A 57,671-nucleotide genomic window follows, 5' to 3' on the forward strand; every position below is an offset into this window, starting at 1 on the left:
GATTTCAGAATGAATCGGGGTAGCGATAGCCGTGGCAACTTCTACGCCCGGCAGGAGGAGGCATACGACTGGACCCGCTCGACCGAGGTCGGCCCGAACCGGCGGTTTGGCGAAACGCTGGAACAGCAGGAGGAACGCCACGGCCGCGAAGCCGAGCAAGCCCGACACTCCGAGGTCGCACGCGCCCACGTCGACGGTGCCGACCGCGAAGCCTCGGCTCGCCAGCTCACCGACGCGGAAACCGAACGCGCTGACGGGTTCCGCTCCCCGGCTGACCCCCGGCAGTGGATGGACCGCGACACGCTGGCGCGAGTCAACCAGCAGGCCGCGACGCTGGCAGACAAGACCAGTCTGTCGCAGGCGGCAGCGAGCCGCCGACTCGCCGCCCTTGTGTCCGGGCAGATGGGCGACTGTAACAGCCTGTATGAGGCTTCCTTTACCGTCTTGAACGAGGCCCAGAACGACCTGCAAGTACCCACGCCTATCGACGAGGTGAGTCCCTACGGCTACGAGTGTACGGTCGAGGGCGAAGTGACCCACATCATCGCGGAGCCAGACGCCCGCAATCAGTACCAAGTCCTCTACATCGAGGACGACGAGGGAACGAGCGCGAAGGTCACGGTCTGGGGCAAGTCCATGCACGGCGGCGAGATGGTGCGCACGCTCCNGAGGGAACGAGCGCGAAGGTCACGGTCTGGGGCAAGTCCATGCACGGCGGCGAGATGGTGCGCACGCTCCGCGAGGGCGACAGAGTTCGTATTTCGGGGGGCAAGCCCGACGACTACAACGGTATCAAGACGGTGGCTGTCACGAGCGACACGCTCATGTGTATCATCGAACGCGGCGACGGTCCCGCGCCTACCGGACACGGGAGTAGTATGTTCGGCTCCTCGGGCGATAGCCCGGCGGTGGCGTCGTGGGAGGCCGAGTCAGACACCCATCAGTGGGCCAACGAGCGGGACACTGACCGCGCGGTCGCTGTGACGCTCGGGAAGGCCCGCTGTCCTGAACCCGAGTGTTCGGACCTGTTCGACACCGAGCATGGGGCCGCCACCCATCAGGGTCTCGTCCACTCCGCAGACTAACGCCCGGTAGCGAGGGCGTCCCCCATCGAGAAGGGGGCTTCCTCGGTCGGTGCGACGGTGCTCGCGCACGCGGCCTCGCCGCCGCCTCCGGCACAGCGGGCGGCGGCGAGACAACCGCGCGCACGGACTGGCACGCCACNGCCTCGCCGCCGCCTCCGGCACAGCGGGCGGCGGCGAGACAACCGCGCGCACGGACTGGCACGCCACCGCACCAGCGCGTCAACGTGGGTCAGTCTGGTGGGAGCTGTGAGCGGGCCGATGTCCTGGTGTGTGCGTGGACGTGGGCCAGCCGGCCCGGGAGAAACTGGGGCTGGGTGGTTGGTGGGTCGCGACAGCGCGCGACGCCAGCGGAGCGCTCCGCTCGGCGCTCTCGCGCGCCTCGCGGCGGTCCATCGTGCCTGCAGTGGCGGGCGCGATCCCGGCCTGCCGCCGGGAGGTGGACAGGAACCGCATTCGTGGCTGGTTTGTCGAGATCCGGCGTCGGCGAGAGTGGCGCAGCGGTGTTAACCAACGTTGGGCGGGTGATCGCGGGTATGTTGGTTAAGCGTCGGGGGAGCGCTTGGATACCGCTGCTCGTCGGCGTGGATTTTGTGCGGCCGCAGGCAGGTGGCGGCCCGAGAAGGGGTCCCAGGAGGTGAGAAATGTGGGAAACGTCCAATGTCCGCGGTGCGAGAAGGTGTTCAATACCTTCCTCGATGACGAGCGAATGCGCTTGGGGTCGTTCTATGATAGCGAGCGTGAGGAATCGTTCGACCGGCTGTGTGAGAAGTGCTACCGGTTCGTAATGGACAAATAGGGTTAGTCGCCCTTCTCATTTTTTCGTGGGACTGGATCACTGATTTCGTCGAGTTTCATTTCTAGGAGGAGTGATTCTTCATCTGTTTCTGTATCTTTTTCCAGCAGGTATCCTTTGACGACTTCACGGTCGCTGTGGTACTGGATTACCGACCGGTGGCCGTACCGGGTCGTTGTCCCAGCTGGATACCAGTGCTTGGCACGAACTTTGAATGTCCCGTCTTCCCAAGTCCAGATCTTGACCGAGATCGGACGCTTGAGGTTGTGCTGTGCGATTTCGACGACTTCGTCGATGACCAGGCCGATAGTCGTCATTGACGGGACGATTCGCTCGTTAGGTAGCCGCCGCTCTGGAGATGGATGTGTCTTTGACATGAGAACGCTGCGATTCAGACTTGGCCATCATCGCTCAAAAAGCTCTGGGTTGGGGTGGCTCCAGCTGGCACACGTCGAGGTACTGGTCCCACGGAGTGTCGGATGTATCGCAGGCGTGGGTCTGCCGGCCGGGGCGCAACTGGGCTGGATGGCTGGTGGACCGTCCCAGCGCGCGACGCCACTGACAGACTCGCGATGCTCGTCTGTCGTGTCCTCGTTCACTCTCGCTCACTCGGACGACGGGGCGCTGCGCTCGGCGCGGTCGCGCGCCTCACGCCGGTCCAATCGTGCCTGCAGTAGCGGGCGCGATCCCCGNGCTGCGCTCGGCGCGGTCGCGCGCCTCACGCCGGTCCAATCGTGCCTGCAGTAGCGGGCGCGATCCCCGCCGGGAATCGGACAGTCCCCCCGGCTGAATGCCACACTAAATTCCGGTATTTGAAGAGTGCGAAAACAAGGCGCGTTGTACCTGTTGGGATTCGGATACAAAGCTCCGGACAAAGTGGTGTGGTCGCCGGCCGGTGACTGTCGGGTTGTGCGCCACGAGGGGCCGAAGCAAGCGAGGGTCGAGCGTGGGTCTGCCAGCACTGGCTCAGTTCGCGTGTGGTCGTGATCGGCGTGGCCTTGGACGTCGGCGGCCGGCGACGTGCGTGGCACAGCGGGTTCGCATGACGCCCGGTGGGGCTGGCTCGCCGTGAGCAGTCACGATACGGCTCCGGGGAGTGAGGTGAGATATATCTGTTCTCCAATAGTTATGGCCGGGGGCTGAGTGGGCGAGTTTTATTCTACCTGAAATCCGCTGTTCGTCACCGACTCTTATATTCTATTTCTTATGTATCGCTGTTTCCAGCGCCTGCCTCACGACTGAATCACCAGAGGACAAGATAAAGAGTGTAACTAATCGGGGGTAACCGGTGAATTATACCCACGCCGTCTTGCGGTTTGGGTTTGTTTCAGTCGGGGGTGGTAATTCACTGCCGGTGATTCAAACCGGGCGAAAACCGCCGCTGTCTTGCGATTTCAATGATATAATGATAGCAATAAAGATAAGTATTGCAATTTGATAGAATTGGAGGCAGGCGTACTTGCAATCCACTCTTGCCAACGTAGTAGAGAGAATTACAGTCGCAGAACAGCACAAAAGTATTAGATATTCTATACAGGGGAACGAGTTCACAACGGCGGGTTACATGAACTCAGATACGTCGCGCTCCTCCTCTCTTGACTCAGTTTCGTCCCGCCCCTCAGTCTCGTTTGAGTCTCCCTCTGCATCTGATTCAGTAGGTGATTCACCGCCTTCCTGCTGGGCAGATTCCGTCCCACCTAAGCTGGGATCTGGGTCCGGCTCAGAGAAGAGTCCTCCAGTGTTGTCGTCGGACTGCTGGTCGTGATCGCCACCGTCGTACTCATCCTCTGAATCTGATAGGTCCGGGTGGTCTGTGTCCGGAGACGTGACGGCAGTGTTTGCTGTTGTCTGGTCGAGTGGATCGTCCGACTCGTCGACGTCCAACCCGTCTGTCGCGTCGGCGGTTGGCTCGACTTCGGGGTCACGATTTACCCCACTCTCTCTGGACTCATCGCCGTCAGTCTCACCAACTGACCCACGGAGTACATCGTCGAGTCGCGCCCGAGTGAACGAGAACCAGCTGTCACTCTCTATGTCGGTATCATCCTCAGTGGGCTCCGGTTCCGAACTGTCCGGCGACTCCGCGCCCTGCGCCGGGAGGCTGTCGCGAACGTCAGCCAGTTCGTAGGACTGGCCGTGGACCCACGTCGTTCGTGAGACGGCAACGCACTCACCGGGCTGGAAGTCTCGGAGCAGACCAGACGTGACCGGCGTTTTGTCCTTCTCTTTGTACGTGTCCCGAGCCTGCGTTCGTGGGTTCTCGCCGCGCCCCTGATGACTCATCGACACCATCTCCGACCGGTCGTACTGACGGCTCTCGCCAAGTTCGTCGAGGATGAAGTCCGTCGACTCGCTGTCACCCGGCCCGAAGTAAACGCCTTGCGGGCAGTTGCCGACAATCCCAGAGATCGTACTGTACGTGTCTTTGAGCTGGCCGATTGTTTGCACGCCGACTAGTGCCCGAGCCTTGTGCTTTCGGCCTCGGGCCGTCAGGTTCGTTACTTGAGTAAGTGCCGGCAGCGCGTCAATCTCGTCGAGGATATGGACCGTCGGGTTTGAAGAATTCATCGCGTAGCGGATCGACCAGTCTACGAGCAGTTGGTACATCGGCCCGAGCGTTTCCAGTTCCGTCGGGTTCGAGTCGATGATGAGGACTCGCCCTTCCGGGTTCTCGATGTACTCTTGCAGGGAGAACTCCCCGTAGTCTCCGAAGTCACCGGTGAAGACAGGATCGACGTTCTCCTTGATCGTCTGGTAGACGTTCTGTGCGCCTTTGCCCTTGTCAGGGTCGATATGACCCGAATCCAGCCGGTCGAACTCGTCCAGTGCCTTCTTGAGCGCGATGTGGCCCTCGTTGAGCAGCGAGACGATATCGGCATGACAGAGCGCGTGACGGCGGTTGTTCTTTTGTGCGCTGAGATGCAGGTACATCAGCATCTCCGCGAAAGTCTGTTTTGCGGGCCGATGGAACGGGTCGTGGCCGTCGGCCTCTCCAAAGATCGCGCCGGCGACCTCGCGGAAGTCCGACTCCGAGTCAGCATCCTTGAACAGATTCCAGACTACGTCGCTGTCTTCGTGGCGGATGCGCTGAACCTCAAAGCCTAGTTCCTCATAGAATGCTTGGAAGTCTTCGCCGGTATCGTGAGCGATGACTGCCGTGTTACTGTAGTATGGGAACTGGTAGGCCAGCAGCTTCATCATCGACGTCTTGCCCGACCCAGTCTCGCCCACGACAGCCGTTGAGACATCCTGATCGAGCGTGAACGGCATCTCAGCCTCTTCGTGTTCGTGAGAGACCTCTTCCAGCGGGACAACGGACTCTCCGTCGTCGTGGTCCCACTGGTTCATCGCGAGCATTTCCGGCGACGTTCGGCGGAGCAGTTCCCCGGAGAACACGATACCGATTGAGATGGCATACAGGATTACGGTGGTCGAGTACGAGACCATCGGCAGCGATAGCCCGGGCACGGTGAAGCCAGCGAACAGTGTCCCGACTGAGATGGCAGCCAGAACGTGTGCGAACGGGAACAACAGCGCTGCGCTGGGTGTCTGGACAAGCACGTCATAGAAGAACGCCGCACTGATCAGTCCAAAGCCGAGGTAAATGTAGCGCCACGCCCAGAACCGCTTTGGGAGAACCTTGTCGCTGTCGACGATCATCGGCGGGAACAGCAACATAAATCCAGCCCAGACGAACCCGACGACGTTGTCGTACTTGAGGCTATTCGGGACTTCGCCGGAGCGTTGTCCTGGTGGTGCAGAGGAACTAGAACTCACTGCCACCACCCAACTTCGCGTTCGGGTTCCTGCTCGCGTTCGAGGGCAGCTTCGGCGTCAGCGTCGCGCGGTTCCTCACGCTGTTCTGAGAGTGGCTCAGTTTGCCGCTCATCGCTTGCTTTCTCAGCCGTGGGCTTTCCGACGTCTTTCTGTTGACTCTTCTCAGTCGCCCGCTTGAGCGCTTTTTCTGCTTCGGGGTTCAGCGATAGTTCTGCCTCGTGGTACTGCTCCCGTGCTTCTTCATCCACGACCCGGCCAATGTCTTCCGGAGCATCGCGAGCGGCAGTCGTTGGGTCCCTCGTCCGGGAGGGCTCTTCATACGCGGTCGCTGCTTGTTCGCGCAACTCTCGGATATCTTCCCGATCCATCTCCAACTCTGCGCGCTCGCCAGTCGCCGCGATGTGTGCGTGGGGAAACTCTGTGTCTCGGTGGACCCCATACACGTAGTCAGTCGTCGGCTGCTGGGCAAACTCACTGTTCATGAAGTCCCGAGTGTTGGCCCGGACTTCCTCTGGCGAATATTGTCCCGTAGGATCAGGGGAGACGATCATGTGCCGCTGGAATCCGAACTCACGGCTCTTGTCGACAAACCGATTCACCTTTGAATCGGACAGTTCTCGACCAGCGGGATTCCGTAGGTCAACTGTCGCGCCGGCGTCCTGGTCCCGGTCGCGCCGGATGTAATCAACGAGATTCCCTGCACCACCTTCTCGGTAATCTGTTTTCAGCATCATGCACTCTCACCTGCCGATTCAGCAGCAGTCGAGGCATCTGACTCAGAGTCGCCTTCGGCTCTCGATTCAAGACCCGGATCTTGTCCGACGTGTTCACCAGCAAATTTCAGCGCAAGCCGTCGCTGCTCAGCTGAGTAGTCATCTTGAAGCAGTTTCCAGATCGCAATGGTGTATGCTGTTCTGACCTCCTGAATGGTCTTCACCTCCTCCATTGTTCCAGACTCAAACTCCGCTACCAGCTCTTTCACCTCGCGCTGTGCCTCTTCCAGCAGTAGCTCTATGCTCGTGTCAGTGTTGTACCGACGATACTGGTTCTCCCCAGTTTCCCGGTCAATGTGTTCCTCAATAACCTCGTGTCCGTATTTCGAGGTAGATGTCCCCGCATCGTCAGCCAACTGGTCAAACCATTCTTTGTACGCTTCGGTGGTGTAAATCTGGAGTAGAGTGTCTCTCTCAGTCATTCCTGACCCTCCTTGTTTCGGATGCTTTCAACCTCTTCTTGGACTTTCTCCGACGCTCCTTCCATCGCAGCAGCGCGCTTGTCTGCCGGGAACTCAGAGGAAATTAAGTCCCACAGAGCGACCGAGTAGAACAGTTCCTGATCCGTGTCAATGTCTGTTGCTCCGTCAACCTCTGCTGCGACAATATCTGCTAAATCATCAAGTTCCGACTCAAGATTCAATTCGTTGGCTCGTTGCTCTTTCAACTCACGGTCAATGCGCTGTTCCGTAGCCTTCAGAACGTACTCCGATAGCTTTTCATCTGCTTTCTGCGCCTGCTTTACAACCTGTTCTCCCTGTTCTGGGTTCAATCGAATCGAGATGACGTTACTCATTTGAATTCTCCGTAGTGTCGAACTCCGCATCAGTCTCTGTCTCGATACCACCGTCAGCGACAACTGCTTCTGGCTGTGTCTGGTCAAGTGCTACAGACACCACGTCCACCAACTCGTCTTCGCTGAGTCCGTTGAGGACGTGTTCAGCCTTCTCCGGGGACAATCCACGATTCGCTAACTCTTGCTCGACTGCCTTCGAGCGTACGAACTCTTCGAAGTCAGCAGCGCGGGAGTCAGCCTCGTGAGCAACAACATCGAGCGCATCTTCCGCGTCAGCGTCGAGGTCAATAATCTGCTTCTCTTCCCACGACGTCTTGATTGTCAACGGGTAATCGCCATGTTCGTCGACACGAACCAGCGCTTGCGAGTAGCCCTGTCCGTCACCCAGTGACTCCTTGCCAGCTTCAGCGTGCTGGATGTAGGACTGCTGTTCATCCGTCAGTCCAGCGCTTGTTGCCGTCTCGTCGCCTAGTTCCGGTTCGCGGTGATGCACCTTGATCGGGCACATTCCCGCGATTTCCTCAGCGGCTCCCTTGTCCTCGAACTCAGAGAGCGTCTGGGACAGCATCACTAGCCGGAGTCCAGCGTGGCGCTGGTGCCGAGCAATCTGGTTCAGCGACTCCAAGTTCGCGTCGTCGTTGAACAGGTAGTGGGCTTCGTCGATGATGATCTCGACCTTCTGCTGCATNGCAATCTGGTTCAGCGACTCCAAGTTCGCGTCGTCGTTGAACAGGTAGTGGGCTTCGTCGATGATGATCTCGACCTTCTGCTGCATATTTTTCGCCTGCTGGTACAGCGTCGACAACAGCAGTTGCATGATGAACGACTGCTTGCCGAGGCCACTACCCGAGCCTTCGACCTGTTGGAGGTCCAGATAGACGGCCTTGCTGCTGTCGTCGATCAGCCGCAGGTCCGACTCTTTCGAGAGGTTGCCAAAGGTACTCCCCGGGCGGAACGGATGCAGTGCAATCGAGAGTTCGTTTGCGTACTGCTGGATTTTCTGCTGGGAGGACTCCGTTGTCGCTCCGGGGAACATTTCTGGCTCTTCCTGGAGGCGGTCGACCACTTCGAGAAAGTCACTCAGGTCCGGCGAGTTCTCCGGCGTGTGCGTCGACGGGTCCGCTGGGTCGATATCGGACTCGGAGAATATCGTGTCGATCAGGAACGTGATGAGGCCGCTGTGCATCTCCAGATCGACATCCCGCGATTGCAGGAAGTTCTCGATGACCCCGTACACTTCGTCTTTCTTCGCTGAGACGGGCTGCATATCCGGGGACTGTTCGAGGACATGCGGCGGCGTCGGATGCATCTCGCACGGGTTCAACGGCGTCTCGCCGCTGATCGTGATTGTCTTTGCATCCAACATCTTCGCGCTGCCGTGCATATCTCCGACCGGGTCGATGTAGATCTGCTTGACGTCCGACCGCTTTTTGAGCATCCGCATCGCCCGAGCCTGCGTACCGTGCGTCTTCCCGCCACCGGGCATCCCAGTGACCAGCTCCGAGTGACCGGTTTCCAGTTCCCACGGGTCGATCAACAGCGAGGAATCGTTGTGTCCGTGCAGTCCGTACTCGATGCCGTCCTCCATCCGGAGGTAGTTCGACGAGAACGGGAACAGCGACCCGAGTGCTTCCCCGGTCATTGAGGAGAGTCGGTTTTGTCCGAGTTCGTTGGCCCCGATCGGCGAGACAGTCACCAGTCCTGCTTCCTGCCGGCGGGTCGTTCGCTTGACCCCGCAGTTCGACGGTGAGTCTCGCAGGAGCGTTTCGAGCCGGTTCGTTTGCTTCCGGAGGTCTTCTTCGGTCTCAGCGGTCAGTCGGATGAACGCCCCGACACGGAACAACGACGTGTGGTTGCGCCGGACCATTTGCCGGATGTACTTCGCTTGGTTGACCTCCTGTTCGATATCCTCCGCTTCCAGCTCCCCCTTGTCGTTTTGCAGCATCTTCAGCGAGGAGATCCACTCCTTCATCACCGACACTGCTGTATCAGCGTCGTATGGGTCGATGTGGATTGAGACGTCGACGGCAAGGTCCGTATCCAGCAGTAGTTGCTCTAGCATTCCACTGGTCGGATGCTCGGGATACGTCTCGATCCAGAAGCACCGGGTGTACGTCTCTTGGTCGATGAGGGCGTGGTCGGCTTCCCACTCGATATCTGTTGGCGCAACCAGTGACCGATGGTTCTCTCCCGGCCTATGCAACTGGGAGACGAAGTCGGTCTCGTCAACCTCGTAGTCGGTCCCACCGACGTCGTCGGTGTCCATGCCCTCCGCAGCGTCATGGGCTGTGGCACCCTTGCCGTGCTTGATGAGTTCCCGAGCGGAGTACGTCACCGGAGAGACGGAGGCCGCCTCTTCGTACTCCCGCTCGGACCGCGTTTCACAGGCCCAGTAGTCCTCAGTCAAGTGCGCCAGTTCGTGGGGGCTGACCGACCGGCTACGGCACCGAAACATATTGTTGACTGCTCTGTCGACGGTTTCGAGCCGGTCGTGGAGCTTCTTGGCCTTGAACTCCTCTCGCTCGGCGTCAGTGAGCGTGTCACTGTCGAATCGAGTGAACAGCCGCCCAATGACCGGTATCCCGGTCAGGTAATCCGCGATGGAGTCGCTGTTCATCTGGAGGTCGTGAATGTCGTCGTCAGTCACCCAAACGACGATGTANGTAATCCGCGATGGAGTCGCTGTTCATCTGGAGGTCGTGAATGTCGTCGTCAGTCACCCAAACGACGATGTAGTACTTGCGCTGGAGTTCAGTCTCAGTCTCAACGTTGCCGCTGTCGTCGATGTAGCGGTTGACGAACTCCATGAGCACCCCTCGGAAGATCGAATGGCTCTCTGCGTCGGGGTCGTCGAGTCGGTCGACGTGTGCTTGTATGTGGGACTCGTTGTCGACCTCGGCCGTCGTGACGTGGAGTTTCGCCCGGCCAGTCAGTGACTCGGACAAGCGTGTGAGCGACTTGACGGCTTTCTCCCATTTCTCGTCATCTTGTAGCGACATATTGGCGGGCTCGACCTCGACCGCGCCGACGTACGCTCCGTCGACGCGCTCAATGCCGTGGGGCATGACCCGCTCTAGTCGCGTGACCTGCCGGGTATCCTGATTGCCCTGGCCGTGAGTGTACTGCTTCTTTTTGACGAGCCAGAACAGTTTGACCCGCAGCCACTCGGTGAGCCGATAGTGATCTGGCCGGACTTTGTGCAGGATGTAGAGGAACACTTCCACGACCGCTGTGAGAGCCAACGTTGGGAAGAACAGCGCCGCTGGCACGAACGGCATTCCCATCGCGACGAGGAAGCCAAACGGCGGGATGAGGAACAGGATGAGTTCCCCCAGCGTGTAGTCGCCCCAGAAGTTGGTCGAATCTCCGAGGGATTCGTGGATGATGTTCGTGTTGTACTCTTCTTCTGAGTCAGCCATTAGTCGTCATCCTCCTTGTGCGGCAGGCCGTCGCGGTACACATCCGGCCCTAATATATCGTCATCAGTCGCAAACACATCCTTGAGCGAGTCGTACGACTCGGACTCATCGGACTCCGTGGTCTCGGTATCGTTCTCGTCGAAGTCATCGTCGGAGAACGGCGGGTCAGCCTCAGACTCGAACACTCTGGTATCGCCAGAGTTGATCTGCGTCTGGCGCTCCATCTTGGTCTGGGGTTCACTTACTGAGGTGTCGTCGCTCTCGGAGTCGCCAGACGAGCCAGACGAGCCAGACGAGCCGGACGAGCCGGACGAACCACCGTTGGTGAACCTGCTGTTGAGGGGACTTCCACTGGACCCGCTCCCGCCGCCAGAGGGCGGTGAGCCACCAGAGCCGTTGCTGCCACTGCCGCCGCCAGAGGGCGGAGCGGAACCGCCTGACCCACCGGAGCCACCGCCGCCGGAACCACTGTTACCGCCACCTCCGGAGCCGTTGGGACTACTGCCGCCACCGGAACCGCTAGAACCCCTCTTCATGCCAGCGGGGTTGGCTGCCATCTGGCGGTGGACCATCTGGGCTCCTGTGGCAGCACTGCCGACGCGCCCTTTTGCAGCGCTTGAGGCAGCTCGAATCGTGCCACCTGTCGCCATTGCTGCGCCGGGGCCGCCGACCGCGCCAGCGCCGGCTGTCGCCGCCGCACCACCAGCCGCCGCACCGATCTTGAGGGGCTTTTTCCCACCAGCAAGGGCCTGCTCGCTGACTTGGATTGCTACGCGGCTACTGCGCTGAATGAGGGCCTTCTGGGACTTTGCCGCCAAGTACAGCGTCACGAGGCTGATGAACAGCGACAGCTCAGAAGCCAGTCCCCAGTTCGTCGCCTCGAAGNAAATGAACGCCGCCTTGAGGTAGACGTACAGTCCGACAACGATGAGGACGACGAATATCCCAAGGCTGAGATCCGCAATCTGCTGGACTGAGCCAATTAGTGCGGCGACTTCAGTCGTTGATTGACCGGACTTGTAGATCTCGCGACCGATGGCATTGAAGAACTGAGTCCCCAGTGAGGCTACCGGAAGCCAAAAGAACAGTGAGAGGAAGGCAACCCCAAGTCGGCGTAGGAGCTTCTTCCGAATGACCGGGTTCATCGACCCGTATCGAACTCCAATCATTGCCAAGACGATGAACTGCAGCCCGAGTGCCAACCCAACGATTCCATCGAAGTAGATGCCCGATATTAGCGAGTTCCACGGGGCATTACTCGCAGATTCGAACGCAATGTCAACTGGGGCCGATGAATTCGGTCCTTCGGGGGCGGGTGTCCCTACCATCGGGTCAATGAGGCTCTTAAAGAACCCATCAAGATAATTGACTATCTGCGTTTTAAGTTGAGCAAGGAAACCACTGATACCAGCTGTGATTGCCGACGAGAGTTCTCTCAGCAATCTCTGGAAAACCTCCTCAACGAGGTCCTCGCCTATTCCCGACTGCATTGCTACGTCTCCGTCTCCGTCTCTGTCTCTACTGAGGTAGCAGTGACTTCTTCAGGAGTCCCAATCAGAGTCCGCTTGCATCCAGATGAATTTTCATAGCTGATCGTCTGAGTGAACATGACTGGATCGCTCCAAAGGAATTCAACGGTTAATTGCTCATCTCTTTTAGCGCTCTCATCAACTCTCGGACAAGAAGAAACGGTGTCTTCGATGAGGGAAAAATATCTGACGACATTGGTTTCACCAGGCTCTACCGGGACAAACACGTCTTCTTTTTCTTTCCCGTTCATTAATGTGCGGGTAGCTGCACCGGTTCGCTCACCCACATTCCTGATAACCACCACCAAGTGGCCGAGGCCTTCACGAACGTCTGGATGTTCAGTGGCAGGAACGACTTTCTCAAGTTCGAATGTAGTGCCCAGTTCGAGTGGGATTTCGGTTTCAACGTCATCCCCACGGAGATAGAGTGTGTGCTGGCCCCGGGGCAATGGCTTGTATTTATCATCTCCCGCCGTTAGCAATAGGCTGGTCCGGGTTTCACCGGGGCTGAAATAGTCGCTGACGAACTCTCGACCGGACTCTGTGATGATGCTGACCGATGAGGGCTCGATCTCATCAGTCACAGCCACTTCCAGAGCCAATTGGCGGCCGTTCTCGACAATCTCAATCGACGTCTCTTCGATGTAGTCGGACTGCTCTTCTGGCGGGCCGGCGCTTCCGTCACCTCCGTCACTGCTATCAGACAGCCCACTGCAGCCTGCAAGCGCGGCAAGACCCCCACTAAGGAGTCCAAGCACTGTTCTGCGGTCGATACTGCTGTTTCGTGGTATATTCTTGTGTGTCATGGATTATACCAACCAACAAATTTGCCTCTCGTCCAGACGTCGTAGCCATACAGCGCCAGCACAGCCGGCAACAACGTCAGGAGCGTCACCACAGCGAGGTCGATGAACTCCGCAAGGTCTGGAAGATTCACTTCGTAGGCGACCCGCTCTTGGGTGTCTCGTACCGGGACAGCACGCCCTTGCTCCCACCANAGGTCTGGAAGATTCACTTCGTAGGCGACCCGCTCTTGGGTGTCTCGTACCGGGACAGCACGCCCTTGCTCCCACCAGATCTGAGCCGGGCGATACGTGACTATCGCCGAGGAGACTTCGCCCTGGTCGACGGTGATCGTAATCTCATCATCGCCAGACAGTGACTGTTTGACCCGGGACTGCCCCGTTGCGACAGTAACGTTCCCTGCCGCAATCGGGAAGCCAACTGTCGGTTCGACCCGAACCAGCAGGTCCGTCGAGTTGTCGGTCGAGTTGACGACCTCGGAAGTGATATTGACCTCGCGGATTGGTGTCGGGTTCGTCGAGTCCGCTGGCTGTTCGATGCTGTTCCCGCGAACCAGTCCGTTGATTTCGAAGTTCTCCGTCCGGAGTTGTTCCGCACTCCGAATCGTGAACCGATCCGCCGTCGTGAACGTCTCCGAACGGTTGATCCGAATCTCCGGCGGGAGCGTCGTCCTGGTGGTCGCGGTAGCGGTCGTGTTCCCCGTCGTGTTTGCAGTCGCATTCACCGGATACGTCGCTTCGAGCGATGGGACGAACCGCCAGCCGNTTCCCCGTCGTGTTTGCAGTCGCATTCACCGGATACGTCGCTTCGAGCGATGGGACGAACCGCCAGCCGTCGGAACTCTCGTTTTGGACGCGGTTGACCGTGACTTCCGGGCCTTCCGTCGTTCGGACAGCGTGGGTTTCGAGCGGTCGTACTGGCGTCGTCGTGTTCTCCGACCAGTTTTCCCACCCGGGCGGTGAGCGAGTATAGAACCGCCACTTGCTCTGGACTTCGTATCCGCCATCGAACTGGACGCTCTGCCAGCTGCCGGGAATTACAGTCCCGATCCGATAGTCGTCGGTCGTGGCCCCTCTGCCGTTGGGGACGACGCCGGGCTCGACGACCATCGCCCGCTCGGAGAGATTCTCTACTCGAACCGTCCGTGAGTCCGTGACCGTCAGTTCGTACTCGTCAATCTCGTCATCGCCAATCTCCGAGATATTCGTCGAGATCGTCGTGACCAACTGGAGTTCCGTGGTCCCGTTGATCTCAGTGTAGTTGAGCGTGGGCTGGGCGGCAGTGCTGTTGTCCATCGAAGTACCGTTGGCGTACAGCGTCGTGTTCGTCGACGTGTTCACTACTCGGAAGTCGTCCTCGAAGAACTCCGAGATGAATACCCGGTAGTCGTGAATGGCACGAACGGTCCCGTTCGGACGGACCAGCCGTTCCGTGCCTCCCTGTTGATGGACGACCGTCGATGGCTCGATGCTGAAAAACGCGACGTAGGCGTCACGAATCCAGATGCCAGAGCGAGTGTCCGTGACGTTCACTGGGTAGGAGGCGTTCTCGATGCCAGTCCGGAACGAGTCGTGTTCGGGCCGGTTCCACAGTGTTGTGTTCGAGGGCTCGCGAGAAACCATATCTCCCGTGCATGAGGGGAGGACGGCCAGTGTGCCGTTCTCAGCCTCGGCCCGGTCAGCCCGTGTGAGGTTCGGATGGTCAGGGTCGCCAGACCACAGCGCCCGGAAGAAGGTGTGGTTGTGGTTGTAGGACCTGTTCGGAGGCACAACGCCTGCTGTCGCGTTTTCTCCCACTGACGCATTGGCCGGCGGGTCCGAGGCGTTCTCGTAGCACGAGACGTGCGCGCTGAGGTTCTGCCTTGCTCCGAGTTCGACGGACCTGTTCACATCTGTCTGGTTCGCTGCTGACCCTCGGTCGATGGACTCGTTGCCTTCGGTTCCGTTGGCTGTTGTCCCGTTGCCTGCTGTCTCGTTGCCTACTGGGTCTCGGACGCTGGAGTCGTTACTGTCAGTGCGATTCGTCTGTGTTCCCTCCCTACTGGAGCCATTCGGTGCGGTGGCGTTTTGTTGGAGTACCCCCACGCCACCGTGACTCGTGTCGGAGTGTGCCGTCCCCCGCTCAATCTGGGCTGGGTTGCCACCAGCGGACGCCGGCCCCGCAGCTGCGGCTGTCGAGAGCAGCGAGCAAAGGGCCGCGATCATCAGCAGTGAGCGGAGTCCCATCGTGTGCCTAGAATGGGGTCACGCAGTCCGAGAAGCCGAAGCCGACGTTGTCCCCGAACTTCGTGATAAGCTCTGGAGCCACGATTGCCAGCACGACGACGCCGAGACCGACCAGCGAGAGGATGAGGTCCCGGCGGGCCTCATTTTGCTGGTTCGGGTTGCCAGAGGCCCGCATATACGACAGGCCACTGCGACCGACGAATACCATCGTTGCTGGCAGGCCAAGACCAGCCAGTGCGCCGAAGACGACGTTGACGCCGTCCTCGACAGCAGTGTCACAGTAGATGTTCCCGACGTCGGTCTGGCCCATCGCCGAGCCAGCAAATAGCGTGAGGAGCAGCAGTAACTGCGTTGTCTGTCGCACGCCGGGCGTGAGCCACGCGTCAGCGAATCGCCGCTTTGCGTGCGTGTAGAGTGTTGGTTGTGTGGTCGATGCGTTCGATGNGCACGCCGGGCGTGAGCCACGCGTCAGCGAATCGCCGCTTTGCGTGCGTGTAGAGTGTTGGTTGTGTGGTCGATGCGTTCGATGCGTTGGTTTGAGTTGACATGGATGTCTCTGTTTTTGCGGTCTTGCTTGTCCACCGATTCCCCACCGGTAATCCGCTACGGATTCTGTGTTGGTTTTCTTATACTATTGTTGAATTCTGTCTTGAATACGCCAGCAAATTATGACAGTGGGATTAACTAAAATCTTGTCTATCAACTTAACCTTGATCCTCTATAATACTAAGTATTATAGAGGATACTACGGACCCGTTCTGTTGCTTGATTTTTAATGTAGCACCGAGGGTGCAATCAGACCTCATATTCGGTGTCTTATCACTTATCTTATGCAGTACAAATCTAGACAATATAGACTATATAGTTGGTAAGTAAATCGAAAGTAGTACCACTTTGCTGACATGATAAGGTATATACGTCTAGTCTAGAAATTTATGTTTAAGACAAGACCTGCACCGCTGACAGCCGCAACGGACACAGGCATCCCTCAACCGGATGGGGTCAACGGATGTCTGACGCTCCTAGCGGTTTTAAGTCACCGGATGTGCAAGTCGCAGGACAGAGAAGACACTACAAGAAAGCAACTTGCCTGAGAACGGACCGGCGTTCCCAGCTCGAACCCGTTGGCGCGGGAATCGCTGGGAACGACCACGCTGTCTGTACCGGTTCCTTCTCGGCAGAATGGCTTAAGCGTTACCCACCAGCAACAGGTATCCCCAGCCATATCTGCCGCCGTCGAGAGGCGGAGGGTGCTCACTAACCAGGATGGATATGAAGCACCACGAACGAGAGCGTAGCCAGAGAGGCATACAGTCAGAACCGTTCACGAACGACCGCCGCACGCAGAATTTTATTTTTTTGCTGCGCGGCAGAATGGAGTGTCCCCCGGGGGTCCCCTGGACCCCCGAAGGCGGCCGTCAGGCCGTCTACCCGCACTGCGGTCCGTCGCAAGACGCAACCGCAGGCGGGGTGGGGGTGCGCACCCCCACCCCACCCACACACCAAGAAGGTGTGTGTGGTGTGGGTGTGAACCCCCCCGCACACACCAAGATGGTGTGTGGGTGCGGGTCCACCCTTCGGGAGGTGGAGTCCTGATGCGGGACACCTCGAAACTAGACTGGATGGTTCCCGTAGATGAGTGGGACCAGTTCCGTCGCCACGTTGAATCCCAATTCGGGGTTGCTGAGGGCTATCTGGGCCGTGAAGCCGAACTCGCGATGAAGCAATACATCGACGCGGACGGCTACGCTCGCGTTGAGACGCTCGTTGACCGACTCGTCTCAGCCGCCGGCCGCTCTCCGGACCACGCCAGCGAAAAAATAAAATCTGATCTGGCGTCCCAGGAACCGACCCGCATCGGCATCCGCGTCGGGACGATACTCAAAGAGGAGTTTTGTGCATACGTCGACGAACACACGGACTACAACTACGGCGTCGCCCTCGCACGCGCACTGAACGTGTATCGCGATGGCGGGCGATCTCGCCGCGTGGAAGACAAACTCGACCGCGTCGTCGACGACGCCGAATCTATGCTGGGCGAACTCAACAACGACTCTGACGATAGTCTCAGCAGCGTCCAGCGCAAGACCATCGCCATCTGCCACGATGTCGGCGAGTCGTTCACCGATGCGGTCCTGAACGAGAGCATCCACAACATCGCCGCCGAGGGACCGAAAGCATCTGACCCAACGCTGGAGAAGTACCGTGACCTCGTGATCGACCGCCTCGACTACGAACGCCACCCGAACAACGAGGAGCTGTGGATCTCTCGCGATCAGGCCGAGGAGATCGCCCCCGACGAAACGCCCGCTGAGTGCCGCCGCTCGGTTGACCTACTGGATACTGACGAGATGAAGCGCCGTCTCATCTACACCGTTGGACGTCGGGCACTGGCGACGTCCTCAAAGGACGTGACGCTCCCTGAGCGAGAACTACGTCAGGAGGTGTTCGACGACGAGATTTCGAGACCAACGATGCATGAAGTGATGCAAGCAGCTGCTGAGCACTTCGGAATCGGGACCGGCAAACCAGACAGACAACAGGTGCTGCGCCTCAATCTGACCGAACTCGAAATCGACCATCCGGACATGGCTCGGACGATTCGACACTTCGCGAACGCCGACGGCGACTCGAAGCTTGCTGACAGCGGCGAGACGACGCTGGGCTCCTATGGTGGCGGCCAGCAGCCGTCGGCACTGACTGATGGAGGGACTGTCGCTGACTGACTCCCCACACTGAACCGCTCTCAGCACGCCCGCGGGCACGCCATTGTGCCGGCTGTTAGCTTCAGCTATGCCGTTCGACGGCTACCGGGAGATGAAAGCTTCTGACAACACCGTCAGATAGCTCGTCAAAGTACCTCAAGTCGTTCGAAGGTAGTCGGTGCGTGGCTCATACACCTCTCCCTTCTGCTTGAGCTTGTCAATCTCGTGTTTGGCTTCCGACTTATCCATTCCAATCCTTCTGGCATCTCGAATCACCTGCTGTACCGGTGCTCCTGCATCGAATCGATCCTCTATATCTGCAATTATCTCCTTAACGTTCTGAATCCGCTCACGCTGAGATGACTCTTCTCCAACGATATCGTCCCCAATAATGAACTGCTGTGGATGGGGCGAACCGACACCGACATCATCGCCGACAACGTCACTGACGGTCTCCATTGTTGCATCGTCATACAGGCTAACTACCAACCGCGCACCTTCCCTGTCTGCTTCTGCATCAACATTGACCTTTACTGAATCTGGCAACTCTTCCGCGAGTGTAGCTTCCAGCTCTTCCTCAGCCTGATAACTCAGTTCTTTAGCTCGGCGCTCGTGCTCAGAGCTGGTCTGCAGGTGGTCGGCGGCCTCTTCGACAAGCTCAACAGCAGAATGGGAATCGTCGTCCGACATATTTGCATAAAAATCCGCTTAGAACTTGATAATTTGCAAACCGAAGTTACCAGCACCAGTAACCGAGTCGATCAATTGGACAGGGTCTATGTAGAGCGAAGCTCCCCCTCGTTTGGCTCATACGCCTTCCCTCGCTGCTTTACATTCTTCAGAGCCTGCTTGACTTCTGCCTTTGATAGGCCGGCCTCTATCCCAGCCGTAAGCAGTTTCTCCGGGTTGGCACCTTGATCAGATGTTTCTAATTCCTTGATCATCGACAGCACCAATTCCTCATCTGATGCATCCTCTACCTCTCCCGAAACTATTTTTTCGGCGTCTAATTCCCCACTATCAATCACTGCTCCAGTGTCTTCCAGTGAAGCCTCCATCACCTCAATCGCCCGCTCAGCATCCGCTTTCTCGGCCATGTCGGCTAACCGGACCCGAGCACTGGCCTCTGTCAGTCGGATTAACGACTCAAGCGTTTGTTCGGTGACCGCCAGCGGCCCCGGCTCATCAGATTGTTCTTTTCGAACTTGGACATAGAACTCAGTCAGCCGTTCTTTTGCAGCATCTGTAATCGCCGGGAAGCAATGCTGGCGCGCAAAGACAGCATACTGGCGCAGGAGTTCGCCCCCGACTGGTGGGGCAAACTCATCCGGTGCGGGGAAACTGGCCGTTTCCGACTTTGGCTTTGGAGGCGTGCCGTGCTCATGTTCCATTCCGATGGCCCCTTCAGCTGCTCTGGCCACATCGATCAGGTGGTCGGCTACATCTGCATCATCGACGTCGTCATCGGTGATTGTAAAGACCAGATCAAACTGCGAGACCAGCTCGGGAGTGAGGCCGATTTGCTGTCTAAGGGGCTGATACTGATCGAAGCCACCCGACGATGGTGTTCCGGCTGCTAATACAGCAGTGTTTGCACGCAACGACTGTGTCTGGGACGCCTTCGAGACTTGCACTTCTTGTGCGTCCATTGTCCGGCCCAGTGCCGCGAGTGCATCGTTGGACAACGCGCCCGCTTCATGCAGTCCCAATAGTCCGTGGTCAGCCATGACCATCGCCCCAGCTTTCAGCGTCCAAGGGTCGTCGCCTGGAGCATCCGAGGAGGGTGTGGCTGCGGCAGTTAATCCTGCGGCTGTCGTCTCCGTACCACTGATAGACACTGCGCGTGGGGCTACACTGGCTCCTCGTTCTACGAGCCGATCAACCGTCCCATTCGATGGGCCAACGAGGAGCATATGAATATTCCCTCGCGAACGTGCACCATCGGGGAATTCCTTGTCTATTCCTCCGAACAGTTGCAGCAGAATCCCCAACTTGATTGTCTCATTGTCGTGGACGGATGGTGCGATACTGTCGATAAGTTGCTCGTATATATCGGGCTCTGCTGACTGTGAGACGATCTTCTCTCTCGTGTCGTCACTGAGCGTCACTTCAGCGTACGCATCTGTGCCCGCCTCCAGACTCAGGCCGTCAATATACAGATCAAACCGTGACGACCGTTGCCGGCCATCAGACTGTTGATCCAGTTTCAGAATGCCATTAACTGTGACCTGTTCTCCAGCCGTTACCGCCCCTGCTATATCATCCTCGATATACACATCTACGTACTGTGGGTCCTCTCCTCCACGCAATCCAGCATAGCTCTCCTGTATGCGGAGCTGCTGTCCATCGATGAACTGTGACTGATTCGTATTCAGTCGGAACGGCCCCTGTCGCTCACACCCCTGACACTCATGTGGCTCTTGGAATTCACCGTGTACCTGTGGAATCCGAGTTAGTGTCCCACACCGCTGACACTCAAATGCTGCCTCAATAACTTTTGGACGGACATCCGTCGCCCCTCGCACAGTCCCCTGTATCGCGATGAGATTTCCGTGATGTTCGTGGCGTAAATTGCGTATTGGCTCCGTGTTGGGGAGATTACGAATCCGGACGTGGGCCTGTCCTAATGACACCTCGACTGGTAACTCGTACAGTCGAAGCGCCTCTTCGGCATATTCCTGTACCTGCTCGGGCTTAGTGCGATAATCGTCTGCTAAGTCTGGATCAAATTGCTGGAGTTCTTTCCAGTCAACATACAGTGATTTCTGGTCATTGGGATACCGTTGTGCTAACTCGCCGATCTCATGCCGATAGTACTCGCGGTAAAATTCTTGAAAACGATCAATAAGTTCTGTATAGCCCGCAGTGTCCATGTTCTATCCATAATAGGCACACAAAAGAAGATTGGTAGTGGGGAGTGAAAGTAAAGCCAGTTAGGTAGAAGACTATTGGAAAATAGACGACCCGGCAACAGCGAAGAAGCTGAAGCAACAACTCCGTTTTTGATGCTGAATAGCCCAGTGAGTCTGTCGTATCAGTAGCTAGCCTTCTGACTCCACATCGCTCAACGCACCTTCCTGAAGAAGGGCGTTCGCCTCTTCGGGGTTGTCTTCGGCAAAGTTCTGGAGTTCAGATCTCGATAAGATACCATATTCCAGAACTAGGTAGTCATGCGTGGCTGGACCAACGTAGAGTTGATCAGTCAAATCCGTTTCTTCAATTGGTGGAATTTCGTGTTCATCTAACCACTCGTACGCCCTCTCAAGTACGTGCTCGACATCGGATTTTTCGGCATTGAGCAGCACTTCTCTTCCTTTCCGGTAGTATGGGTGCTTCTCGTCTTCTGGTGTGTTTACGACAATCGAGAACCGGCTGCCAGAGGATTTGATAGTCAGATTAAACCGTCCTTCAGTGACCCACTGTACTGCGGAGTCGCTGTCATCCACGGGTCGGAGTGACCATCCAGCAAATGAATCACGAAGCTCTACGTCGGCAAACGGGCCATCGGTATCCCGATACTCTGTTCCAGTGGTAAATCCGCCGACAAAATCCTTCGCAATTGCTGCAACGACATCCCGTTCGAGACCGGCATCTTTCGCAATATCGATGTGATCGGCCGACTCAGAGAAAAAATCCCCCGGTGTCCGGTAGCCGGCATCAGCGAGACTAACAATCACTGCACGTGTGACGGCTGGATGGTTGTGTAGTTCGTCAGCTATTTCGCCGGTTTCCATCTCGCTGAGATATTGGCGTGTAGTCTGGTCTGGAATACGAAACTCAGATTTGTTGAGCGGACCCGGTTGATCTCCTCCAGCTTCTGCAAGAGCATCGGTAACTGAGTATTGACTCTCAAGTAGCCGCTGATATTCTCGTTCCTGCCCATCCGACGCTGTGGAGACGTAATCCATCACCTCCAGATCAACTGACGGGTCAAAAAACAACTCCATGTCTGCCTCCGTAGCGAACTTGACCAATTCGTATGCTGTCGACATACCTGTACTTTCATTCTAACGTGTATAACAATCAAGGATATCCTCTGCTGGTATCACTTTGAAAGTGGTTGGTCTCGCAGACTATTGTGTCCGGCTGTTACGGGTTCTAATACTCGATATCGCCGAACTCCTGCCCGATATTGGCCCCCAGTCTGTCTCGGAAACCGTCGCGATACTGCTGGATGTCGATGAACCGCTGGCGACGGGCAACCTTGCAGACCTCTTGGACATCTCGACACAGACACTGAGGAACAACGAGGAGTTCTTCGCCGACCTCGAAGCCGCCGGCGTCATCCAGCGCGAAGACCTTGGGCCCGGTCGAGCGACGGAATGCAGATTTGTCTCCCGTTCGGCGGCGAGGACAGCAGTTCGCGAGTTGCAACTCCTACACCTGACGTGGACACAACGGCCTACGGGCCGGCGTTCTCCGACGAAATGGCCGTTATCGCCGAAGTTCTCTACGAACTAGGACACTGGGAGATCGACTACGGCGGTGAACTGACGCTGGCTGTGACAGGACGCGGTGATCGGTTCGACGAGTGGCTGGAGTTGCATCCAGATGTCAGGCCGGTGCTGTCGCTGGTCGCTCACCTGCAGGGGACGACGCTCGAAAAACTGACTGAGACGGGTGACACAGTCCGTTACCAACCCCTCAAATCGGTCGTGCTGGGGCTTGATCCCGATCCAACGACGACGCAGACTTCGCTCGTCAATTCTGCAAACTAGAGAGCAATCCGCCGATCTGGATGATTCCCTCTACGCGGTTGTGATTAGCGCGATAATCACGAGCAGTTTTCTTTGAGAGAGCTGTTATCTCTGCTTAACGTGAGAGGTACGTGTGGAGATCGAATTCGCAGAAACGAAGCCAAAGGACAGGACTCACACAGTTGATTTCAGGATTATTGGGCCGAACCAGTTGTTCAGTGTACCTGCATACTGATTCTAATATCGAATAAACAGATAGGTTGATTGAGCATGGTTACTCTTCGATACCTATTCGAATGTCGGTATCATCAATCCAGACACTGATATTAGAGCCATTACAGAGATCGTAGTCCTCGATATTGAATGGGTACTCCTGCTCTGGTCAATCATTGAGGGAGATCGTGAGAATATAGTCACCAGTCTTGGAGATGGTTGAATACACATTCTCAGTGTTATTAGGATCTACTGATGATTCGTCTTCAAGAACGACCGAACCGTCCGTGGCAATTGATGTTATGACAGTAACTTCGGTAGGACCCTCATTTCGAAGTTCAATGAAGATATCTTCCGGGAACCCGGACTACGCTCATAGGCACAGCCAGCCAGTGGAATTAGTAATACCGGGATTACCCTCCCCAGAAGTATAACAGTCTAAGCACTCAATCAACACTAAATGATTTCGGATAAGTTGGAACAGGCCAAAATCAACCCCGAGAAAGACTATCATCTAAAGATGGATATCCGCCGGATCATCAGAGTGATTGAATCTGATAGAGATCACTCCGAGATGGTTGAAAACGAACTGGAGGAGTTAGATGCAGAACACCCTATCTACCACCTGATTGAATCCCTTGATACATGGGAGAGTTCCGACCATCAAGAGTTTGAGTCAGGTATAAACGCTGCATTGATCGCCTTAGATGACTTGTACGAATTGGCTCTAGAAGAGGAGTGGAACAGTGTAGCCAGTTACTCACTTCTGAAATCTGTAGAGTACCGGGAGGAACTCGGAGGCTTCGATCCCACAGATCCGTTCGATGAAGTCCTTGACTTCCTCAATACTCATTTCCACGGAGAATCTGACGTTCACCTTGGCCAGCTAGGAACCCATGTGAGAAAGATGCTTGAACACCTTGATGAGATGGACGAAGACGTCATCAACTCTCTATTAGACATTATCGAGGATCGAGCTCAGCATCTGAAGAGTGATAAGCAGTACATGAGCGAACGGGATTATATCGACTACCAGATTACTATCAAGAGCCACTTGGGCGAAGAAGTCTCAAACGAGCAGGAACGGTTGATTGAGACATACAAGGATGAGTTCGAGCAGAAGAACTCTGCGAACAGTATGATAAAAGCCGATATTTTGGAAAGAGGAGTGGCAAAATGTCAGGAGTTTCTCTCCGACGAAAAAGAGAATGAGTGGAGGCTGAAAATCCGCGAACTCAACAAGCAGGCGGCGGAAGAAATGCCGGTCAGAAAGCGCGAAGTAGATGTAGGCGAGGATGTCTCCCGTATTATTGACCAATTTAAACAGGTTCGTGAAGATAACACCTCTTGGCAAGCACTCGCAAATCTGCTATACGCCCCTATCGGCCAGGGAGACTTTCAGGCCTCCACCGAGAATATGGGTGAAACACCCGGAGCCAATATGCTTCCTAAAAGCGTGCTTTCTGTTGAAGGCGATTCCGTCGGTTTTGAACCAGGAATGACTCAGGAAGGAGAGCGAGCACCGGCAGGGTATACGGATGAATTGAATATGGCGAACCATACCTTGGCCGTGGCGCTTCAGCGCTTAATCGATGATAATCTGCTATCTGAATCCGACTTCTACATGGTTCTAACGCTGATTCCCGGAGTGTCAATACAGGATGAGGCGTTCCTCACAGATGCTCTCATCAACTTCTTCGAGGAAAGATACGCTGAATCAATTCACTTGGCAATTCCCCGGTTAGAGAGCGTTACAGCAAACGTCTACGAGGAAATGGGAAAGTCTGTGACCAAGAATCAGGGTCAAGTGTACCACCAGAAAGGATTGGGTGGTTTGTTCGGCTTGATTGAAGAAGATATCAGCACGAACTTCGGTAAGTATCTACAGTACCGGTACACCGATACTGCGGGTCAAAACATTCGAAACCGCGTAGCTCACGGCCAGATTCAGTATTCTTCGACAAATTTCAAACTCGCTGCAACCACCCTCTTCGACATCTTCCGAGTCGGCGCACGGATAATAAACGAATACTCATAAACCAACTGAGATGCTCGTTAATCAATTTCAACAATAGCTCTGACTCTCGCAGAGCCTCTCCTATCTCTTCCGTGGACAATTCCTCTTGTTGGCTCTTCTGAATGAATCGATACAACTGGGACGTGGTCAAGAATTTGTAACCGTAATCTTTGAGCTCATATTTAGGTTGTCGGACTATCGGTCGGCTTCGCTTCTTCGGTTCTTGTCTGCGGTGTGCGTTACTACAAGGAGGCCTTCTACATCTCTACCCTCCAATTTTTGTGATTGAATATATAATTCCAATGTTGGTGTGGCCACACCCCTATTCAATCGATTACCCCTCGACCCAGTGTGTCCACTCAACTGTCAGAGGCAACCTATTGTCCCCTTCCTGACCCCAAGGGGCCAAATTTCAACTGTTAGTTGGTCTGATCGGTTGAGCATGTGGCGATAATCACGACCAGAGAAGGTCACTGCGTTGTTCCCGACTACAACGGAGTGATCAAATTGTCCAAAGGGAACATTCGAGCTACGTTGATTGTTTCGTCGCAATCCAATACACAAACTGAGAAAGCAGGTTCCAATACGTGGCTATTCCGTTAGAATAAATCACCACTCCAAGGGCGCAATTATGATTATACTTGGTGAGTTGGTATACGTGTGACCGAGTACCTCATTAGATACCGATTGTACGGTCCAACTCAAATATCAACCAGTGGAAAAATAGGCGCAGGTAGAATCCAACGACGTTCAGGACAATCCGATATTTCTGGGATACTGCGATTCACCGACACAGCCGATAGTGAAGAAGAGATCATCGACCGGATGGAAAATGTCTGGAGAAAAGAAGCGCAACGTATTGTAAATACTCTAAGCTTTGTCACAGAGCAAGGCATTGTCTTAGGTGAGCCATACGATCCAGTCCCAACCGACGTACCTAATCAATCGACTACAGATGGTGTCCCGCAAATTAACTCATATATTTTGGACATTAGCTCTGATACGTATTCGAATATTCAAGAGCAGTTGGAGACCAATGGTCAATTAGACCGCGCTCTTCGCTGGTATCGACTCGGTAAATCCACAGTTACACCGGAAGACAAGTACGTTGCTTTCTGGACGGGATTGGAGGCGAGTGTCGACCAAGAAAGTGCGCTAACAGATGATGAGTTGGAAGCGTACAACAGAGTGCAAAACGGTATCGAGGATCTCGTCTACGCTACTGATGATTATGATGAGGAAGAAGGTGAGTTGGACGATCTAAAAAACAGCATCAAGAACAATATCGGATGGGCGAAGAAGGAGTCGATTCCGGATGCCATTCATAGAAATATCAAACATATAGTTGATGACGAGGACATCCCGAACGTAGATGGGGATTCTCTGAGGAGCAAGCTCTCTACTCTGAGTCACGACAGAGCGAATGTCGTACATCGGGGTGAGGAAGTCGAGAACGTCAGAGAGAAAGCCGCGTATCTTGAGTTGCTCTTGCGAAGACTGATCGAGGATACAATCTCAAATCCTTATTCGGACCTCTTCCCGAATAAACCGGAGACACCAGATCACTCTCTTCGGGTTAGTCCTGATGAGTGGTTTCGAGCCATATTCGAGGAGTCGGATATCGAACTCACGAGGAATGAAATACGAAAGCGCGCCTTCGCTCTGTCAAATGAATTAGAGGAGTCGTATGGAATCCACGCAGAAGCCTATGCTGGCTGGAATAATCCCTTAACCCAAACAGGGGAGGGTGAGTCCAGAGCAGAAGATACGTTCGTATATTCAAAACCGAAGTGGTTGGACGCTGAGAAGGTACGAGTACTGGAGTACCTATATGGAGCAGGAGCCGTACCGGTTGATGTCATCAGTCACAATTCTGGGTTGGATACCGACACTGTTTCAGAAACTTGTGAAGCCCTGACTAACACGAACCTCGTAAATAGAGTTGGCGACTATTTCGAACTATCAATAGATGGTAAACAATGGATCAAACGTGGTGGCGATCCTGCTTGTCTTGTTATTGAAGACGAAGAAGCTCTTCAGTAGTAGCTTATCAGATATCTTTTAAGAACTCTTCTCGTCGTTCCCTACGCTCGCTCTCTGTGGCTTGGTCGTAGTGCTTATCCAGTACTTCAGGACTAACATCCATCCGATCTGAGGCAACCTCTTTCGGGACGTTAGCGTTCCGGTGAGCGGTAATAGCACCTCGCCGCAAAGCGTCCGGTGAAACGCTCGACGGGCGTTTGCTCGCGGTGTTGTAGCTGGTCGCCTCACAGTCTTCGAGATCCCGGTCGTGGGGACATTCGTTCAGGTAGTGGCAGGGCTGCGTCAGCGTGTAGATGTTCCGCTGGAGTGTCTTCTTATAGATCCGGCCCTCGGACGTACCGAAGAGCGGCATCCGTCCCTAGTCGTCCTCAACCCCTGGATGGTTCTGGTCGAGATAGTCGTCGAGGACCTCGCACACACCTCTCTTGAGATTGATTTCACGCTCGCCACGGTCACGGTTCTTGAGACGAGTCCCTGTCTCGGGTCGGTTGCGAATGGCGAGGTACTGATCGTCGCTGTGGTAGTCGCTGATGTCCAGAGCACACACAGTCCCCGACCGAATCCCCGTATGCCAGATCAGGTAGAACATCGCGTTGCGGCGGGTCACGTAGTCGAACTTCTCGTAGTACTCAAGGAGGGCCTCTGCTTCGTCGGGGGAGATTTGTCCGTTCTCACGTCCTCCATATGGCCGTTCGTTGAGAGCGTGAGCTTCTCGTGGACACCGTTAGGAGCGGCGTTGATCCGCTCACACAAGACGAGGAATGTCGGATGGTCCCATTTGGTTCTTCAGCGTAACGTTGTTCACGTCCTCTGAGCGCCACTGCTTGAAGCGGGGGAGCTTCCGACCGGTGATCTCGTTCATATCGTCGAGGCCTGTCTCGTCAGCCCATTCGAGGAACCGCTGGAGTCGGTAGTGGTGGTTCTCGTGGGACGTTTCCGCGAGTTCGTTCTTCCTATCTGCGAGGTATTCCGTTACGGCTTCGTGCAGTGACATCGGTTCGAGCATGGTTCTGTCTCCACAATCACACGAAGCGTGACCCTGCTATCAGCGGCGTCGGCTCGGGCGCGGTCTGCCTGGGGAGCGTATGCTCGATCTCCGTAGAACTGCGACGGAGTGAGCGAAGCGAACGAGGGAGCGTGTGGACGAGCCGGGTAACCCGGGGCCGATGCCGCCAAGGGAGTGAGGCCTCCGGCCGAACGACCGAAGGCTGGGAGGGGACCCTGTGGTGAAAATCCCGGCGATTGGAAGCGGTCATGTCTCCCTCGTCATTGAATATCGTAAGCAGTCCGTTGTCCCCCTCTACAACAAAATGTCGAGTTAAATCTGATTACGGCAAGAAGCACGACCAATTTCTTGAAGAAACCTGCTATCCCTGATTGAAGTGGGATGCTTGCCCAGAATCAAACTGGAAACTGTGAGCTTGGACACGGTGTCGCCACCGAATATTGTCTACTTCCACCAGTGGGACCGGACCCGTTCGTTGAGATCAAAGCCGGTGGCGAGGTCGTCGGTGTCACTTGAATTGTGAGACGATCCAGCGCCATGCTGCTCGGGTTGCTCCCGCCAGTTGGAACAGACTCACGACCAGTGCTGTTCCGATACCGAGAGAGCTCTCAATAGCTGTATCTGTGCTAAATACAGTCAAGGGGAGTGATTCGGGGTCTTTATAAAAAACGACGTAGGTCCCAATGAGGAGTGCGACACCAGCTACTGGAACGAAAAACGTCACGACGACTGAAGTGGCGGCAGAGAGCTTTCCTACGAGAGAGAGGCTGTTTCGGATGCTTTGCACCGACTTCGCGCTGTTTTTATTATAATGCGTTTTCAGTTGCCGAAAGCCACCGATAGCTCCGACAACGACGACCTTCCGAGCGCGTGGGAACCATTTACTGGCTTTTGAGAGAGAACCGTGGACTGCTGCGCTCCCTGCCGAGGCTACTGAGCCTCCGGCTCTTCGTGCCATGCGTTTCGCGGTTTTGCTAGTTGCGAGATTCACGAGCCCGACCACAAACCCGACAACAAGCGTTTTCAATCCACCAGCCAGCCACGCTGCTTGTGTGATAACCCAGTTCCACATGCTGCAAATACCGGGCTGTTTTAATATTAAGGTTGACAAACCGTGGTGGAAGTGAAACGCACAGCGTATTCCATGCAGCTACCACCCGTCATACGTCAGAAACCGTCCGTTGTGATGTTTGGCGACCGGGAAAACATTTTCGAGGGATATCGAGCTGAACACGGTACGGCACGGCGTCACGGTCATCGCTCGTAACGGCATCGGCATCATCCTCCAACATAGCGGCAATCTCGCCTTACAGCCCGTGGAGCCGGCTTTAGTCCGGATCTGTCTCATTAGGGATATCGATTCGGACGCGATCACCTTCTCCGAACTGGTAGTCCGTCATTCTCGCTCCTGGAGGTATTCTGTCCGTTCCTGGACGTCTTCCTCGAACTCGACGAGCCACTCCTCGAATGGTGTGTCCTCCTCTTCAGTTCCGAAGAACCGTTCGATGAATCCTTCGTCTGTGTCATCGGAGGCAGAATCAAAGGTTCGAACTGAGATGTTGCGTCCCTCTGGCTGCTCACCCGCTTTGAGGAGTGCAAAGGCCCGATCAACGATGGCTGGATCGTAATCCTGCCTTAGGAGCCCAAGATTGTTAGTCCACATTCCGAGACGGCCATTCTCGAGCTGATCAACACGGTAGGCGAGCTGGATCGTCGTAATACAGCACAGAGTTGACAGGCCATCTATCCCAGCATCGGCAGCAGATTCGGTGATTCGTTTCCAGCCATCGTCGATTGACCCTTCGACAAACGGGTACTCCTCCTCCGAGACACGATATCGGAGAACGGTCTGCGTGAAGCGGACATATTTACGCCAGACGTGTCGCAGTGGCTCCGCCTCATCGGGGAGCGTCCACTTTCGACCCTCTGTAGGAGATATCCAATTGATATCTTTGTTTTGCACGTCGTCGCCGTATCGGTCAACGAGGACTTCGAATATTTCGCCCATCTCTCGGCTGTAGTAGTCCCCGACGAGTCGTTGTGTGACGTTCGTGTCCGGTCGTCGTCGGAGAAGAACCGCCATCTGATGATCCAGATGGTGCGATACCGCCAAGAACGTCGTATACTCAGCATCGCTGGCTGTAGCTTTCGTCAGTTCGAGTAGTGATTCTTTGACTGGGTTTCTAAGACGGTTCCCTGCCCACGTTAAGGGCGCCGCATCGAACGCGTCTCCGAGTCCCTCAGCAGCGTCCTCGGCGACGTCAGTAAAGTCGTGGTTGAGCCCGTCGAGAGCGGCCGCCTCGACATCGTCGACTGCGTCCGAAACCAGGTCGTATTGCTCGTGGGAGTATGACTGCTCCAATATTGGGGGGACATACTCCGTGAGGACCTCAGTCGAAACAGCTGACGCGTACTGTACGGCGTCTTCCTCGGAGTATTCTCGCTCGAGGTGCTCGAACGTTCGGATGAGAACTGTCCGAAGTCCATCGATCCCCTGTTCTGCGGTTTGGTATTCGCCCAGCTCGATTGCCCGAGCAATCGTTCGGTACAGTGGCCGAATCGGATGGACCTCGATTTTGGTGAATTCCGTTGCGGTCGCTGGAAGGTATTCGTTCGGTGCGAGTTCCCGCTCAACCAACACCGAGATGAGATCGTCGGGAGAACTGCGCTGAATCATCAGCTGGATGAATTGGTAGAGCGCAAACGTGGAGACAGCAGCAAGCGCAAACGCGATTCCGACGACTGCGTTCAGTAGGCGGCGGTTCTGTATCGGGAGCAGATAGACGACCAGCAGGTTGAACGCGATGGCGCCAACGAAGAGCGCGAACGTCGTGCGGAACAACGGCTCCTTGACGAACAGCGAGGTGAGGCGGGCTGAATATCGCGTCACAACCAGTTGTAGGGCGACGACGGTGACAGAGAACACGATTGCCAGAACGGAGGCTTCTGCCGTCGCTAAGGTCGTCAGTAGCGCCCTGATATTCTCGGTTTGAACAGCCGGGTTGAGGAGAGCAGTCAGCGTCGCGACCACCCCCGCCGCGGTAAGCGTGAGGAGGAGATATCGAACTATGAGTGAACGGGCCCACGCCGAGATTCTCTCTCGCCAATTTCGATTGCTCATAAAGTCAGTCTCATACAGGCTTCCTCACCACCCCTACATAATTCTGTGATGTCTTGCTCTCGTGTCTCACCAAACATAATGCGGAAAAATTCCGAATTATTTGGTAAGACGACCGTGTTCCGTCAGACCGGACTGCGATATTGACCTCCGACCAATGCAGCCCTTAGCGACCAATCAACGTACGTAGGAGCGTATGTAGGATCGATTTCTGATCATCCTCAACCATCTCGTCGATCCTCGAATCAACTATCGTTTGATTGACAGCCTGAATGGAATCACTAGGTGTATCCAGTAACACCGAATAAGCGATGACAATCTGCGCCAAGTACCAGCGAACCTCTTTGAGATATGCTCGAGTCTCATTCGGGCCAGGATAGTCGCCAGACAATTCCTCAGAGAGACTCGCATCATTGTGGACAATTCGGTTTCGGATGCGTCGGACTCCCTCTAAGAACGGCCGCATCTCATCAAGGTCACAGTCATCCTGGTCGCGGAGGAGAGCAGCAGCCCGGTTTGGGAGCGTTGAGCCAGGATCACCACGGATAAGCGTGGTTTCGAAGCCGAGAAAGGCATCGACGATCTGGTCTTCGGATGTCGACCGCTCGTACATTCGGTTGAACCGAGTGAGGCATCGATAGAGCGTATTCGACGTCTCATATTCCAACGTACAATACGGCCCGATTCGTTGCCAGTGCTCACGGAGGACGTCTTGCTCGGCTTCCGGGAGTTCAATAGAGTCACGGTGGAATGATTTCCCGCGTTGCCCGAATTCCGGAATGATCACTCGGTCGACGTCGGCGCTGATACCGCGATACGTCTTCCAGGAGTCACGGAGGAGATATCCCGGGCCAAGCCCAGCGTACTCTTTCGGGGCCCAAAGCCGGAGTGCTGTAACGACCTGTTTCGCGATCGCGGCCGCTTCAGAAAGCGCTTGATTCCCAGTCCAGCTGCGGTCGAGGCCCGTATGCTCGGAATTGTGTTTCGTGGGACGATGGGTGATCTCAAACTCGACTTCGAGAGTCGTCGCCCACCCGAGTCGTTTCTGGGTTTGATCCGGTTGAGTAATCATACCGGGCGTGCCGTACGTCTGCATCGCCGTCATCTCGAAGTTAGGAATCTTTGAGAGCAGTAGATCGTCCGTGAGAGACGCCACATACTCGCCGTTATCGACCGAGTCTTCAAGGGGCTCAAGCGATAGCTGGAATCCCTCTCTGAAATCGTCTGGCCGTAGAATTACCCGCGGGAGGGGAAACACGACTCGGTGGACGTGAGTGCTCTCGTAGAGTGGTGCGAAGTGATCCTCGTAAGCGGTGTCAAATGCGTCTTCGTCGAACGCCACGGCGCCGGCATAATCGAGAGTGAGCTTCGCGAGTTTGAAGATGCGTTTACTGTGAAGGCTTTGTTCGATATCGTCGCGACGATGCGGACAGAATGAGAGCCCGTCGTCAATGAGTGATTCGGCTAGTTCACTGAAATAGAAATGCTTGAAGTAATTCGTATCACGGACGATTTTCGACGGCTGTTCGACGGTGTATTCGTGTTTCCGGTCGCGAAACGTATTGGATTCGGTGATCGTCGTCGTGGGGAGTTGCTCGTAGGCATCTTCCGTGTGGTCCTGTACGTCTGAGACGAAAGATCCAACCGCGTCTCGGATTCGAGGATACGCCTGTGCCGCCGGTGAAGCCATCTGATCTAACGATGTGTAGTAGGTTCTGTGATGTATATCTGCGGTTGTCTTATCAAATCTCGGATGGAGAGTCCGGAGAGAAGTTTGGTAAGACCAGATGAGAACACGGCCTTCCCCACGGGAAGTGAAGTTATTGGGCTATGTTGAGTCGCTCTCCTCACTCAGTAATCCATAGCCGTCGACTACAACAAACCGGAGTCATTGACCGGTGTACTGTAAAGCGCAGAAAAGTGAAGGACAACTTCTAATAGGATGCCTCCACACATACTAAGTGGAGCGCCGTAGGCACCGGCGTTTGAAGCCCGTCGCACCGCTCCTGCCAGCCCGGTAAGACGCGGTCCGAACGGGGACGCATCACATCACAATTGCGTTCTCGGAGAGGTCCCGCGTGGAAACGGGGGTGGAGGCGGGAATCAGTGCCTTTTCACTACTGCTCAGCAAGCCAGGTAGCAACATCGCTACATCCCATCGCCTCGAGCCGTCCTACAACCGGCTGAACGCCATCACTCTCCGGAGGTGGGGCATGCGTCTTCCCAAAAGTCCCGTGGAACCAACAGCTGACGCGTTCTCGGACGGTACCTGCATACCGCTGTTCGAATGTTGCTCGTCGAACTTCTCCTTCACCACGCGCAGCAGCAGAGTATCCACGCCCCCATCGACCTTTTCGAGATTCCTCTGTCGTCTCCAGTATCATCTCAACTGGTCCGGCGACCGAAGCTGAAGAAAGAGCTGTAGGGTCCTCCGCAATAGTATCTGCGACAACACCAGCAACAAGGTCCGCCAACAAGAGATGTGGATAGTAGAGCTCTGACTGGGCGCAGTTTGTGATCGATGGTGGAACCACGTCGATTGCAACGGCCGTCTGATACAGCTGATCTGCTCGGCCCTGATCACCGTCAACGATGGCTATCGTATCGTCGGTTGTCACACTCAATTGGTCAAGGAGGATCGCGGAGTGGACTGCCTCTGCAAATGGCAGCTTGACATCGTCTTGGTGAACGCAAATACCGACCTCCCCGTTACACCGCAGAAGGAGCTCCTGCACCTTTGCAGGGGGTAGTGAAAGGTCACGACTTTTCGTCCGGAACGGGCGATAGCCGTCATCGTATATCGTCTGATAGAGGTCATCCAAGAGCGTGGCTTCCTGCGTCCGATTGAGAAGAACACCGACAGTCACCACGAGATCCTGCCGGTCTGTTGCGTCAAACCCGATAGATTGAGACTGCCTGTCTTCGTCCACAGTGAAATCCTGCATTCGTGCGTAACTCCGTCTCTGAACCGTGGGGTAATGAAACGGGTCGGAACAGTGTCCCCCACACCTCGACACATATGAAGGAGATGAGATCTCTCACTGCGTCACCGAACTTCTTTTTGGGAGAACCAGTGTCGCCGTGTTGTATGTAGTGAATCGCCGTCGATAACGGGTCCTTTGGGCGAATACTCCGTGGCGTTTATCATACCCACTTACCTTCCACTGTACCATGGTCGATAACTTCAACGAGAAGTCGGACTTTATCTGGTCTATTGCAGATCTTCTCAGAGGGGACTACAAGCAGTCGGAGTATCAGAAGGTCATCTTGCCGCTGACTGTCCTTCGACGGCTTGATTGCGTAACTGAGCGGAACAAGGACGAGGTATTGGAGCGCTACGAACAGCTTCAGGAACAAGGTATCGAGAACGTCGCTCCGTCGTTGAAGAAGGCTGCCGATGCACAGGTGTACAACACCAGTGAGTACACCTTCGAATCCCTGTGTAACGACCCCGACGATATTGCAGAAAACCTCCAGTACTACATCAACCAGTATGACGAGGAGACAAAGGAAATCTTCGAGAAATTCGCTTTCGACCACCAGATCGACCGACTTGCCGATGCCGATCTTTTGTATAAGGTCGTCCGGCAGTTCGCTGAAATCGACCTCCACCCCGAGGAGGTCCCAAACGAGGAGATGGGCTACATCTATGAGGAACTCATCCGGAAGTTCAACGAGCTGAGCAACGAGACGGCTGGCGAGCACTTCACGCCGCGGGAAGTCATCGAACTGATGGTCAATCTCGTCTTCCAGGAAGACGACGCGGCCCTGACCGAGCAGGATGCCATCCGCACCGTGTACGACCCGGCTTGTGGGACCGGTGGAATGCTTAGTGTCGCCGAGGAGTACGTCCGCCAGCTCAATACCGACGCGAACCTCCACGTCTTTGGGCAGGAGCTGAACCCCGAGTCCTATGCCGTCTGTAACTCGGATATGCTCATCAAGGGCCAAGAGCCCGAGAACATCATCTACGGAAATTCCTTCACCCAAGACGGCTTCCCGAGCCGGACCTTCGACTATATGCTCTCCAATCCGCCGTTCGGGGTTTCCTGGAAGAAGGTCAAAGACGAGATTGAGCGCGAACACGAGGAGGAAGGGTTCGCCGGCCGCTTCGGGGCGGGGACGCCCCGAACCAACGACGGCGCGTTCCTCTTCCTCCAACACATGATCAGCAAGATGAAGCGGCCCGAGGAGGGCGGCTCCCGTATTGCCATCGTGTTCAATGGCTCGCCGCTGTTCAACGGCGGCCCCAACAGCGGGGAATCAGCCATCCGACGCTGGATCCTGGAAAACGACTGGCTGGAGGCCATCGTCGGCCTGCCGGAGAACCTCTTCTACAACACGGGCATCCGGACCTACATCTGGGTGCTCTCGAACGACAAGCCCGAGAAGCGCAAGGATGTCGTCCAGCTCATCGACGCCCAAGACCTGTACGCTGAGATGGATGAGAGTCTGGGCGAGAAGCGCCACAAACTCACCCAAGACCACATCGACGAGATCTCTCGTATCTTCGGCGATTTGGAGGCTAACGGGCGCTCGAAGGTTGTTCCAACAGAGGAGTTCGGCTACCGTCGCATCGTCATCGATCGGCCGCTACGGATGAGCTTCCAGGCAACCGAGGAGCGTATCGAGAGCCTCGACGACGAGCGGGCGTTCACGAACCGGGACGAAGAAGTGCAGGAAGCGGTGAAGGAGGCGCTCTACGAGCTGGATTCAGAGACACAGTGGATGGACCGCGACGAGTTCATGCAGGAAGTCAAAAACTGCTTCGAGCGGAATAACGTCGACGTCCGCAACAGCGTTCACAACGCGATAGAGCGCGCGCTCGGCGAGCAGAACGACGACGCCGAAATCGTCACTGATAGCAAGGGGAATCCGGAGCACGACACCGACCTTCGGGACCGCGAACGGGTGCCATTGGGGACGGAGCCGCGGGAGTACTTCGAAGAGGAGGTCCAACCCCACGTTGAGAACGCTTGGATCAACGAGAGCAGTAAGTACCAAGACGATCAGGATGGCGAATTGGGGGTTGTTGGCTACGAGATCAACTTCGACCGCTACTTCTACGAGTATGAACCACCACGGCCGCTAGAGGAAATCGACGCCGAAATTCGTGAGCTGGAAGATGAAATCGTCGAACTGCTGAGTGAGGTGACGGAGTAATGGGGGGACAGGCGAATATCAGTGAGTTCACGGATGATACGGAGAATCCCGAGGAACAAGGGACTGTCCGCCTGAAGCATCTGGCTCGAATCAACCCGACCAAATCGGAACTTTCAGATCATGACTCGGAGACCGACGTAAGCTTCGTCCCGCTAGAGGACTTCGGTACGGACGGCGAAATCAAAGATACCGAGACGCGCCCCCTGGAGGAAGTGTACGACGGATATACCTACTTTCGGGAAGGAGATATCGCAATCGCGAAAATCACTCCTTCTTTTGAGAACGGGAAGGGTGCTATCTGCCGGGGGCTGGAGAACGGAATTGGGTTCGGCACTACTGAGTTGCACGTTCTACGGCCGCGTGAAGGAGTCAGTACGGGGTTTCTCTGGTATATCCTCCGCTCGAAGCCATTTATGGACGAAGCGGAGACGGCAATGCGCGGTGTTGCGGGACAGCAACGCGTTCCAACAGAATTTGTAGAGAACTACACTATACAATACCCTGGACATAGTGAAGGACACCGGATACAAACATATCTATCTGAGAAGGAGGGGAGGATAGATTCTGCCATCCAATCATTGCGTAGCCTTCTAGAACGGATAGACGAGTATTCGTCAGCCACAATCACTGACTTTATTCAAAATGGATATTCAGCCCACAAAGAGCCTGTTTCAGGGCTTGAGGAGTGGCTACAGTGTGTTCCCCAAAGTTGGGATATTGTCAAGCTGAAATATCTGGCAGATGTTCAGACAGGGGTAACAAAGGGTGGTTACCGACAAGAAAAAGAGACTGTCTCGGTTCCATATCTTCGAGTAGCGAATGTACAAGATGGACATCTAGACTTATCAAATGTTAAAAATATAGAACTGCCACCATCTGAGGTTGATAACTATCTATTAGAGCCAGGAGATATTTTAATGAATGAAGGCGGGGACTTCGATAAGCTTGGCCGTGGTACGGTGTGGAATGGTGAGATCAATCCATGTATACATCAGAACCACGTTTTTGCTGTCCGACCGAAAGATCAGGAGCATTCAGAATGGATATCAAAGCTGACTGAATCCAAACCATATAAGCACTATTTCAAGGTCAACTCAAAACAATCCACGAATTTAGCATCTATCTCTGCTACCGATATTAAAGAACTTCCAATCATCCTTCCCCCAGAAGATGAAAGAGTTGATATATTGAATCGGTTAAATAGCAAGGAATCCGTTTTGTCGAGTATAAGTGATAATGCAGAATCTATGATTGATTCTCTGGAAAAAAAGCGCCAAGCACTCATCACCGCTGCGGTCACGGGCCAGATTGATGTGTCCGACGTGAAGAATGAAGCTAAGGCTAGTCACAAATGAGTAAACAGTACGACGAGGCGGCCTTCGAGGACGAGATTGCCGCCGCCCTGCTGAAACGTGGCTACACACGTGTCCCCAGCGACGACTTCGACGCCGAACGGGGCATCTTCCCTGATCAGGTCATCTCGTTCGTCCAAGAAACCCAACCGGAGGCCTGGGAACAACTAGAGACTGCTCACAAAGGCAGCGCTCGTGAGCGCTTTCTCCAGGAACTGACCAGCGCACTCGAACGACAAGGTACACTCGAACTCCTGCGTCATGGCCTTCGCACCACCGGCACCAAAATCGAGCTCGCGACGTTCCAACCCAACACGGGAATCAATCCCGAACTGCAGGCTCGCTACGAAGCGAATTGCCTCGGCGTCACCCAACAACTCCACTACTCAGCGACGAATTCGAAACTGAGTGTAGACCTCGCACTGAGCGTCAACGGGATCCCCGTCGCGACGGCCGAACTCAAGAATACCTTTACCGACCAGGCAAACAGGGACGCCCGAGAGCAGTACCGCCAAGACCGTGATCCGAGCGAACCCGTCCTCCGGTTCAAACGCGGTGCGTTGGTCCATTTCGCTATCGACCAGCACGAGATCCACTATACGACCGAACTTGCCGGCGAGGACACTCACTTCCTCCCGTTCAACAAAGGCCACGAGAAGGGCGGTGGCAACCCCCCACGAGAGAACGACCACCGCACTGCGTATCTCTGGAAAGACGTCTGGGAGAAAGATAGCTGGATGGAGATCATCCAACGGTTCATTCACATCGACACCGAGGAGATCAAGAAAGACGGTATCACCGTCGAAGAAGACGAGACGATCATCTTCCCGCGCTATCACCAGTTAGAGTGTGTCCGCCAGCTGGTCGCCAGCGCGAAAGAGGAGGGACCTGGCGAGGACTACCTCATCCAGCATTCCACCGGGAGCGGGAAGAGCAAGTCTATCGCGTGGCTGGTCCACCGGCTCGTTTCGCTGCACGACAACCAAGATAACGCGGTATTCGACGGCGTCGTCGTCGTCACCGACCGGACCGTCCTCGACGAACAGCTCCGAAACACCATCTACGAACTCGACCACAAGACTGGCGTCGTGCACCCGATCAAAGGCGAGAACCGCTCGAAATCTGAAGAGCTCGCAGAGGCCTTGGAAGCGGGCAAGCCAGTAATCATCACGACGCTCCAGACGTTCCCGTACGTTATTGAGCACGCACAGTCACTTCCGGAGCGGGATTACGCCGTTGTCGTCGACGAAGCCCACAGCAGCCAGAGTGGCGAGATGTCCGCCGAGATGAAGGGCATTCTCTCGGGTGTCGACGAGGAGGACATCGAGGATTGGGAGGATGCTATGGCAGAAAATGCTAAGGCTCGGAACAAACAGCCCAACCTCAGCTTTTTCGCGTTTACTGCGACGCCGAAGGCCAAGACCTTGCAGGCCTTTGGTGAACCCGATGGAGACGGTGGGCACGAACCGTTCCATCTCTACTCGATGCAGCAAGCGATTGATGAGGGATTCATCATCGACGTCCTCCAGAACTACACGACGTACGAAACGTTCTACAACGTCGCGAAGGTCGTCGAGGAGGACCCACAGGTGCCCGAGCAGAAGGCGGTGAACGCGATATCGCGGTTCCTGAAACTCCATCCCCACAACGTCTCTCAGAAGGTCGAGATCATCGTCGAACACTTCCGGAACCACACGCAGCACAAGATCGGTGGGAAGGCCAAGGCGATGATCGTGACGTCCTCTCGGGCTCACGCAGTCCGGTACAAGAAGTCGATTGACGAATATATCGAGGAGAACGGGTACGACCTCAACGCGCTCGTCGCGTTCAGCGGGACGGTCGAGGACGATGGGAGTAGCTACACTGAAAAGGAGATGAATGGCGGCATCAAAGAGTCGGAACTTCCCAACGTCTTCGACACTCCGGAGTACCAGGTCCTCGTCGTCGCCGATAAGTACCAGACGGGTTTCGATCAACCGCTCCTCCACACGATGTACGTCGACAAGAAGCTCTCCGGGATCCAAGCGGTCCAGACACTTTCCCGGTTGAACCGACAGCATCCCGGGAAAGAGGATACGTTTGTGCTGGACTTCGAGAACGAGCAGGAAGAAATCAAAGAAGCGTTTGAACCGTTCTACGGCAAGACAACCGTTACGGAGGAGATGGATCCACAGCATCTCCAACAGTTAGCCTCAGAACTTGATGCGTTTCGCATCTACGAGCAAGAGGAAGTCGACCGCTTCGCGAAAGTGTTCTTTGACCCGTCCAACACAGGGACGGAAGGTGCCCATGGCAAGCTCAGCAGTATCGTCCAGCCGGCTCGGGACCGCTTCGTCGCTAAAGAGGAAGAAATCCAGGAAGACTTCCGTTCAACGCTCCGGTCATTTCTGCGGCTATATAAGTTCCAGTCGCAGATCGTCAGCTACGCGGATACCCACCTCGAGAAGCTCTACACTTTTGGACGGTTCCTGTACAAGGAACTCCCGAGACAATCGCACGACCCCACCGTGGAATTCGACGACGAACTCGCCCTACAGTACTATCGTCTTGAGAAGTCCGAGGAAGGTTCCATCGGCCTCAGCGCAGACGATGGTGAGGTTAAAGGCCCGACAGAGACTGGAACGGGCGGTTCAGAAGCCGATGATGAAGTCGAGCTGTCGACTATCGTCGAGAAAATCAACGAGAAGCTTGGGACTGACTTCACGGAAGCCGACCAACTGTTCCTCGAGCAGCTCAAGGAAGACGCCCTAGAAGACGATCACCTCCGGCGTTCTGCGCGCGCAAATAGTCGCGAAAACTTCGCACTTGAATTCGATGATGCGCTAACCAGCATGTTCATCGATCGAATGGACCAGAACCAGGAGCTATTCGCAGAGTTCATGGACAACGACGAGGTTCAGGAAGCGATTACAAAACATCTCCGTCAACAGGTGTACCAAGAGAGCCAATCTGGATAAGTCTCGGAAAATACGGACAGTACTAGGATAACTGACAGGATCCAGCCAATAAGAACCAACAGTCAGAAATGTCGGTCAATCGCCATTCTATATTTTGGTCCAGCTGGTGCCTTTCCAGTTCTCGGTTAAGGGGGAGGAAGGTGTTGAAAGGGGGGAGGGAGACCCCAGTGTGAGGAAAGGGAATTAAAATCTGGTTTGGAAGGAAAGACAATGGCACCGCCTACGGGTTCCGATGGGTTGGCAAGAGCCGTTGAATTTGTACTACCTTCAGTGGGAGTTGTAACAGTTGTTTCACTGACTAAGGAGGTCTATGGAGGACTAGCGGCAGGACTCATTTATCTGGTACTCACTGGCGCTATTCTCGGAGGGATCTACTTTTCTGCAAAGTATTGGAACACCATCTACGCTGCCGGGTTTGTGGTTTCTGCTGTAGTTCTGTGGGTGATGGTTCCAGGAGTGATCGGTGAGATAGTGCATCCTGTCTTTGGCGTTCTGGGCCAGCTCCTCACTCTTGGATTTCTGGTTCTGATGGTTATATTATTGGCCAGAAAAATTGGGCTTGATGATCTCTAAAACAACTGTGAACGCTGTTCAGATCACTGCCGCAGACTCTTGTTGCTGTGCTATTCGTACGTATTCGTTCAAGCAGGCGTTGCAGAGGGCGTAGAAGGAGACGAAGAAGTGTATTGACAGCTTTCGGCTGTCTTCGATTACATCTCCGTGTGCTATCTTGTTTCGACGTTGTCTTACTGTCTCGTGCAGGTATTCGCTGAATACGCCGTCGAAGAACTGAGAAATTAGGTTATCTAGGTTCTTTCGCTTCTGCGACCGATTTTTTCCTGGCATCTTGAATTCGGTCTTACCGTCTTCCTCGACGATGTCACCACCTGCCTCCTCCACCAGGTCGCCGAGGACACCTTCGAACTGTAGTACAATTCCGGCGAGGAAACCTCTGTAGTGGCCTTCCTCGAACTCCATAAGTAAGTCATCCAAAAGCTCTCGTCTGTCTTCGAAGAATTCGACGTTCCGGAAGGTCTGACGTGCCTGGTCCAGAAGCTTTGGATCGAACTGGCCAACTACGAACTCTTGAGCCTGTTCACGATCAGATTCAAGCAGCTCTTGGAACTCCTCGAACTCAGGTAAGGTCAAGAACCAGGACCATGCAAAGTTGTCTCTTGAAGCTAAGTACCGTCGTAAGGACCGCTTCTCCACTTCTGTCTCACAGCTCTCAATCAGAAGATGGTTCAGGTTGACGAGGTCGTTGTCGTCTTCTGGAGGGAAGAAAGGCTCCAGTCTCTCGAAGGTATCCTCATTCAATGCCTGCTCGATGATCGGGATTTCTTTTAGCTGAGAGGTGATGTTGATCCGGTACCAGTTCAAGTCCATTGACTCCGCGTACGTCTGGAAGAACTCTTTGTAAAGAGGAGTATTCAGCAGCCGCGCTAAAGCATCCCTGCGTTGGCCTCCATCAACTTGAACACCGATCACCGTCGAATCAAATACAGCATCATCTAACTCAACAGTATAGCAGACAGGCTCATCGAAAAACTCAGGGATAATCAAATCCGGATTCTGGAACTTGCCAAGATAGTTCGGGATAAACGAGAGCCCATTTCCTCGGTGGTGAAGAGGACTGTCCTCGATATATTCGATCAGTTCTGTGTGGCAGTCATTCTCCAGCTCTGCGAGCACTTTCTCCTCCGTGACCTCTACGCCATCACTTCTCAACTCTTCCACGTACCGAGTAAGATCTAGCAGATATAGATCGATCACTTCCTCAGAAATAGAACGTATATCGCCGGGAGGATTCTTGATCACGGGACGGAAGAACCGTTCATCGATACCTGATTCCTCTTTCTCACTCGGATCAAAATAGAAAAATTCGTTATTGCCTGTAGACACGCCGCTCCCTATCTCGACGCCGGAAAGATCACCAAGCGTTGTGAAGGTTTCAGATGTGATGATATCGTAGATTGACGGGTTAGAAAGTATCCTCAAAACATTTCTCCCTTCCAAGTCCGCGTGAGAGGCCTTCACCAATTCAGCGTCATAAGGGTTGTAACGGTTTTCAACTATCGCGTCTAACGGTTGTTGGAAAAGGCCTCGTGCGTTATCGGGCAGTTCCATTTGATTGAACCGGCCGATCCCGGTCTCCCTGATTTGAGGATCACGCTCCTCCTTGACTAAGGTTAGAACGGCTAATTCGACTGAGTGGGCGTCTTTGAAGGGTCCCAACGGCAGTTCAACGATTCTATGGATGTTGCATGATTCAGTAAGCTGTTCGAGGAGACCGTCTTTCAAGGCCTTCTTCGGTAGTACGAATGCTCCACGTCCACCGTCTTTGAGATGGGTTACGGCTTTGGCGACGAAAGCAGCAGCAAGTGAAGGCGTTCTACCTTGGATCCATTCGCTGACTTTCTCTCGTTGCTCTGGTGGAAGGAAACCAGATATCGGCGAGTTTCCAACGACAGCATCGTATCTGTCCTGAGAGTCATCTTCTTGGTGTTCCTCGCCCAGCTCTAGTTGTTCAGGAGTTCTCCAGTCGAAGAAGTCCTGGTTGATGATTTCCGCGTTTTCAATATCTCCTACTCTGCTTTTTGCCAGTTTAGCGATGAAAGGGTGTATCTCGACTCCGGTCAAGCGGCTTTCCGTGTTGAGTTCGGTCGCAGCTTGTTCGAGTAAAGTTCCAGATCCTGTAGCGATATCAAGGACGGAGTCGTCCTCTGATGTTATTGCCCAGCCTGTGAGGATTTCAGCAATAGCTTGGGGTATATAGCCGTATACGTAACCAGCTTCAGCAAGTTCTTTTGAGACCTCTTCACTCCCTAACTCCGTTTGTACGGCCTCTCCGGTCAAGACCTGTCTGAGAAGTTCTCCGTATTCGTGATCATCTCCCAGCTCATAGAGTAGAATATCCTCCCCCTGAAATTCTAGGAAGCCGTTTTGAACAGTTACCAGTACTGAATCAGCGTCCTCCGGTATCTTCTCTATTTTTTGTGAGGCCCGCCGGAGTCAAAGATGTAGAAAGACTGGTTCGCTGCTTCGATGACTAATCCGCCGTCGCGCATTTCCACAGATTCAACCGCTGGAAAGTCCTCAACATCTTCAGAAATAAGATACAGATCTATATTAGGAGAGTGACGACGGGACATCCTTACACGAGTTATAACATCCAATTCTCAATAGGATTTGGCATGATACGAGACATCAGTCGAAGCTGTGAAGCTCTCTATGACCTTTTATGAATAGCTGTATTCTTTCTTGACTTCTCTCGCAAAGCTAGTGCTTTCTATGGTTTCGTGAAAAGGTGGGTTCCTTATTTACTCGTCAGGCACCACAAGAAATATGATCGATATCGGCATCTACGCACGCTTCTCGACAGCAGATTAGGACTGACAGCGACAGCTCGACGAACTCCGGGAGTTTACCGAAGACGCGTACAATGAAATGGATTGGAGGCATACAGATGGACTGATAGCTTGTTTCAAGGCTGTCAACGAATATTCTTAGAATGAACCAGTAGATTGTGGGCTCAAAATCAACCCTATAGAAATTGCACTCAGTAACACAATCCCAGTAACGAAAAACATCTATACTAAGGTGAAGAGAATGTTCAAAATACGTGCCAGTCCTCCACGAATACGAGAACGATGCCGGAGTGTACCTCCGAACTAATATCGACGGAACCTTTGTTACATTTCAGGTTTATCGAAGCGCGGCGCGACTCCTCAGTAAGATCGGATATGAAGATGGCGATACCATCGGCTGGGGGTTCCTGAAGCCACTCTGGGAACGAGGCTACATCTATACAGGAAATAGCGGTACTACAAATAAAGTTGAAACCCACTTAGAGAAACAAAAACTGAATCTAAAAGGGAACAAAAAAGAAAAATTAGAGACCTTTCTTAAGCAACAGAAGCGAGAATCAATCACCGTTCCGAAGGATATCTACCCGGCTTTGGTTGATTGGCATAACGGCAAATATTCCAAGGAACGGGCCAGAGACCTACTCTACCAAGCAAATGATGAACAGATATGTTGCCGCTCTATCCGAGAGTTCTCCCAGTGCCCTATTTCAGTGGTGGGAATCGAGACAAGCAAGGGCGATCCGGCTTATGACGTTGTATCGAAGGGCTATGAAATGCGATGTGTTGATGTCAGAGAAGCTGATCAAGAAATTGACCTCATAATCACATACCGCAGTGAATCAGGCCACCCACAGGGACTATTTGTCAGCGACGGCAATCTTGATAAGTGGAAAATCTATGGCTCAGAGGAGGCATCAGATAGGCATTACTACGATTTATTCGAACGTTTTCCCGCGATATGTGAATTGCTGGTCAATATCCCAGAATATGACTTGAAATTGGATGAGTGGGATTTCGATGGTGCAAGCCGACATTCAATCTCTGACGAAATTAGAGAATGCCTCCAACTGGACTGGGATTGGTCTGTATATTCTATCGGGCGGTCTGATGGTGAGAGTTCCTCCCTCTCTGGTAATGTTCGATTTTTTAGTTCCCTTGGTTACGGAATTGTGGAAAGTGATGAACTCACTAAGGACTTAGTATTCAAATCGGGGGACGAATCCTTCTCTGAGAATCAAGAGGTTTCATTCAAATTCCAACGAAAAAACGGTCGAATGCGTGCGAAAAATCTCGGCTCCATCGAGGGAACAAGCCAAATCGAATCCACCGATGGAACAAACATTGCGGGTGCCGGAGATGGCAAAACGAAGTACGGTAGACAACTGCCTCAGAGTGAAGAAGCCCGACGCCAAGCCGAACAGGGCGAACTAGATTGGTCAGAAGGCGTCATAACCCGGCTAAATCATTCTGACGGGCACGGTTACGCTAAATTGGAGGGGGAAACGCTCTATTTTAGTCTCAATGCGTTGAGTGACCGAAGCCTTTCGAAATCTGATTCAGTTCGTGCGGTTGTTTCAAATGACGGAGAAAGAGCTCTTTTTTTGGAACCGAAAGACGGTGACGAACCTGATGAGTCGACCGATGGAGAAGACCATGCGGGGGACCAACCGCTTCAACCGGGTGAGAGTCGAATCGGCTGGCTCCGTTATCTAAATATGCACTACGGGTCTTTGGCAGTCCAAGGCTGTTCAGAAACTATCATGTTCGAGTCGCAAAGGCTCCCACTTCGCCGGGAAGATGCCACCCTTGGGATGGCGTTCTCGTTCAAGGTGATCAAGGATCAAGGAGGGCTACGAGCGAAAGACTTGGAACGTGAACCAGAGAAGGCTCACACAGGAGACGATTCGGAACTTTTCCCTGAGTCTGAGAACACGGGCGATGATACTAATCCAGAAGAAACCGTGATGTCAACCCCCGTTAATGAAGAAACGGCTACGTGGGTAACTCGTAATGCTTCTAGTGCGTCTGAGGTATTTCACTCGATTGAGCTGGCCAACGAATTCGGTGTAGAGGCAATGGAGTACGAAGACTCTATCCAGAAGTACGGCCACGCAGATGGTTTCGAAATCAATGACTTTTGTATCTCTGACAAGGGGCATCCTGTCTATCAGTTTGCTCTTGATGATGGCTCTTGGCGAGTAGAACACTGCATTACTCGTCCAGAACCGGTTCTAGATATTCGAGTTTGCCCGGAGAGTAGCCCCCATCATCAAGCGCGTGCTGTCGATGGTAATCTTCTCTATTGGCGGCCAAAATTCAATCACGGAAGGCTGAGTGATGAAGCCCGCCATGAGTATGTTCTTGAACAGGGGCGATACGCGGAAATTGTAGACGACTATCTCTCATTGACCCAGTAATCGCATCTCAGAAACTGCCTTGGAATAAAAAGAGTGTGTCATAAAATACGTCTCATACCCCTACAAGGCGATCCTCCGGCTCTCAATTTAGCCTGCTTGTCCTGAACAGTCTCTTCACGGAGCGCCTCTGCCGTCTTTTCATTCGTGCTCCTCGGATCGACGTGCCACACACCTGTTTGCATCGTCGACGGTGTCTCGTATGCAACAGGACTGCTGAATTGGCTTCTCGTGCTGTATCTCCACACGGTCGCAGTCTGTGGGCTATTCGTATCCATACCTGTCAGTGTTCGTGGAAGTCACACACTCGGCTGCTCGCGGCTCAAATATCGAACCTGCCGGCCCTTTGTCATTGATAGACAGCGCCGATGATATGCACGCCGACCAGAAAGCAAGACCACGCCACACGGGGAATGGATTCTCTGATACTGGCCCCGACGGCACGCCCGTAACCGAGTTGTCTAACAAGTCGTAACACCTGTAGCGGTTGGCCTCGCCGACAAAATTTTGTGTTCCTCTGTCGGGTGAGAGGATGACTGACCTTTCACTCGGTACGTTCGGAGACGGAGACGGCGCCGACAACGACCTTGATCCAGATGCCGCAAGCATCGCCCGATGTGCGACGACGTGTCGCGCTCCTGACCGCGACGACAGCAGTTGGGCCGCCCCGGACGAGGACTGGGGGCTGACAACGCAGCGGCCAGCGTCGTCGATCAACACGTCGGCTGGTCGAGCAACCAAACAGCAAACGCGGTGGGTCGTCGATGGGGATGTCGGGGCATATGTTGAGCAGTACGCAACTGGCGACCTCCTGCAAATTCCAAACACGTACGGCGAGTTTGACTCCATTGACACCCGAGTCACATTCATCGACGGACTCGCTGACAGCTACGGGTACGGGATTGACGCCCAAGCACTGGAAAAGGCATTGCGAGTCCTCACTGGCGGTGGCCGATACACTGCGTCGCAATATACCGCTATCCCGTGTGGGAAACAGCCGTGGATTCTGACGGGTCCAGAAGGGACGCTCTTGTGCAGCTGTATGCCCGTTGAGTGGCCGGAGAATCCATACACGAGGGAGCTTCGGACGCCAGAGACGACCCTGCAGATCGAGGAGCAGAACCAAACGGTCCGCACGGGGGCTGCTGAGTTTGCCCACCTGCTATCCGACGCTCTCGGTGTCGATATCGAGAGCGTAGAGTACGCAACAGTACGCGGGAGAACCCAGCACTCATTCATCGGCGAGGAGGACAAGTTCAAAATCGCGGCGAGAGACTTAGCACAACTGCATGGGTTGACAAGCGATCCATCCGTCATCCAGGGGACAGTCAGTCGTGGAGTCCAACCCCCAAACGGTGGCGATCCAATCTCGGTTGAGTGGGACGGGCCGGACCATCCGGTCGGATATCTCGACGAGGGAGACGTGATCGCCGGCTACGAGTTTACGTGGGAACAACCCGAGGAGTCGCTGGAAGACGTTGCAGTCGTTCGCGAGTATCGGATCACACGGAACTACTCGCGATGGACGGTCGACTACAATACTCATCGCCTCGCGTCGGTCATCCCCTGACCGGCCGTTGTGAATACGGCGAACATATTCATGACGGCAGCAGTCCATAGAAGTCGGACAAGCAGGATTCGGTATAAGACATTAGCTTCGCAAGGCTGATATTGAATCCATATCCGGCATACGTATGACGGATGAAGCCACGCTCCGTATATACCTCCGTTCAATCCGCACAGCACTCGTCGCTATGGCGGTATCAATCCTCACAGCCGGACTCATCATCGCTGACGAAGATGGATTAGGATTTCCTCTATTTATTATCACACTACTCATCTGCGCCTATGCGTTTGTGTCCCCGTTCCTTCGCGGTCAATAGGCACACTTCCAGAGCAGTTGTTTCACCCCCTATAATGGATACAGAACCGTATTCACAGCAAATGTGACATCGACGCCGCCAACGGCATATTTTGTGCGCCCTCCGGCAAGTGGAGGGAAATCGAAATGTCACAGTCCACAGCGGCCAGTAGTACCGAAGCAGCAACCACAGACGCCGAAACGAGCGTGTCAGAGACGCCAGCGGACGGTGACGCAGAAATCGACACTACAGACCTCCTGTCGCTCGATGCCCCGCAGCATCTGCAGATCAGTGGCGAGGTCCAGTTGTTTGAGCGGATTTTCGCGGCGGCTGGCACGGTCGCAGACAAGACACGGATAGGAATTACAGAGTCGGGAATCGCCATCCGGGCGGCTGACCTGCAGGGACACGCGATGGTCGACTTGCGTGTTTCTGGGAGTTCGTTCANCAGACAAGACACGGATAGGAATTACAGAGTCGGGAATCGCCATCCGGGCGGCTGACCTGCAGGGACACGCGATGGTCGACTTGCGTGTTTCTGGGAGTTCGTTCAACTCCTTCGATGCAGGGAGAGGGACACTAGGAGTGGATGTCGGACGAGTTCGCGATGCACTCTCAATCGGCGATGCAGGCGACCTTGCACAGTTCGCACTCGATGCGGCAAACAGCACACTAGAAATCAACATCGACGGGATAACGCGCACCATCGAGCTTGATGCGGTTGAATCGCTCCGCTACCCTGTCGAGATGCCGGATATCGACATCCCGGCGACTGTCCACCTGAGTCCAGACGATATCTCGCTCGGTCTCGACGCAGCCGATATGCTTGCCGACCGGTTTGCCCTCTCTGTTGACGCCGATGCCGGAGAAGTGCGGTTTGCCGCAGACGGCGACACTGACAGCATGACCTACCGGTGGGACGACACCGATCTCATCGCCTTCGAGCCCGCGGATGTCGCAGTGAAACTTGACTCGTCGCTGGTCAAATCGGCAAATGCTGGCCTGCCAGACGGCACGAATCGGGTTCTACATATCGGNCGGATGTCGCAGTGAAACTTGACTCGTCGCTGGTCAAATCGGCAAATGCTGGCCTGCCAGACGGCACGAATCGGGTTCTACATATCGGAGACGGGGTGCCACTCGTGCTGAAATCGGAGTTCCCCGACGCCGATGGAGCGATGCAGTTCGTGATCGCGCCGAAGCTCCCGAACTGACTCAGCTTCGAGCGTTTTGCAGAAACGGTGGTGTGTCTTAACCAACACCGACCGCCATACTCCTCCATTGTTGGTTAGCGCTATTTTTGTGTCTCCCCGGCTGGGTGAGGATTTTCCTCTATGGACCAGACCGTTCCAGACTACGAACGCTTTGAGCGTGAACAGATCGCACAGGACCGTGACCGGCAGCGTCCCGATACCGTCGAGATCGACGAGCCACGAGGGCGTGAGGTCGTTACCAGTCTACTCAATGAGGGAGTGGTCGAACCGATTCCAGAACAAAACGTCTTGCAGCACGTTCCGTCCGGGCAGTGTTTTGACTCCGACATGGCGCTGGTGTACTTCCACAAGGGCTGGGAGGCTAGAGGCGAGGAGTAGCGGATTCGCGTTTGTTAGACTCTTAAGCCAACAGAACGAGCTACAAGACTATCTATTTGCGTTAACTACTTTCGGAAAGAATCAATTGTCACAAACACACATATAGCACACGTAAAGGACTTGTCTGCAGAGATATATATCAGATAGCAATGAGTGAAACCACTAGCAATCAATTCTTTCGGAGCCGATTCGGGCTAGGAGCTGAGTGCGTAGTTATTGGGATCCTAGCGTTTCTTTGCGTCACGGTCGTCCTCTTAGTAGACGAGAGCTCATTGCAGTTCAGCCTTCTTGCAGGTACTGCATTGGGAATCTTCACTACTGTTTTACGCTATTTAGTCCAGCGTTGAAGGAGTTAGCCACCCACTCACTCGGATTGGGGTGGTCTACTCAGCTGCTGTGAGCGCCACCTGAACTGAACAACTCGAAGCATCGTAGACTGGGGAGACACGATATCAATGTGTCTTAAATTAAACAGCGAATTTTCTGTCCCCCAGTGGAGGTGCGGGGGCGTGCCCGAGAGTGCGTCCCGAAGATAGACCGATGTCAACGATACAGTCAGACACGCCAGAGCAGTCCAGCCAGCAGACCACTTGCACCTTCGACGATTCGGACTCCCGGGACGAGGAGATGCGCGACCAACTCGATGCGTGGGTCGAGGATCTTGCCGACCTCACCGACGAAGCGCAGGCCAGCGAGCAGTTCCAGCAGTGGCTCGATGTGCAGTCGAAGTTCCACGATTACTCGGCCCGGAACACGCTACTCATCAAGCTCCAGTGTCCTGAGGCAACGCGAGTCGCCGGCTACAATACGTGGCAAGACGAGTTCGACCGGTACGTCCAGCAAGGCGAGGACGCGATCTGGATCTGGGCTCCGATCATCACGAAGAAGTGCCCCGAATGCGGGAACTCGCCGTCGTATCACGAAAACTCAGATTGCGAGTACGACGAGACAGAGCCCGAACAGTGGCGGCGAGGGCTAGTCGGGTTCCGGCCAACGTCGGTGTTCGATATCTCCCAGACTGAGGGCGAGCCGCTTCCCGAACTAGAGACAGAAGCTCACGGCGACCCGGATGGACTTGTCGAGGACCTCTTGGACGCGACCAACGAGATCGGCGTCGACGCGAGAATCGTCGCTTCAGAGGAGTGGGAGCATGGGTCTGCACGGGGCGTTTGCGAGCGTCGGAACGTCATGACGACGAATCCGATGGTCGAAGCGGTCGACCGAGACAATCGGGCCGCCCTCGCGAGTACACTGATTCACGAGTTCGCCCATGCAGACCTTCACTTCAATGTCGAGGATGAGGCGGAGCGGTCGAAGCGTGAGGTCGAGGCTGAGGCAGTCGCCTACGTGGTCAGTCGTCACTTCGGGCTGGACCCCGACAACTCGGCGTTCTACTTAGCGGCGTGGGACGGCGACGCACCAGAGACGCTTCGGGACCGGTTGGACCGTATCTCAGCGACTGCGGCGGATTTGATCGACGCCGTCGAAGGTGCCAGCTGAGCAGTCGGTCGTGCTTTTCCAGACGTGCCTGAGAGCCGTTTTTTGTGTCTTCCTTGCTGGGTGGAGAGAGTCAAGTATGCGTTCAACACCGATACCACAGCCGGGAGCAGTAAACCCACACATCGAACACCTCTTCGACGTGTTCCGGGAGTCCACTCGGACAGCTGTTACGTCCTGTTCTCTGGCCTTGCACGCGACGTACTCGTTGAAGCGACGGAACGCCACAGGGGATACCACGACGCCTCTGGTAGGTTCCCACGGATATCAATCAGGTCCGTTCAAGAATAACGAAAACGGACGAGCCTCCGATCCAAAGTGGCCACATCTATGACTGAAAAATCTCCGCATGACATGATTTCCCGCAAGGCTCGAAGGACAACTGAGTGCCAATCAGATCTCACCTATGAGGTGGGAACAATCTCCGATACCGGGTATCAATCAATGTATCTTCTCCGTACAACTCTGTGAAGAACTGCCGAGAATCAGGGTGGTTCGAGACAGACCAGTGTCGAATCGTCCTCGTTGTGTGATTCACAGGCGACGAACAGCGCCCCATCACCGACGGCAAGTCCCTGAATACCACCACTCTCGATGGTATGAGTCCATCGTGTTGCACCAACCCTTATTCCTCCGACCCCGACACCACCTGATAGATCGAATGCGTGAACATCACCTTTCACCGGAGCATAGATGGTGTCGCCGGCCGCGACAGGGGCCGCGTTATCGAAGTCTGCGCTCACCTGCCAGTGACGGTTCTTGTCGTAGACGCGGAGCGACGAAAGTGAGTCCCAGCCCGTACTGTATACCCACGACCCAGCGTGGACGGGCGGTGATCCGGTGTGGCTCTCGGTGGCTATCCAGTCGTTGATGCCGGCGTTGGCTCCATCTTGTAGGTTCTGGAGTGGGCCACTGAACGTGCTGACAACGATGCCGTTGTCCGTCGGTACTATTCCTTCGATCTGGCTCCCTACTTTACGACGCCAGCGTTCTCCCGGTTCTTCTCCGGTGCCATTGAGGGAATATGCATACACCTCGCCGCCGACAGTACCAATATATAATCGAGGGCTGCGGAACGCCATTGTCCTAACCGCACCGAATACATCGATCTGCCAGTGCTCGTCACCGTTCGCTGGGTCAAGCGCGCGAACGGTCCCATCGTCGTTTGCGACGAGTACGAACGGTTCGCTGACGAGTCGACCGGTGATCGGATGGGGCGGACTGTGGATGTGGCCGGCACCAGTCAGAGACCATAGCTTATCGCCAGTGTCAGCATCGACAGCGAAAACCGTGTCATCATCGCTCGTCGTAACGTAGACGATCCCGTCGTGGACCGCCGGCGGTGAGGGCCAAGGATGCTGGGTCGGTGCAAATTGCCATAACTCCTCACCCGAGTCTCCATCGAGCGCGAGCAGTCCCTCTGCATCCGGTGCGAAGACTATCCCGTCCGCAATGGCCGGCGTGCTGATATCCGAACCAATATCGGTGGCCCACCGCTCTCGGACGTCCGTTCGGGGTGCCACGGCATCGGGTGTAAACGCCGTGTTGTGGGGATCGTGGCGGGGCATTGGCCAGTCAGTCGTCGTATCGCTCCCGGGTGAGAACTGTGATTCGCTGGATTCGAGACAGCCGGCGGTTCCGATGAGAGCCACGCCACTAAGGCCGCCGAGAAGTTCGCGCCTGGAGGGCATCATTTGGAATGTGATCCTATATGTGAAGGGCTTTCTGGGTTCTCTCCACGCCATACCGTCGGTGGCCTGTTCCCTGACTTAGATGGGGTAATCTACACGAGAAAGTAGTTTTTGCCGCGCCTGCCAGCTGGGCGCGCCAAGTGGGCGCGCTCGGTGTTGTTCATGTCTTCTGAGGCTCGACACTCTTGGTCAGCGGCGGCTGTCGGCGATGCACAGCAGGCTGAGTATATCGGGTTCCTTCACCGGGAACCGTTCGTAATCGATGCTTACCGGCTTGGATTCGCCGTCGGCGTTCGCGAGGACTACACCTACCAGTCCTCGCTTCGGAACGTCGACGTCCCGATTGAGATTCTAGACAACGACTTCCGGAATCCAGACTTGGACCGGTACATTGAGCGCTTCGAGCAGTACGAGCCATCGGTCGGGATGCTCGGCGACGCATACGACCGGCAGGAGGTACGTCGGTACAACCAAGCCGCACGGGAGCTGAAACGGAAGTTTCCGGACATGGAGGCTATCATCGTCCCGAAGTGCCGCGACGCAATCGACGTGATCGACGACGACATCATCTTGGGCTATCCGATGGGCTACTCCGACCAGACCGCCGACGAGTACACGGATATTGTGGACTGGCGAGGGCGGCGCGTGCATCTGCTGGGGGCAAGTCCNCCGATGGGCTACTCCGACCAGACCGCCGACGAGTACACGGATATTGTGGACTGGCGAGGGCGGCGCGTGCATCTGCTGGGGGCAAGTCCCACGAAGCAGTATCCGGTGATCGAGGAGCTAACACAGCCGCGTGTGACCGGTGAGGAACCAGCCGATATCGTTGGCGTCGACTGGAACGGGGTTCATCTGGCGGCGCTTCACGGCGAGTACTTCTCACCATACGGCTACGGCAATGCAGACCACCTCTCGATCCGGGAGACGGTTCGAGAGAGCCTGCGACACATCCGGTCATACTGGAAATCGCGGGGGGTGTGGCCGACTACGGAGAAAGACCGGAGCCCGCTAACAGCGGAACCGATGGACCCTGTCTGGGCTGCTGACGGTTCGAGAGCAACTGTGAGTGGCCTTGAGGATGCGATTGTCGTTGAGTACGAGAACGGACAGACGCTCGCGTACCGGAGCCAACACGAACGAGACAGGGTGGAATACCGGGCAGGACTCACTCCCACTGAGGTCCACGGCTAGAGCCGACCGGACAGCCTCAGAGAGTTTTGTGACTCCCTGGTGGGGTGAGGGAAACAGATGACTACCACTCAGACTGAGCGAACTCGTGGCCGCTTCGTACTCATCGGATGCGGCGACGCGAAAACCGACCAGCCAGTTGCAGCTCGAGATCTCTATACATCCTCGTACTTCTCGGTCAAACGATCGTATGCCGAGGCAGCTGTCCAGTGGGCTCGAACTGCTGACCGACGGGCGAACACTTGGGCGGTTCTCTCTGCAGAACACGGGATCTTGATGCCCCGGCAGACGGTCGCTCCGTATGATACGACCATTGAGGACCTGCGCGGCGAACCCATCGAGGGAGAGCCACATTACCGGCTTCCGTCAGGGGACCGAGTTGAGAGCCGACTAGATCAGTGGGCGCTCCGTGTCCACTCATCGCTGGGCGATTGGCTCCGGCGGCCATACGCTGCCGATCAGCAGGAGTCCCCCTGTCGGGAGTTGGTCGTTCTGGCCGGCAGCGACTACGTCGACGCGCTGCGTGAGCGCGACATCTTCGACGGCCGGCCAACTGCGATTCGGACTGGGCGAGACACCTACACTGCTCTTCCCCCGAAAGCGACAGTTCGCCTCCCCTTCCAGGAGCGTAACTTCGACGGGATGTTCGACCAGATGAGCTGGCTTTCAGACCGCACTGAGGAACTTGAAGCAACTGCAAAGCCCGCTTGTCGAGCAGAGCTTTCAGCCTTCGACGGCGGCTTTGAGCGCGAGTCTGCTACGTGGCAAACCAGTCATAGCGGCGTCGACGTCGAGGGAACCGAGCAGGTTGGGCTGGATGCATTCGAGAACGTCCCTGAGCGGTTCCTTGCCACGAGGCAGACGAGTCTTGAAACTGACGGCGGGGAGGGAGGGCAAAATGGATAGCACGCAAACCTGCGATATCGACCGAGATGCGGATATCCACGTCGACGCGCCACTGGACCGAGAGGTGATCCGGATGACAGAGACTGGCTTTCTGGCTGTTTGTTCGGACAACCACTGTTCTTGGCAAGGACTGTTCCCAACCCGGGAGATGGCAGCCGAAGCAGTAGAGACCCACATCGAGCGAGCCCGGCGGTCTCCGGATTACAAGTACCACTTCGGCCAGCAAAACCCGTACGTCGTGGAGCTGATCGACGATTCCACAGCACGGATCTGCCCAGATCAAGAGCTAGATCTCCTTGAGCCGTGGAACTCCCATCGCGACGGACAGCGACTTTCCCGGTCGGAAGCCACTCGAACGCCGCTCGGGGAGCAACTGCATCGTGGGGACCTCATTGACTGCCACGGGCCCGGTGACGCGATGGTGCTACAAATCTCGCAAACTCGAGCGTTTGGCTTGCCGGCGTTTAGCATCATCTACGTCTCGCCCGACAGCGAGCCAAACAAGGACGGCAGCTACAGCGACGATGACCACCGATATCTGAATAATTACGTGGCTCGCAACGGCGAAGCGGTGAGCGTTCCAATGGCTGACCGGCTGTCGTTCCGTGGACAGACCAACGCCCAGAGCGACCTGAAACGGTGGTCATCGTCTTAACGGTCGTTGCGAATACGGCTGTCTTATTCACGAGATTGTGACAGAGCTTTCGGTCAATACAGCCCAAGAATTAAACGTCAAGTTTAGCGGCAGACACACCAAGTTTGGAGTCTATACCTGGGAGGAAATCACGAGCAGACCCCTGATGGGGGATTTTACACACACACCAGATTTGGAGTCGAGATATCTCAATATGAGTGTGCTTGAGTCCCGCGCTTACGGAAGCTGTACTTACAGCGGTAACAGCGCCAAAGCCCACGAGTTCACTCGTGGGATGAAGCGCGTAAGCTTCATTGGCAGGCCGCCCGAAGGGTGGCCTGTCCGAGGTCCGGGCAAGCCTTCCAAAGCCGCTGTCCGGCCCGGGAGCCACACTGGCTTGGCTCAGAACGCCGGCATCCGACCGGCGAACTCCCGCGTGGGGATGCCCGTCTGTGACGGGGCTGGTCTGTGGCCAGCAGAACCCCACGACTTCAGTCGTGGGAGAAGTCAGTGTGCTGTCTCATCTTTCCCTTCCTTTCAAATTCTAGTTAGACTAGACTAGAAGGAGACACCAGATTTGGAGTCCAGCCACATCGGTAAACATACTTCGAGAGCTTGTCCCCAGCCTCTCGCGTTTCTGGACTCCAAATCCGGTGTGTGTGTTGACCGCTTCTTACCCAACTCCTAGAATAGACTTCAGATATGGACACCCAGTATCGACTCTTATCCAATCTTCCACAGAGATGTCTCATCAACAGCAGAATCTGAGGACCTTTTGACTGCATTTTGATGGCATATGATACAACCACCCAGTACACTCCAAATCCAGTGTGTTCCGATAGATTTGGAGTCAATTGAATATCCAATAGAATTAGTGATGAGGAGCTAAAACTACCATCTTCACTCCAAACTAGGTCCATAGGTTTTTGTGCCATCAATAAGATATGCGAGATATGCCAGATGCAGGGGACCAAGGGGGCGACCCCCTTTTCGACGCTCCTGTCGTGGAGCATCGGAACGAGATTTTCAAGAACCGAGACCTCGTCGACACGGATCACGTCCCTGACGCCGACCGCATTATAGGCCGTGACGAACAAATTGAACAGGTAGCTCACGAGATTGGGGCTCTTGTTGTTGGTGAACCGGCCAGTTCGGTGCTGATCTTCGGAAAAACGGGAACAGGAAAGTCGCTTGTCGCTAAACATGTAATGGGCAGAGTCGAAGCAGAGGCTGACCGTCGTGGTGTCAGTGTTGGAACTGCCTATATAAACTGTTCACAAACTGACGGTCCTGCCCGAGTCCCGCGCAATATTGGCCGTCGCATCAACCCTCCTGAAAGCGGCGTCAAATTCCCGTCCCGCGGTATTTCGACTGATGAATACTATGAGCGGCTATGGTCGATCCTTAACCAGCACTACGATGGTGTTGCCATTACGCTCGACGAAGTCGACAGACTTCGCGATGATTCCCCACTGATGATTCTTTCTCGGGCTCGAGAAAATGGTTCAATAGATATACCCATTAGTATCGTGGCAATCTCGAACAAGATTGACTACCGGAATCAGATGAACGAGCGGACAAAAAGTTCGTTCGGCCATCGAGAGTACGTGTTTGACCCATACGATGCCAACCAATTACGGGAGATTCTTAGGAACCGATCAGACGCCTTCCACGAAGGGGTGATTGAGGAGGGAGTCATCCCCCGGGTGGCAGCTCTCGCTGCGAAAGAACATGGCGACGCCCGAAAGGGTATTGAACTGTTGTTTTCACTCGGCAAATACGCCATACGAAACGGTTATGATACTATCTCAGAAGAAGATGTTCCAAAAGTACGCGAGATGGCTGAAGCTGAACGGCTTCGCGACCTTATTACGGGCTTGCCAGCCCATTCCCAGCATGTTATCGGAGCACTCGCAGCGCTTACAATTAGTAATTCTGATGAAGGGTGGTTCCGGACCTCGCAGGTATTAGATGCATACAAAAAACTCTGCAATGAGCACGCTGTCGATCCAGTCACCCATGAGCGTGTGAGACAACTTTTGGA

The 57,671-nt window shown here is 55.0% G+C and carries 39 protein-coding genes and 4 pseudogenes (1 of these 43 running past the window's edge); 19 read left to right on the forward strand and 24 right to left on the reverse strand.

Features of this window, described 5'->3' with window-relative positions:
• Window positions 1-1,085 (forward strand): annotated as a pseudogene (locus C442_RS23005) (SOSS complex subunit B family protein); the annotation flags it as partial.
• Here C442_RS23005 and C442_RS21910 read toward each other — a convergent pair.
• The gene (locus tag C442_RS21910; protein ID WP_161606641.1) at window positions 1,082-1,219 is read right to left on the reverse strand and encodes a hypothetical protein; all 138 of its coding nucleotides are present in this window, start codon (window positions 1,217-1,219) and stop codon (window positions 1,082-1,084) included. The pseudogene C442_RS23005 and the gene C442_RS21910 sit on opposite strands and share 4 nt — an antisense overlap.
• A 509-nt stretch (window positions 1,220-1,728) precedes the next feature.
• Here C442_RS21910 and C442_RS21915 point away from each other — a divergent pair.
• Window positions 1,729-1,881, forward strand: coding sequence for a hypothetical protein (locus C442_RS21915; RefSeq protein WP_154021066.1), 153 nt, complete (start codon window positions 1,729-1,731; stop codon window positions 1,879-1,881).
• 2 nt (window positions 1,882-1,883) lie between these two features.
• Here C442_RS21915 and C442_RS19575 read toward each other — a convergent pair whose 3' ends face one another.
• The 10 genes and pseudogenes from C442_RS19575 to C442_RS19620 form a co-directional block, all read right to left on the reverse strand.
• Window positions 1,884-2,195 (reverse strand): hypothetical protein, encoded by a 312-nt coding sequence (locus C442_RS19575; RefSeq protein ID WP_008313549.1) that lies wholly within the window; start codon window positions 2,193-2,195, stop codon window positions 1,884-1,886.
• Window positions 2,196-3,438: 1,243 nt separating this feature from the next.
• Window positions 3,439-5,655 carry a type IV secretory system conjugative DNA transfer family protein gene (locus C442_RS19580; protein WP_049943121.1) on the reverse strand — a complete coding sequence of 739 codons (2,217 nt, stop codon included), beginning with the start codon at window positions 5,653-5,655 and terminating at the stop codon, window positions 3,439-3,441.
• Window positions 5,652-6,389, reverse strand: coding sequence for a relaxase/mobilization nuclease domain-containing protein (locus C442_RS19585; RefSeq protein ID WP_049943122.1), 738 nt, complete (start codon window positions 6,387-6,389; stop codon window positions 5,652-5,654). The genes C442_RS19580 and C442_RS19585 overlap by 4 nt, the downstream gene beginning before the upstream one ends.
• Window positions 6,386-6,850, reverse strand: coding sequence for a hypothetical protein (locus C442_RS19590; RefSeq protein WP_008313555.1), 465 nt, complete (start codon window positions 6,848-6,850; stop codon window positions 6,386-6,388). Before C442_RS19590 ends, C442_RS19585 begins: the two co-directional genes overlap by 4 nt.
• Complete coding sequence (locus tag C442_RS19595; RefSeq protein WP_008313557.1) at window positions 6,847-7,224, reverse strand: hypothetical protein; 378 nt, start codon at window positions 7,222-7,224, stop codon at window positions 6,847-6,849. Before C442_RS19595 ends, C442_RS19590 begins: the two co-directional genes overlap by 4 nt.
• Window positions 7,217-10,643 (reverse strand): annotated as a pseudogene (locus C442_RS23140) (VirB4 family type IV secretion system protein). Before C442_RS23140 ends, C442_RS19595 begins: the two are co-directional and overlap by 8 nt.
• Complete coding sequence (locus tag C442_RS19605; RefSeq protein ID WP_008313559.1) at window positions 10,643-12,133, reverse strand: hypothetical protein; 1,491 nt, start codon at window positions 12,131-12,133, stop codon at window positions 10,643-10,645. Before C442_RS19605 ends, C442_RS23140 begins: the two are co-directional and overlap by 1 nt.
• Before the next feature lie 2 nt (window positions 12,134-12,135).
• Window positions 12,136-12,978, reverse strand: coding sequence for a hypothetical protein (locus tag C442_RS19610; protein WP_049943123.1), 843 nt, complete (start codon window positions 12,976-12,978; stop codon window positions 12,136-12,138).
• Window positions 12,975-15,201 (reverse strand): annotated as a pseudogene (locus C442_RS19615) (hypothetical protein). The gene C442_RS19610 and the pseudogene C442_RS19615 overlap by 4 nt, the downstream one beginning before the upstream one ends.
• Before the next feature lie 7 nt (window positions 15,202-15,208).
• Window positions 15,209-15,673, reverse strand: coding sequence for a pilin (locus tag C442_RS19620; RefSeq protein ID WP_049943124.1), 465 nt, complete (start codon window positions 15,671-15,673; stop codon window positions 15,209-15,211).
• A 1,123-nt stretch (window positions 15,674-16,796) separates the two neighbouring features.
• Here C442_RS19620 and C442_RS19625 point away from each other — a divergent pair.
• On the forward strand, window positions 16,797-17,927 hold the full coding sequence (locus C442_RS19625; protein WP_008313566.1) for a hypothetical protein: 1,131 nt from the start codon (window positions 16,797-16,799) through the stop codon (window positions 17,925-17,927).
• 135 nt (window positions 17,928-18,062) lie between these two features.
• On the opposite strand, the gene C442_RS23145 is transcribed toward C442_RS19625, so the two are convergent.
• The 3 genes from C442_RS23145 to C442_RS19640 all read right to left on the reverse strand — a co-directional run bounded on the left by C442_RS23145 (window position 18,063) and on the right by C442_RS19640 (window position 21,898).
• Complete coding sequence (locus C442_RS23145; protein ID WP_008313568.1) at window positions 18,063-18,596, reverse strand: hypothetical protein; 534 nt, start codon at window positions 18,594-18,596, stop codon at window positions 18,063-18,065.
• 86 nt (window positions 18,597-18,682) lie between these two features.
• Window positions 18,683-20,779 carry an ATP-binding protein gene (locus C442_RS19635; protein WP_008313570.1) on the reverse strand — a complete coding sequence of 699 codons (2,097 nt, stop codon included), beginning with the start codon at window positions 20,777-20,779 and terminating at the stop codon, window positions 18,683-18,685.
• Window positions 20,780-20,947: 168 nt separating this feature from the next.
• Window positions 20,948-21,898, reverse strand: coding sequence for a hypothetical protein (locus C442_RS19640; RefSeq protein ID WP_008313572.1), 951 nt, complete (start codon window positions 21,896-21,898; stop codon window positions 20,948-20,950).
• Between the two features lie 330 nt (window positions 21,899-22,228).
• On the opposite strand from C442_RS19640, the gene C442_RS22705 reads away from it, so the two are divergent.
• The 3 genes from C442_RS22705 to C442_RS19660 all read left to right on the forward strand — a co-directional run bounded on the left by C442_RS22705 (window position 22,229) and on the right by C442_RS19660 (window position 26,876).
• Window positions 22,229-22,624, forward strand: coding sequence for a hypothetical protein (locus tag C442_RS22705; protein ID WP_239642341.1), 396 nt, complete (start codon window positions 22,229-22,231; stop codon window positions 22,622-22,624).
• Between the two features lie 652 nt (window positions 22,625-23,276).
• Window positions 23,277-24,854 carry a DUF4209 domain-containing protein gene (locus C442_RS19655; protein WP_008313577.1) on the forward strand — a complete coding sequence of 526 codons (1,578 nt, stop codon included), beginning with the start codon at window positions 23,277-23,279 and terminating at the stop codon, window positions 24,852-24,854.
• 639 nt (window positions 24,855-25,493) lie between these two features.
• Window positions 25,494-26,876 (forward strand): hypothetical protein, encoded by a 1,383-nt coding sequence (locus C442_RS19660; protein ID WP_152418502.1) that lies wholly within the window; start codon window positions 25,494-25,496, stop codon window positions 26,874-26,876.
• A 7-nt stretch (window positions 26,877-26,883) separates the two neighbouring features.
• On the opposite strand, the gene C442_RS22710 is transcribed toward C442_RS19660, so the two are convergent.
• From C442_RS22710 to C442_RS19680, 7 genes are all read right to left on the reverse strand, one after another.
• Window positions 26,884-27,228, reverse strand: coding sequence for a hypothetical protein (locus tag C442_RS22710; protein ID WP_239642342.1), 345 nt, complete (start codon window positions 27,226-27,228; stop codon window positions 26,884-26,886).
• Window positions 27,229-27,234: 6 nt separating this feature from the next.
• Window positions 27,235-27,537: a site-specific integrase gene (locus tag C442_RS22715; protein WP_275039417.1), complete on the reverse strand. Its 303-nt coding sequence runs from the start codon at window positions 27,535-27,537 to the stop codon at window positions 27,235-27,237.
• Window positions 27,538-27,621: 84 nt separating this feature from the next.
• A complete protein-coding gene (locus tag C442_RS22720) occupies window positions 27,622-27,882 on the reverse strand; it encodes a hypothetical protein (RefSeq protein WP_008313580.1) in 261 nt (86 codons plus the stop codon).
• Window positions 27,883-28,390: 508 nt separating this feature from the next.
• A complete protein-coding gene (locus C442_RS21680; protein WP_152418503.1) occupies window positions 28,391-28,954 on the reverse strand; it encodes a hypothetical protein in 564 nt (187 codons plus the stop codon).
• A gap of 324 nt (window positions 28,955-29,278) precedes the next feature.
• The gene (locus tag C442_RS19670) at window positions 29,279-31,003 is read right to left on the reverse strand and encodes a DUF2254 family protein (protein ID WP_239642344.1); all 1,725 of its coding nucleotides are present in this window, start codon (window positions 31,001-31,003) and stop codon (window positions 29,279-29,281) included.
• 163 nt (window positions 31,004-31,166) lie between these two features.
• Complete coding sequence (locus tag C442_RS19675) at window positions 31,167-32,690, reverse strand: hypothetical protein (protein ID WP_008313583.1); 1,524 nt, start codon at window positions 32,688-32,690, stop codon at window positions 31,167-31,169.
• A 427-nt stretch (window positions 32,691-33,117) separates the two neighbouring features.
• Complete coding sequence (locus C442_RS19680; RefSeq protein ID WP_008313584.1) at window positions 33,118-33,945, reverse strand: hypothetical protein; 828 nt, start codon at window positions 33,943-33,945, stop codon at window positions 33,118-33,120.
• 226 nt (window positions 33,946-34,171) lie between these two features.
• On the opposite strand from C442_RS19680, the gene C442_RS19685 reads away from it, so the two are divergent.
• The 4 genes from C442_RS19685 (at window position 34,172) to C442_RS21685 (ending at window position 41,045) form a co-directional block, all read left to right on the forward strand.
• A complete protein-coding gene (locus C442_RS19685) occupies window positions 34,172-36,163 on the forward strand; it encodes a type I restriction-modification system subunit M (protein WP_008313586.1) in 1,992 nt (663 codons plus the stop codon).
• Window positions 36,163-37,518, forward strand: a complete 1,356-nt coding sequence (locus C442_RS19690) for a restriction endonuclease subunit S (RefSeq protein ID WP_008313587.1) — start codon at window positions 36,163-36,165, stop codon at window positions 37,516-37,518. The genes C442_RS19685 and C442_RS19690 overlap by 1 nt, the downstream gene beginning before the upstream one ends.
• Window positions 37,515-40,472 (forward strand): type I restriction endonuclease subunit R, encoded by a 2,958-nt coding sequence (locus C442_RS19695; RefSeq protein WP_008313588.1) that lies wholly within the window; start codon window positions 37,515-37,517, stop codon window positions 40,470-40,472. The genes C442_RS19690 and C442_RS19695 overlap by 4 nt, the downstream gene beginning before the upstream one ends.
• A gap of 210 nt (window positions 40,473-40,682) precedes the next feature.
• Window positions 40,683-41,045 (forward strand): hypothetical protein, encoded by a 363-nt coding sequence (locus C442_RS21685; protein WP_152418504.1) that lies wholly within the window; start codon window positions 40,683-40,685, stop codon window positions 41,043-41,045.
• Window positions 41,046-41,063: 18 nt separating this feature from the next.
• On the opposite strand, the gene C442_RS19700 is transcribed toward C442_RS21685, so the two are convergent.
• The gene (locus C442_RS19700) at window positions 41,064-43,328 is read right to left on the reverse strand and encodes an N-6 DNA methylase (RefSeq protein ID WP_008313589.1); all 2,265 of its coding nucleotides are present in this window, start codon (window positions 43,326-43,328) and stop codon (window positions 41,064-41,066) included.
• Between the two features lie 766 nt (window positions 43,329-44,094).
• Here C442_RS19700 and C442_RS19705 point away from each other — a divergent pair.
• From C442_RS19705 to C442_RS19730, 5 genes and pseudogenes are all read left to right on the forward strand, one after another.
• Complete coding sequence (locus C442_RS19705; RefSeq protein ID WP_008313590.1) at window positions 44,095-46,257, forward strand: hypothetical protein; 2,163 nt, start codon at window positions 44,095-44,097, stop codon at window positions 46,255-46,257.
• Between the two features lie 529 nt (window positions 46,258-46,786).
• Window positions 46,787-47,824 carry a hypothetical protein gene (locus tag C442_RS19710; RefSeq protein WP_008313591.1) on the forward strand — a complete coding sequence of 346 codons (1,038 nt, stop codon included), beginning with the start codon at window positions 46,787-46,789 and terminating at the stop codon, window positions 47,822-47,824.
• A 742-nt stretch (window positions 47,825-48,566) separates the two neighbouring features.
• Window positions 48,567-49,330: pseudogene (locus C442_RS23245) on the forward strand (hypothetical protein); the annotation flags it as partial.
• A 120-nt stretch (window positions 49,331-49,450) separates the two neighbouring features.
• Window positions 49,451-49,708 carry a hypothetical protein gene (locus C442_RS19725; protein ID WP_008313592.1) on the forward strand — a complete coding sequence of 86 codons (258 nt, stop codon included), beginning with the start codon at window positions 49,451-49,453 and terminating at the stop codon, window positions 49,706-49,708.
• A 540-nt stretch (window positions 49,709-50,248) separates the two neighbouring features.
• Complete coding sequence (locus tag C442_RS19730; RefSeq protein ID WP_008313593.1) at window positions 50,249-51,208, forward strand: ArdC-like ssDNA-binding domain-containing protein; 960 nt, start codon at window positions 50,249-50,251, stop codon at window positions 51,206-51,208.
• On the opposite strand, the gene C442_RS23155 is transcribed toward C442_RS19730, so the two are convergent.
• Both C442_RS23155 and C442_RS19735 read right to left on the reverse strand, forming a co-directional pair.
• A complete protein-coding gene (locus C442_RS23155) occupies window positions 51,161-51,445 on the reverse strand; it encodes a zinc ribbon domain-containing protein (RefSeq protein ID WP_394324898.1) in 285 nt (94 codons plus the stop codon). The two genes, C442_RS19730 and C442_RS23155, sit on opposite strands and share 48 nt — an antisense overlap.
• A gap of 245 nt (window positions 51,446-51,690) precedes the next feature.
• The gene (locus C442_RS19735) at window positions 51,691-52,950 is read right to left on the reverse strand and encodes an outer membrane protein assembly factor BamB family protein (RefSeq protein ID WP_008313594.1); all 1,260 of its coding nucleotides are present in this window, start codon (window positions 52,948-52,950) and stop codon (window positions 51,691-51,693) included.
• Window positions 52,951-53,058: 108 nt separating this feature from the next.
• On the opposite strand from C442_RS19735, the gene C442_RS19740 reads away from it, so the two are divergent.
• The 4 genes from C442_RS19740 to C442_RS19755 all read left to right on the forward strand — a co-directional run.
• Window positions 53,059-54,090, forward strand: coding sequence for a DUF6610 family protein (locus C442_RS19740; protein WP_008313595.1), 1,032 nt, complete (start codon window positions 53,059-53,061; stop codon window positions 54,088-54,090).
• A gap of 57 nt (window positions 54,091-54,147) precedes the next feature.
• Window positions 54,148-54,993, forward strand: coding sequence for a DUF6884 domain-containing protein (locus C442_RS19745; RefSeq protein WP_008313596.1), 846 nt, complete (start codon window positions 54,148-54,150; stop codon window positions 54,991-54,993).
• On the forward strand, window positions 54,986-55,648 hold the full coding sequence (locus C442_RS22350; protein WP_008313597.1) for a hypothetical protein: 663 nt from the start codon (window positions 54,986-54,988) through the stop codon (window positions 55,646-55,648). The genes C442_RS19745 and C442_RS22350 overlap by 8 nt, the downstream gene beginning before the upstream one ends.
• 932 nt (window positions 55,649-56,580) lie before the next feature.
• Window positions 56,581-57,671, forward strand: partial view of an orc1/cdc6 family replication initiation protein gene (locus tag C442_RS19755; RefSeq protein ID WP_008313598.1) — the 5' portion only. 130 nt of this gene lie beyond the right edge of the window; only the first 1,091 of its 1,221 coding nucleotides appear in the window; the start codon lies at window positions 56,581-56,583; its stop codon lies off the right edge, out of view.

This window comes from Haloarcula amylolytica JCM 13557, from assembly GCF_000336615.1.
In the GTDB taxonomy this organism is placed as follows: Archaea; Halobacteriota; Halobacteria; order Halobacteriales; family Haloarculaceae; genus Haloarcula; species Haloarcula amylolytica.

Coding starts and splice junctions, on each gene's coding strand:
- C442_RS19585 (WP_049943122.1), bottom strand. CDS start 6,389: ATGATGCTGAAAACAGATTACCGAGAAGGTGGTGCAGGGAATCTCGTT.
- C442_RS19710 (WP_008313591.1), top strand. CDS start 46,787: ATGACTGACCTTTCACTCGGTACGTTCGGAGACGGAGACGGCGCCGAC.
- C442_RS19725 (WP_008313592.1), top strand. CDS start 49,451: ATGGACCAGACCGTTCCAGACTACGAACGCTTTGAGCGTGAACAGATC.
- C442_RS21680 (WP_152418503.1), bottom strand. CDS start 28,954: ATGTGGAACTGGGTTATCACACAAGCAGCGTGGCTGGCTGGTGGATTG.
- C442_RS21685 (WP_152418504.1), top strand. CDS start 40,683: ATGGCACCGCCTACGGGTTCCGATGGGTTGGCAAGAGCCGTTGAATTT.
- C442_RS19635 (WP_008313570.1), bottom strand. CDS start 20,779: ATGGACACTGCGGGCTATACAGAACTTATTGATCGTTTTCAAGAATTT.
- C442_RS19675 (WP_008313583.1), bottom strand. CDS start 32,690: ATGGCTTCACCGGCGGCACAGGCGTATCCTCGAATCCGAGACGCGGTT.
- C442_RS19670 (WP_239642344.1), bottom strand. CDS start 31,003: ATGAGCAATCGAAATTGGCGAGAGAGAATCTCGGCGTGGGCCCGTTCA.
- C442_RS19695 (WP_008313588.1), top strand. CDS start 37,515: ATGAGTAAACAGTACGACGAGGCGGCCTTCGAGGACGAGATTGCCGCC.
- C442_RS19730 (WP_008313593.1), top strand. CDS start 50,249: ATGTCAACGATACAGTCAGACACGCCAGAGCAGTCCAGCCAGCAGACC.
- C442_RS22350 (WP_008313597.1), top strand. CDS start 54,986: ATGGATAGCACGCAAACCTGCGATATCGACCGAGATGCGGATATCCAC.
- C442_RS19655 (WP_008313577.1), top strand. CDS start 23,277: ATGATTTCGGATAAGTTGGAACAGGCCAAAATCAACCCCGAGAAAGAC.
- C442_RS19595 (WP_008313557.1), bottom strand. CDS start 7,224: ATGAGTAACGTCATCTCGATTCGATTGAACCCAGAACAGGGAGAACAG.
- C442_RS19680 (WP_008313584.1), bottom strand. CDS start 33,945: ATGCAGGATTTCACTGTGGACGAAGACAGGCAGTCTCAATCTATCGGG.
- C442_RS19735 (WP_008313594.1), bottom strand. CDS start 52,950: ATGGCGTGGAGAGAACCCAGAAAGCCCTTCACATATAGGATCACATTC.
- C442_RS22720 (WP_008313580.1), bottom strand. CDS start 27,882: ATGCTCGAACCGATGTCACTGCACGAAGCCGTAACGGAATACCTCGCA.
- C442_RS19745 (WP_008313596.1), top strand. CDS start 54,148: ATGACTACCACTCAGACTGAGCGAACTCGTGGCCGCTTCGTACTCATC.
- C442_RS19690 (WP_008313587.1), top strand. CDS start 36,163: ATGGGGGGACAGGCGAATATCAGTGAGTTCACGGATGATACGGAGAAT.
- C442_RS19610 (WP_049943123.1), bottom strand. CDS start 12,978: ATGACACACAAGAATATACCACGAAACAGCAGTATCGACCGCAGAACA.
- C442_RS22705 (WP_239642341.1), top strand. CDS start 22,229: ATGCAGATTTGTCTCCCGTTCGGCGGCGAGGACAGCAGTTCGCGAGTT.
- C442_RS19625 (WP_008313566.1), top strand. CDS start 16,797: ATGCGGGACACCTCGAAACTAGACTGGATGGTTCCCGTAGATGAGTGG.
- C442_RS19590 (WP_008313555.1), bottom strand. CDS start 6,850: ATGACTGAGAGAGACACTCTACTCCAGATTTACACCACCGAAGCGTAC.
- C442_RS19685 (WP_008313586.1), top strand. CDS start 34,172: ATGGTCGATAACTTCAACGAGAAGTCGGACTTTATCTGGTCTATTGCA.
- C442_RS19575 (WP_008313549.1), bottom strand. CDS start 2,195: ATGACGACTATCGGCCTGGTCATCGACGAAGTCGTCGAAATCGCACAG.
- C442_RS19640 (WP_008313572.1), bottom strand. CDS start 21,898: ATGTCGACAGCATACGAATTGGTCAAGTTCGCTACGGAGGCAGACATG.
- C442_RS22710 (WP_239642342.1), bottom strand. CDS start 27,228: ATGCCGCTCTTCGGTACGTCCGAGGGCCGGATCTATAAGAAGACACTC.
- C442_RS23145 (WP_008313568.1), bottom strand. CDS start 18,596: ATGTCGGACGACGATTCCCATTCTGCTGTTGAGCTTGTCGAAGAGGCC.